The sequence below is a fragment of the Parabacteroides sp. 20_3 genome (assembly GCF_964238835.1).
Lineage (GTDB): Bacteria > Bacteroidota > Bacteroidia > Bacteroidales > Tannerellaceae > Parabacteroides > Parabacteroides distasonis.
The window spans coordinates 1-57,671 of record NZ_CAXSNO010000008.1 but is presented as its reverse complement, the minus strand read 5'-3'; the positions used below and the strand labels follow the sequence as shown (position 1 = coordinate 57,671).

At 45.0% G+C, this 57,671-nt stretch carries 40 protein-coding genes and 3 pseudogenes (1 of these 43 running past the window's edge); 35 read left to right on the top strand and 8 right to left on the bottom strand.

The genetic code is table 11. From position 1 onward, the window contains the following. The 18 genes and pseudogenes from ACESPU_RS16340 to ACESPU_RS16255 form a co-directional block, all read left to right on the top strand. On the top strand, positions 1 to 847 hold the end of the coding sequence (locus ACESPU_RS16340) for a SusC/RagA family TonB-linked outer membrane protein (protein WP_373133516.1). Its footprint begins 1,418 nt before the window's first position; only the last 847 of its 2,265 coding nucleotides appear in the window; its start codon lies beyond the left edge, outside the window; the stop codon is at positions 845 to 847. A 206-nt stretch (positions 848 to 1,053) separates the two neighbouring features. Further along, entirely contained in the window at positions 1,054 to 2,352 is a 1,299-nt protein-coding gene (locus ACESPU_RS16335) for a site-specific integrase (protein WP_005863203.1), read from the top strand. Between the two features lie 19 nt (positions 2,353 to 2,371). Beyond that, complete coding sequence (locus ACESPU_RS16330; protein ID WP_005863205.1) at positions 2,372 to 3,703, top strand: site-specific integrase; 1,332 nt, start codon at positions 2,372 to 2,374, stop codon at positions 3,701 to 3,703. Between the two features lie 50 nt (positions 3,704 to 3,753). Further along, positions 3,754 to 4,890, top strand: a complete 1,137-nt coding sequence (locus ACESPU_RS16325; protein ID WP_036623155.1) for a DUF6043 family protein — start codon at positions 3,754 to 3,756, stop codon at positions 4,888 to 4,890. A 44-nt stretch (positions 4,891 to 4,934) separates the two neighbouring features. Further along, positions 4,935 to 5,459 (top strand): helix-turn-helix domain-containing protein, encoded by a 525-nt coding sequence (locus ACESPU_RS16320; protein WP_172719740.1) that lies wholly within the window; start codon positions 4,935 to 4,937, stop codon positions 5,457 to 5,459. Then, positions 5,452 to 6,870, top strand: a complete 1,419-nt coding sequence (locus ACESPU_RS16315; RefSeq protein ID WP_036623158.1) for a DUF3987 domain-containing protein — start codon at positions 5,452 to 5,454, stop codon at positions 6,868 to 6,870. Before ACESPU_RS16320 ends, ACESPU_RS16315 begins: the two co-directional genes overlap by 8 nt. Positions 6,871 to 7,003: 133 nt before the next feature. Beyond that, complete coding sequence (locus tag ACESPU_RS16310) at positions 7,004 to 8,059, top strand: DUF6371 domain-containing protein (RefSeq protein WP_005863215.1); 1,056 nt, start codon at positions 7,004 to 7,006, stop codon at positions 8,057 to 8,059. Positions 8,060 to 8,263: 204 nt separating this feature from the next. Then, positions 8,264 to 9,652, top strand: coding sequence for a MobV family relaxase (mobV, locus tag ACESPU_RS16305; RefSeq protein WP_005863217.1), 1,389 nt, complete (start codon positions 8,264 to 8,266; stop codon positions 9,650 to 9,652). Positions 9,653 to 9,810: 158 nt separating this feature from the next. After that, entirely contained in the window at positions 9,811 to 11,868 is a 2,058-nt protein-coding gene (locus ACESPU_RS16300) for an NERD domain-containing protein (RefSeq protein WP_005863219.1), read from the top strand. An 8-nt stretch (positions 11,869 to 11,876) separates the two neighbouring features. Then, complete coding sequence (locus ACESPU_RS16295) at positions 11,877 to 12,905, top strand: ATP-binding domain-containing protein (protein WP_005863221.1); 1,029 nt, start codon at positions 11,877 to 11,879, stop codon at positions 12,903 to 12,905. 32 nt (positions 12,906 to 12,937) lie between these two features. Next, positions 12,938 to 15,400 carry a hypothetical protein gene (locus tag ACESPU_RS16290; protein WP_005863223.1) on the top strand — a complete coding sequence of 821 codons (2,463 nt, stop codon included), beginning with the start codon at positions 12,938 to 12,940 and terminating at the stop codon, positions 15,398 to 15,400. Next, positions 15,387 to 16,439 carry a DUF1848 domain-containing protein gene (locus ACESPU_RS16285; RefSeq protein WP_005863225.1) on the top strand — a complete coding sequence of 351 codons (1,053 nt, stop codon included), beginning with the start codon at positions 15,387 to 15,389 and terminating at the stop codon, positions 16,437 to 16,439. The genes ACESPU_RS16290 and ACESPU_RS16285 overlap by 14 nt, the downstream gene beginning before the upstream one ends. 2 nt (positions 16,440 to 16,441) lie before the next feature. After that, complete coding sequence (locus tag ACESPU_RS16280; protein WP_005863227.1) at positions 16,442 to 18,109, top strand: RNA-binding domain-containing protein; 1,668 nt, start codon at positions 16,442 to 16,444, stop codon at positions 18,107 to 18,109. Between the two features lie 120 nt (positions 18,110 to 18,229). After that, positions 18,230 to 18,511 carry a helix-turn-helix domain-containing protein gene (locus ACESPU_RS16275; RefSeq protein ID WP_005863231.1) on the top strand — a complete coding sequence of 94 codons (282 nt, stop codon included), beginning with the start codon at positions 18,230 to 18,232 and terminating at the stop codon, positions 18,509 to 18,511. 100 nt (positions 18,512 to 18,611) lie between these two features. After that, positions 18,612 to 19,574 (top strand): annotated as a pseudogene (locus ACESPU_RS16270) (SusC/RagA family TonB-linked outer membrane protein); the annotation flags it as partial. Between the two features lie 13 nt (positions 19,575 to 19,587). Beyond that, on the top strand, positions 19,588 to 21,216 hold the full coding sequence (locus tag ACESPU_RS16265) for a RagB/SusD family nutrient uptake outer membrane protein (protein WP_005863235.1): 1,629 nt from the start codon (positions 19,588 to 19,590) through the stop codon (positions 21,214 to 21,216). Between the two features lie 62 nt (positions 21,217 to 21,278). Continuing rightward, positions 21,279 to 23,135, top strand: coding sequence for a glycoside hydrolase family 127 protein (locus ACESPU_RS16260; protein WP_158532703.1), 1,857 nt, complete (start codon positions 21,279 to 21,281; stop codon positions 23,133 to 23,135). Between the two features lie 16 nt (positions 23,136 to 23,151). Further along, positions 23,152 to 25,194, top strand: coding sequence for a beta-L-arabinofuranosidase domain-containing protein (locus tag ACESPU_RS16255; RefSeq protein ID WP_005863239.1), 2,043 nt, complete (start codon positions 23,152 to 23,154; stop codon positions 25,192 to 25,194). Positions 25,195 to 25,265: 71 nt separating this feature from the next. Here ACESPU_RS16255 and ACESPU_RS16250 read toward each other — a convergent pair whose 3' ends face one another. Continuing rightward, on the bottom strand, positions 25,266 to 26,765 hold the full coding sequence (locus tag ACESPU_RS16250) for a potassium/proton antiporter (protein ID WP_005863241.1): 1,500 nt from the start codon (positions 26,763 to 26,765) through the stop codon (positions 25,266 to 25,268). A 220-nt stretch (positions 26,766 to 26,985) separates the two neighbouring features. Here ACESPU_RS16250 and ACESPU_RS16245 point away from each other — a divergent pair, with 220 nt between their 5' ends. From ACESPU_RS16245 to ACESPU_RS16185, 13 genes are all read left to right on the top strand, one after another. Continuing rightward, positions 26,986 to 29,646, top strand: a complete 2,661-nt coding sequence (locus ACESPU_RS16245) for a transglutaminase domain-containing protein (protein ID WP_227154251.1) — start codon at positions 26,986 to 26,988, stop codon at positions 29,644 to 29,646. Between the two features lie 322 nt (positions 29,647 to 29,968). Next, complete coding sequence (locus ACESPU_RS16240) at positions 29,969 to 31,069, top strand: efflux RND transporter periplasmic adaptor subunit (protein WP_034530110.1); 1,101 nt, start codon at positions 29,969 to 29,971, stop codon at positions 31,067 to 31,069. Positions 31,070 to 31,080: 11 nt separating this feature from the next. After that, positions 31,081 to 34,113, top strand: coding sequence for an efflux RND transporter permease subunit (locus ACESPU_RS16235; protein ID WP_057326127.1), 3,033 nt, complete (start codon positions 31,081 to 31,083; stop codon positions 34,111 to 34,113). Between the two features lie 10 nt (positions 34,114 to 34,123). Further along, positions 34,124 to 35,467 carry a TolC family protein gene (locus ACESPU_RS16230; protein WP_373133514.1) on the top strand — a complete coding sequence of 448 codons (1,344 nt, stop codon included), beginning with the start codon at positions 34,124 to 34,126 and terminating at the stop codon, positions 35,465 to 35,467. A gap of 133 nt (positions 35,468 to 35,600) precedes the next feature. After that, a complete protein-coding gene (locus ACESPU_RS16225) occupies positions 35,601 to 36,392 on the top strand; it encodes an O-methyltransferase (RefSeq protein WP_373133513.1) in 792 nt (263 codons plus the stop codon). A gap of 19 nt (positions 36,393 to 36,411) precedes the next feature. Beyond that, entirely contained in the window at positions 36,412 to 36,975 is a 564-nt protein-coding gene (locus ACESPU_RS16220) for a cob(I)yrinic acid a,c-diamide adenosyltransferase (RefSeq protein ID WP_287620854.1), read from the top strand. A gap of 71 nt (positions 36,976 to 37,046) precedes the next feature. Further along, positions 37,047 to 37,268, top strand: coding sequence for a DUF2795 domain-containing protein (locus ACESPU_RS16215; protein ID WP_005633363.1), 222 nt, complete (start codon positions 37,047 to 37,049; stop codon positions 37,266 to 37,268). Between the two features lie 147 nt (positions 37,269 to 37,415). Beyond that, positions 37,416 to 38,363: a type IX secretion system membrane protein PorP/SprF gene (locus ACESPU_RS16210; protein WP_373133512.1), complete on the top strand. Its 948-nt coding sequence runs from the start codon at positions 37,416 to 37,418 to the stop codon at positions 38,361 to 38,363. A gap of 3 nt (positions 38,364 to 38,366) precedes the next feature. After that, the gene (locus tag ACESPU_RS16205) at positions 38,367 to 39,794 is read left to right on the top strand and encodes an SUMF1/EgtB/PvdO family nonheme iron enzyme (protein ID WP_005863265.1); all 1,428 of its coding nucleotides are present in this window, start codon (positions 38,367 to 38,369) and stop codon (positions 39,792 to 39,794) included. A 51-nt stretch (positions 39,795 to 39,845) separates the two neighbouring features. Further along, positions 39,846 to 40,937, top strand: coding sequence for a gliding motility protein GldL (gene gldL / locus ACESPU_RS16200; RefSeq protein WP_373133511.1), 1,092 nt, complete (start codon positions 39,846 to 39,848; stop codon positions 40,935 to 40,937). A gap of 6 nt (positions 40,938 to 40,943) precedes the next feature. Further along, positions 40,944 to 42,512, top strand: coding sequence for a gliding motility protein GldM (gldM, locus tag ACESPU_RS16195; protein WP_005859860.1), 1,569 nt, complete (start codon positions 40,944 to 40,946; stop codon positions 42,510 to 42,512). A gap of 10 nt (positions 42,513 to 42,522) precedes the next feature. Next, positions 42,523 to 43,617, top strand: coding sequence for a gliding motility protein GldN (gldN, locus tag ACESPU_RS16190; RefSeq protein WP_121772095.1), 1,095 nt, complete (start codon positions 42,523 to 42,525; stop codon positions 43,615 to 43,617). A 49-nt stretch (positions 43,618 to 43,666) separates the two neighbouring features. Further along, positions 43,667 to 44,203, top strand: coding sequence for a GNAT family N-acetyltransferase (locus tag ACESPU_RS16185; RefSeq protein ID WP_005863271.1), 537 nt, complete (start codon positions 43,667 to 43,669; stop codon positions 44,201 to 44,203). A 63-nt stretch (positions 44,204 to 44,266) separates the two neighbouring features. Here ACESPU_RS16185 and ACESPU_RS16180 read toward each other — a convergent pair whose 3' ends face one another. Both ACESPU_RS16180 and ACESPU_RS16175 read right to left on the bottom strand, forming a co-directional pair. Then, entirely contained in the window at positions 44,267 to 45,454 is a 1,188-nt protein-coding gene (locus tag ACESPU_RS16180; protein ID WP_005863273.1) for a DUF418 domain-containing protein, read from the bottom strand. A 1-nt stretch (position 45,455) separates the two neighbouring features. Then, the gene (locus tag ACESPU_RS16175; RefSeq protein WP_121772097.1) at positions 45,456 to 46,412 is read right to left on the bottom strand and encodes a nitrilase family protein; all 957 of its coding nucleotides are present in this window, start codon (positions 46,410 to 46,412) and stop codon (positions 45,456 to 45,458) included. 95 nt (positions 46,413 to 46,507) lie between these two features. Between ACESPU_RS16175 and ACESPU_RS16170 the strand changes: the two genes are divergently transcribed. Beyond that, positions 46,508 to 47,017 carry a GNAT family N-acetyltransferase gene (locus tag ACESPU_RS16170; RefSeq protein ID WP_146375231.1) on the top strand — a complete coding sequence of 170 codons (510 nt, stop codon included), beginning with the start codon at positions 46,508 to 46,510 and terminating at the stop codon, positions 47,015 to 47,017. Beyond that, positions 47,014 to 47,637, top strand: coding sequence for a chloramphenicol acetyltransferase (locus tag ACESPU_RS16165; RefSeq protein WP_036618767.1), 624 nt, complete (start codon positions 47,014 to 47,016; stop codon positions 47,635 to 47,637). The genes ACESPU_RS16170 and ACESPU_RS16165 overlap by 4 nt, the downstream gene beginning before the upstream one ends. Positions 47,638 to 47,786: 149 nt before the next feature. On the opposite strand, the gene ACESPU_RS16160 is transcribed toward ACESPU_RS16165, so the two are convergent. The 3 genes from ACESPU_RS16160 to ACESPU_RS16150 all read right to left on the bottom strand — a co-directional run bounded on the left by ACESPU_RS16160 (position 47,787) and on the right by ACESPU_RS16150 (position 52,336). Beyond that, positions 47,787 to 48,935: an acyltransferase family protein gene (locus tag ACESPU_RS16160; protein ID WP_373133510.1), complete on the bottom strand. Its 1,149-nt coding sequence runs from the start codon at positions 48,933 to 48,935 to the stop codon at positions 47,787 to 47,789. Positions 48,936 to 49,279: 344 nt separating this feature from the next. Further along, positions 49,280 to 50,533 (bottom strand): DUF6383 domain-containing protein, encoded by a 1,254-nt coding sequence (locus ACESPU_RS16155; protein WP_373133509.1) that lies wholly within the window; start codon positions 50,531 to 50,533, stop codon positions 49,280 to 49,282. An 18-nt stretch (positions 50,534 to 50,551) separates the two neighbouring features. Continuing rightward, positions 50,552 to 52,336, bottom strand: a complete 1,785-nt coding sequence (locus ACESPU_RS16150; protein ID WP_373133508.1) for a hypothetical protein — start codon at positions 52,334 to 52,336, stop codon at positions 50,552 to 50,554. 1,814 nt (positions 52,337 to 54,150) lie between these two features. Here ACESPU_RS16150 and ACESPU_RS16145 point away from each other — a divergent pair. Both ACESPU_RS16145 and ACESPU_RS16140 read left to right on the top strand, forming a co-directional pair. After that, positions 54,151 to 54,735: pseudogene (locus ACESPU_RS16145) on the top strand (tyrosine-type recombinase/integrase); the annotation flags it as partial. A 73-nt stretch (positions 54,736 to 54,808) separates the two neighbouring features. Then, positions 54,809 to 55,825, top strand: a complete 1,017-nt coding sequence (locus ACESPU_RS16140) for a PDDEXK nuclease domain-containing protein (RefSeq protein ID WP_122377616.1) — start codon at positions 54,809 to 54,811, stop codon at positions 55,823 to 55,825. A 61-nt stretch (positions 55,826 to 55,886) separates the two neighbouring features. Here ACESPU_RS16140 and ACESPU_RS16135 read toward each other — a convergent pair whose 3' ends face one another. Continuing rightward, positions 55,887 to 56,687, bottom strand: a complete 801-nt coding sequence (locus tag ACESPU_RS16135; RefSeq protein ID WP_158532901.1) for a GNAT family N-acetyltransferase — start codon at positions 56,685 to 56,687, stop codon at positions 55,887 to 55,889. 11 nt (positions 56,688 to 56,698) lie between these two features. Beyond that, positions 56,699 to 57,313, bottom strand: a pseudogene (locus ACESPU_RS16130) (class I SAM-dependent methyltransferase); the annotation flags it as partial. Positions 57,314 to 57,671 lie beyond the last annotated feature (358 nt).

Here is a 57,671-nt window from a genome sequence, read left to right as displayed (position 1 = left end):
TGAACATCCGACAATGAACGGATATATGAATCCGGTAGCTGCGCTATATGAAAGTAATGGCGAGAATAAAAGTACCCAATTACGTACATTCGGAACCGTTACATTGACTCCCATGGATGAATTTTTCGTAAAAGCATTAGTGTCGAGAACCTCTTATAATCAAACCCGCGGATATGCTGAAACTAAAAAACACATATCAACTGTCCGCAATGGCAAAAACGGGTTTGCTTCTCGTGGAACAACAGCTTCTATCGATAATCTGTTAGAGATCACAGCCCAATACAAAAATAATTTTGGTGCTCATAATCTTACTGGTTTAGCGGGTTATTCTTATCAAGACAATACCTATGAAAATTATTGGATGCAAAACTGGGATTTTCCATCCGATCAATATAGCTATAATAATATGGGCGCTGGAGCTGCCTTAAAAAGAGGAGAAGTTGAGGAAAAGTCTGAAAAAAACAAGTCTAAGTTAATCGGTGTATTTGCTCGTATCAACTATAGTTTCAATGATCGTTATTTAGCATCTGTCAGTATCCGTCATGAAGGAGCTACACAATTCGGAGCTAATTATAAATGGGGAAATTTTCCGGCTGTATCCGTAGGTTGGAATATACATAATGAGGAATTCATGAGCTCCTTACGTTTTATCAGTAGCTTGAAAGCTCGTTTAGGTTTTGGTGTAACGGGTTCAATTCCTGAAGATCCATATATGTCATTAAGCCGCTTGACCAGCGATAAGAATCTCTATACTGGTTCTGGCTGGCTTCCTTCATTAAAACCTTCAAGTAACGCAAATCCAAACCTGCGTTGGGAAAAAAAAGAAGAGTGGAACTGCAATATATGATATTCAGGGAATCGGATAAAGCCTGAAATGAAAAAAAGAGCCAAACAAGTGCAAATATAGCCGTTGATATACTGTGTTTTATGCGGTATCAGATTCGGGAACAACTTTTTAATTTGTCTTAATCCGTTGCAAGTTTTTTCGGGATATATGGGAACATTTACGGGAATTTATTATACCTTTGCCGCATAACCGAAAAAACAACGCAGATGAAAGTTACCGTCTATCTGAAAAAGTGCTCCCCAGACACCTCGAACATCTGTTTCCGGGTACGGGAGAAGAACGTGGACATAAAGGTCGTTTCCCCACTTGAAGTGCAGGACAAGTACTGGGACACCGACAGCCTATGTTACAGGCGAACGACGGCTGTGCCTGCCGCCGAGCAGAAACGTTTGCCGGAACAGATCGCCGCCATCATCGAGCGGGCTGAGAAGACCTTCTCGGACAAGGCGGACAGCCGGTGGATGAGACAGGTCATCGAGGATGTGCTGTACCCAGCCCGGGCATTCGAGCGGGACCACTCGAACCTTCTCGCCCGTGTCCACGAGTATTTGGAGAAGTTCGACGGTGCGGAGAGGACGAAGGAGCATATCGTCCGTTTCGAGCGCAAGATGACCCGCTACCACGACTACCGCCGGAAGATACTGGGCGAGGCGGACTTCACCCTCTTCGTGGAAACCGTCACGCTGGAGCAGATGAACGCTTTCCGGGATTATGTGGTGAACGAACATCTGCTGCGGCAGGAATATCCAGACTTCTACGCTCCCCGCACGCTCATCAACCACCGTCCCAGGTCACTCTCCGGCACGACCGTCATCAACACCATGAACCTGTTCTGCACCTTCCTGCACTGGTGCAAGAAGATGAAGTATTCCGACAACGAGGTCTATGTGCTTTACGGCTGCAAGGAGCCGACCTACGGCGACCCGTTCTTCCTCACTTCCGAAGAGAGGAACATCCTCTACGATGCGGACTTGAGCGACAACCCGAAGCTGGCCGTAATCCGGGACATCTTCGTGTTCCACTGCTATGTCGGCTGCCGCGTGGGTGACCTTTACCGTCTCACGAGGGACAACATCAAGGACGGCTTTCTGGAATACATGCCGCAGAAGACAAAAAAGTGCCAGGCAAAGACCGTCAGGGTGCCGCTGCACGAGAAGGCGTTGAAGATACTGGAACGGTATGATGCGGGTGCCGACAGGCTGTTCCCGTTCAGGCAGATACACACCTACAACCTCGGCATACGGGAACTGCTGAAACGCTGCGGCATAGACCGTATGGTGACCATCCTTGACACGCACGGCTACAACACCGTGCAGAAACCCTTGTACGAGGTGGCCACCAGCCACACGGCACGCAAGACCTTCGTGGGCAACCTTTACAGGCAGGTTCCCGACCCAAATCTCATCGCCTCCATGTCTGGGCACGTGGAGGGCAGCCGGGCGTTCAGCCGCTACCGTACGATAGACGATGACATGAAGCGCAGGCTTGTGGAAATGATAGACTAAATCGGAAAGGAGGATATATATGAAAGTGACCGCATTCATCCGGAAGACCGCCGCCAAGAACAACATCACGGACCAGGCACGTGTCTATTTCCGTGTACGTGACATCGGCGGCGTGGACATCAAGGCAGCGAGCGAACTGTCCATCAACCCCAACCACTGGAGCCCGGAACGGCAGGGCTACAAGCCCCGCGTGGCACTGGTGTCGGAGGAGAAGAAGATGGCCTTCGACAAGGACGTGCAGCAGATTACCCACCTCATCACGAAAGAGTACCACCGTGGCGTGGACGGCAACTGGCTCAAGGGGCTGATAGAGGAATACCACCATCCCAACATCAACGCGAGGGGCGGCAACAAGGCCGACGAGTACCTGCTCTCGTACCAGATACGGAAATACATCGACGAGACCCCGCTTGCGGACGAAAGCCGCAAGCACCACCTCGACAATCTCAACAAGGTGCTGCGCTACGAGCGTTTCCGGCACGAGGTGTTGCACCAGAGAGGCTTCCGCCTGTGCATAGACACCGTAACGGCTGACGACATCCGGGACTTCAAGCTGTGGATGCAGGAGGAACACAAATATGTGGCCATGTATCCCGTATTCTATCGGAACGAGAAACTTCGCGATGTGGGGCAGAGGCGTTCCGAGAACAGCATGTCTGGATCGCTCTACCGCATCCGCACCGTTGTCAAGTGGTGCATCAAGCGCGGGCTGACAAGGAACAACCCTTTCGACCAGTACCAGATTGCCCGTCCGATGTACGGTGACCCCTTTTACCTGACCCTCGAAGAGCGGGACAAGGTGTACTATGCCGACCTGAGCGGCATGGGACCGACCTACCCGGTCTATCGCGACATCTTCATGTTCCAGTGCCTGATAGGATGCCGCGTGAGCGACCTGAACAGGCTGACCAAGGCCAACATCGTGGACGGCTTCGTGGAGTATATCCCGCAGAAGACGAAGATGGAACATGCCAATACAGTGCGTGTGCCGCTCAACCAAAAGGCACGGGACATACTGGAACGCTACAAGGATCTGGAGAACGCTCTGCTCCCCCGGTTCTCGCATTTTGGCTACAACAAGAAGATAAAGGAGATACTCAAGTACGTGGGCATCGACCGAAAGGTCATAGTCCTCGACCCCAAGACAAGGGAGGATGTGGCAAGACCTTTATACGAGGTCGCATCTACCCATACGGCACGCAAGACCTTCATTGGCAATCTATACAGACAGGTCAAGGACCCGAACCTGATTGCCTCCATGTCGGGACATTCGGAGGGCAGCCGGGCTTTCGCGCGGTACCGCAAGATTGACGACGAGATGAAGAAGGAGCTGGTAAACCTTCTGGACTGACAGTCTCTCTTTTCCACTTATCCTTTTATATCAACCTGTAATAATACAATATGAATATGGACGGGCAGAAACAGACATACGAACAGTTCAAGGCGGACATCTTCCAGTGGAAGGACACGCACAGGGAGGAATACCGCCGCTTTGCGAAAATGATGGCGGACGGTAACGAGATGCAGTACCTCGCCGTATGCCGTGCCATATTCAAACAGCTGCCCGGAATCAAAAAGGAATGGCAGATGTCATGGTGCGACGACAGCACGGACGCTTTCAGGAACATCGGCCTGCATTTCAAGGATAACGCTGTACCGGGGCAGATCGTGGAGCTGTACAGGAAACAAAGGGAAGAGGATGCAACCACTCCTCCGTCTTCCTTCTGGGGCAAGGTCAAGTCCTTTTTTAGAGACATGTCCGGGCATGTCACTCTATCTGCTCCACTTGTATTGAGCTGGCTGTATTACGGCAAGAGTTTCGAGGCAATGGTGGACATGGTTAGCAGGCAGGCGGGACATCCCAAGGCGGGGAATGCCGAGCGGATGGGCTGTTCCATTGTCGTTCGCCAGATTATCGAAGTGTCCATAAAGAACGGCTTCCGCACAAAGGAGGACTGGGACAAACATTTCGCCATGAAAGGCGCAATCGAGAAAGGCAGCATCGGAGAATGGGCATTGCAGTCCGTAAAGGACGGGATGGGTGATAGTGATGCCGATACCGGAAATAACTCGACAGAAGCGGCAGACTCCGGCAACGGCACGGCACCGCAGACACAGCGGACAGCAGGAAAGAAGAAGATACAGGAACGGCCTCTCGCGGATTATCTCAAATGCGAAAAGAAGGAGGCTGTCATGCAATGTATCCGCTGTTTCGTGTCCATCAACACGAGCGCAGTCCATCAGGCACTCCCGTTCTATGTGCTGAAAGACCTGCAGCTGGTGGCCGGGATGCACGCCGCGAAGGAGTACAGCGTGGGCATGTCGTTGCAGTTTCCCGACCTTCCCTCCCTGAAAAGCGAGAGCGCCATACGCCAGGCGGTCGGCTTCCTGAAGACGGCAAAGCATGTCATCAAGGACGGGAAAGACCAGATGGCATTTCTTATCGAGAGCGACGAGAACCGGGAACTGTTCCGGTCACTGGCGCAGGAAATCAATGAAATTATCGCTAATGATGAAGCAGGGACTATCGCCGGATAAGGCAAAATAAGCCGTTTTACATGGTCATGCAGACTTGAATGGTCATGACAATTCAAGACAAGGCATTATATATCAATCCGTTTCAATTCGCATATACTTTTGCACCGTCAACCTTTTCCCGAAGGTCGGCGGTGCTTCTCTTTTATAAGCCATCGGAAGCGGGGCATCAGGGAATTTTTGAAGATGGTCATCACAAAATTCAAAAACCGATATTTATGATAACCATAGAAAGTCTGGTCGAACAGGGCGCGAACGTGAAGCTGGAAGTCACGCCCACCGACCTTAAGATGTTTGCCGAATCCATCGTGCAGCGCACGATAGCGGCCCGGCAGGAAGAGCTGGATGCGGAGATGCAGCGTGCGGCGGAAGAGACGTGGCTCAACACGAAACAGGTCCGTGAACTGCTCAACGTGTGCGACGGCACGCTCAACCTTTGGGCGAAGCGCGGCTACCTCGTCCCTGTCAAGGTAGGCAACAAGAACATGTATGCCAAGTCCGACATACGCCGCATACAGACGGGAGGGAAATCCGAGAGTGTGACATCCTATTGCAAGAAGAAAAATGGCTGACATGACAAACATCCGGCTCGAACTGTGCAACCGGATCCGCATGGAGGCGGAACATATCAATGATACCGATTTCCCGTTGGAAGTTTTCCCGCAGACGATGCAGTCCGTCATCCTTGACATGGCCCGGTACGAGAACTACAAGGCCGAGTTCATAGCGACGGCCATGCTGTCGGCTGTGTCAGCGGCATTGGGCGGCACCTACCGTATCCGCATCAAGGGCGAGTGGCAAAGCAACGCCGCCCTTTACATCATCCTCGTGGGCAGGCCGGGACTGGGCAAGACACCGCCGCTGGAGGCGGCATACCGTCCCATACGGAAACACGACTATGCCCTGTTCAAGGCGTATGAGACGGAACTGGAGGTATGGAAAGCCGCCGGGGAAAACGGGAAGAAGCCCGTGCTGCGGCGTACCGTCGTGTCCGACTTCACCCCCGAATCGCTCCTGCTGACACACAACAACAATCCCCGCAGCGTGGCCATCCTGGTGGACGAGATCATGGGCATGTTCAACTCCGCCAACCGCTACACCAACGGACAGCTCATCGAGCAGCTGCTCACGGCATGGAGCGGCGGGGCGCTGGACGTGACAAGGGTGAGCAGTACAATACCGATCCACATAGAACAGCCGTGCATCAATATCGTCGGAACTACTCAAACCAAGCGTGTACATGAACTGCTGACGAAAGGTTTCGAGGATAACGGACTGCTCGACCGCTTCCTGTTCGTGCTGCCCAAGTCTTGGAAAATGTCGAAATGGACTGATTGGGATGATGGCGGAGTGGACAGGGCGGCTCTGCCGGCGGCACGATGGGAGCAGATACTTTCAAAGGTTCTTGCCCTTGACTATGACATCGGGGAGGAAGAAAGGATGCCCCATGTGCTGTCCATGGACAGGGAGGCTAAAGAGTATTTCTACTCATGGTGGAACAGGAAGGTGGAACGCATCAACCTGATAGAGGACGATGCCGAGGTGGACAGCCGTGAGATGAAGCACCCGGCGCAGGTGGCACGGCTGGCTCTGCTCATGCAGGTGCTGCGGTATGCATCCGGCGAGGGCAACCTGCAGTCTGTGGACACGGCATCGGTAAAGGCCGCCATCCGGCTGAACGGCTATTTCGAGGACTCATACCGCCGCATCCGCTCCTTCGTGGCGGAGGACATGTGCGAGGAACCGCCCAAGGTACTGCTGTCATTGCTGCCGGATACATTCGATACGAAGACGGCCATCGCCATTGGAAAGGAACTGCAGAATGTCAGCGAGCGCACGGTGATGAACTACCTCAAGGAGCTGTGCCGGAGCAGGCTGCTGAGGAAAGCCAAGACCGGGCATTACGAGAAAATTATATATGATAAATCTGGCGAATCTGATGAGAGCGGCAATGAATTATCAACCCTGGACTGCAACGGATGAAGCCCTGTTGCAGCCTGCAGTCTTTGCAGTCTTGCAGTTTCTGGGTGCCGGAAAAGGAAAATTCCTGCAAGACTGCAAGAACTGCAACTGCAAATAGAGGTTTTCATTTGCAGGAATCCACAAAAAGAACATCATGAACGGATACAGATTCCATCTACAGAAATACCGTCTGGGCAGCAAGACCGTCTGTCCGGAGTGCGGCAGGAAAGCCTGCTTCACCCGTTATATCGACGAGGCGGGAGAGATTTCCTTCCCCGGCAATGTGGGCAAGTGCGACCACATCAACAGTTGCGGCTACCACTATACGCCCAAAGAATATTTCCGGGACAATCCTACCGTCAAAGAGAGGTTGGACGGACACGAAAGGGATGGCCGGGCAAGGTCGGCAGTGAGGACAGTACCGGAACAGGAGCCAAAAATATCCTTTCTTCCCTCTGATTGGGTGGAGCAGTCCATGCGCAGATACGACATCAACCCTTTGTACCGGTACTTCTCCAAAGTGGCGGGCAAGGAGGACACCGGCAGGCTGTTCCGCCTTTACAGGGTAGGCACGTCAAGGATGTGGGGCGGAGCCACCGTATTCTGGCAGATAGACCGGAACGGCAATGTGCGTGCCGGCAAGATTATGGGCTACAATGCAGAGACCGGGCACCGGGTCAAGGAACCTTTTAACCAAGTCAGCTGGGTGCATTCGGTAAGGAAGGTGCAGGACTTCCGCATGAAGCAATGCCTGTTCGGAGAGCACCTGCTGTCGGACACTTCCTCCACCATATCCTCCAAGCCTGTAGCCATTGTCGAGAGCGAGAAGACGGCACTGGTAGCTGCCCATTTCATACCTGACTTCATCTGGCTTGCCACCGGAGGAATGCACGGGTGCTTCAACAGCGAGGCCATGCAGGTATTGGGCGGTCGGGAGGTCATCCTCTTTCCCGACCTTAAGGCGACAGAGGAATGGAGGCAACGGCTGCCGATGCTGGGATCCGTCTGCAGGCGTGCCACCTGCTCCGACCTGTTGGAGAAGATTGCGACCGACGGACAGCGCAGTCAGGGACTGGACATAGCCGACTTCCTGCTGATGGAGGACACGCCGCAGATGATCCTTGCGAGAATGATAGAACGCAATCCCGTGTTGCAGACCTTCATCGATACCTTCGGACTTGAACTGGTGGATGCTGGGAGGGCGGAATGACGTGAAAGCAGCGGACAGCTCGCTGTCCTATGAAAAAGGGGTTGTAAAATCCCGTAGCCTATTAGGGCATTTTCACCGCCTCTGCTCCGCGTCCGGCAATCAAAAAGCCCATAGGCCGAAAGATGTTGTTCAGAAGCCAGGTATATGCCTCCGACAATAGGACGGGATTTTACAACAGAAACAACAATCATAAAACGAAAGGATATGAGTAATACACAATACGCGGTCTGTCACCTGCAGCGTGGCAGCGGCAATGACAGCGGAATGTCATGCCATATAGAAAGGAAAGATGCCAAGGGGAAGAAATATGTCCCGGACAATGCAGATGCAGGCAGGACGCATCTCAACCGGGAGCTGGTCAGGTTTCCGGAAGGAGTGTCCAACCGCACCGAGGCGATACAGCACCGCATCGACACCGCCGGGTTGCGCCGCAAGGTCGGCAAGAACCAGACAAAAGCCATCCGTGTCATCCTGACCGGAACACATGAACAGATGATGGAGATTGCCAATGGCGGCAGGCTGGACAGTTGGATTGATGCCAACCTCAAATGGCTAAGGGAGACTTTTGGAAACGAGAACCTTGTATCGTGCGTGCTGCACATGGACGAGAAAACGCCACACCTGCACGCCACCGTCGTTCCCATTGTCGCCGGGGAGCGCGTCCGCAGGAAGCGGGAGGGCGAGAGGAAGTATGAAACGAAATCCGGTCCCCGTCTGTCTGCAGACGATGTGATGCGGCGCACCAAACTGCATGAATACCAGAACAGCTATGCAGCGGCCATGGAACCATTCGGGCTGCAACGGGGTATCGTCGGTTCCACGGCAAAGCATCAGGCCAACTCGGATTATTACAGGCAGCAGGTAATCCGGTACGAGGAGGACATTGCCAAGTTGCAGGCAGATGTGGAGAAGGCACAGGAGGGCAGGAACACCATCCTCTCGTGGTTCGGCAAGGGCGACCTTGCCAAAGCAAAAAAGGAACTCTCGGACAAGGACGAAGAGATTGCCGGACTCAACAAGCGGCTCAAGGAGCTTCAGGCGGAAAAGGCGCGGTTGCAGGAGCGGCATAAGTTGGAAATAGGGAAACTGCGGGACGGTTACCAGAAAGAGATAGAGACAGCCATCCGCAGGGCGGAAACCGCCGAGCGTCAGTCAAAAGAGAAAGATGCCGTCATAGAAAGGCAACGGAAACAGATAGACCGACTTGACCGCAAGGCAAACCCCCAGCGTTACAGCCTCTCGTCCGGTGCCGAACTGGTGCGTCTCAATGTTCCCAATTACCGGAATCCGTCGCTCCATATTTGGACACGGGTCGGAGAGGAACTTTTTGAGGACACCAAGTTCCAGATAGACTATGATGTGGCACAAAGGCATTTCAACGGCCAGATCACGGACGAGGAGTTTGTCAATGCTGTTTTCGAACCGCAGGAACAGGTAAGCGGGAAGCAGGCGGAACTATTGGGGGCAGCTTTCACCCTTGCCGTCGGTGGCCCGGCACAGAATCATGTCGGTACCGGCGGTGGTGACTCTTCTTCTGAATTACCGTGGAATGATAACATAGCAAAGAGACATACCGCAGCAAAACGAAGATAGTTGATTGATAGTAAACATATTTATTGTAGATTCTTATCCGTGCTTGCAAGCCTTTTCAATATTTTATGTACTTTTGTAGTCAAAAACTGACAATTCTTCACCGGAAAAGTCAGCGAAAAATGATGACTATTTAGTTTACAAAAATAATTTTTTTTGCAATGGGTGGACTTTTAGCATTCAGAGTAGGAAATTTTGATACAACTGCAGAGCGTGAGCAGTTTCGGTTTCTCTGTGAGCGACTTAAAGCTCACTATGAGGATTCGAATGAATTCTGTGTGTTCGCAGGCAACTATAATATTGGATGCGAGTTAGATGCTCTCTTTATAAAGAAAGACGCTATTATTTCTATAGAATTCAAAAATTATGGGGGTAAAGTTGTTGCCAATGAAAATGGAGAATGGACATGCAATGGTAAAATTATTAAGGGAGGCTCGAGAAAAACAGTCCTCCAACAAGCACGAATAAACCATTCGATAGTTAAGAAAGAACTTAAAGTCTTGGGGGTTGAAAAGAATCAAATCAAGGATGTCCCCCATCTTATTATATTTCATCAACCTATTGAATTGGAAAACAATTTAAGTGCCACCAACAAGTCTTGGCTTCACATTACTGATAGTGAACATTTCATTGAAAAGTTGGATGACATCACTTGTCCTCATACCGACCTTGATCCACTCGGAATTGTTAATCTTACGGAAACTCTCAACCTAAATCCCTTCTACCTGACGGAATTCAGCAATGCTACTTATGATAAACCAGTAGAGCCAATTGAGAAAATAGAGTTGTTCGAAGATATAAAGAAGTACGAGCCCCACACTGAAGAGAAGGAAAAAGAGGACGTGCCAAACTTTGAATCTTTTGTAATCGAAGACGAAAATAGTATAGTACTTTTGAATTTTGTAAAAAAGGTAATAAAATCATCGCTTAAGCTCGATAATTTTACTGTCATGGTGCTTGATGGCAAAAGGGCATCTTCATCTTTTGCTGCATACGGAATAAAATTAACTCGAGAATATGTTGTGATAATAAGTGCAGATGGCATAGACGAATATTGTTCAAAACTAACAAGATTCACTAATCATGATGTTAAAGCCGTTTTGCCTTCTACAATCTTTTGGGAAGAAGGTAAGGAACTTGTAGTTGAAGATGACAGCTCGTTTAGTGTTGTCGAAGAGCATCAATCAAAAGAACTATCAAATACTAATTCGAACGTTTCTTTCCGGAAGTCAAAGACAATCCTGCCACATTGGCTTGACAAAAAGATCTTCAACGACCACCGAGCTATTTATGCCCCAGAACATGAACGTTATGAGTATAATCTTGATCTCAACGAAGAAGAACTTAAAGTCTATCTTGGTACTTACTTTCCTCGCAGTTATGCAGAGATGTTTTGTGTTGTTGATAATCTTATGCAAAATAAACATCTGAAGGAAATGTTGGAACGGGATAAGATTAACGTATTGGATTGCGGTTGCGGTACAGGTGGTGAAATTCTCGGCTTTATTACAGCAATTGGAAAGCATTTAACACATGCAAAAATAAACATCACAGCAATAGACGGTAATGATGGTGCTTTAGTCATACTCAAGGATTTGATAGAGAGTAATCCAAATAAAAAAGTACAAGTCGAACTGAGTATATTAAACCAGACGTTAAACAATGGTGAAGACGTGGAAAATCTTGCATTCGGCGAGAAAAATTTTCATTTCATCCTTTGTGATAAGATTGTTTGTGAGTTGATTTCGAAAGAAGTGCTACCAATCAATGCATACGCAATAATGGCAAAGAAGCTTGCGACCTATCTTCATGAAAACGGTTTGCTGATAATGCTTGATGTAACAACTAAAGACGAACATTCAGGATATTTCTATCCTCAGTTAATGAATAGCTCAATAAATGACTATGTTCGTGAAAGCAGAACCATAGAGACGCTTCTGCCGTTGTCATGCGCTTGTTATTACGAGTGTAGAGACCTTTGTTTTATGCAGCAAACATTTAGCGTAAGTCACTCCCATAAATCAAATGACGAAAGCCGAGTGTGTTATCGAGTGCTATGTAGGAAACCTCTTAAAACAACTATCATGCAAGAGATAGAAATAGAAAACTTTGCCCATGTCATACACCCCACTAAATATAAGCAAAATGACGATTCGGCGATTTGCAGCCGATCTAAGAACAATAAAATAACAATTGATAGTTTCAACATAAATCTATAAATTTAATCATGGCTAAAAGAAGTTTTTACGTTAAAGACTCAGAACTTGATGATTATCAAGTAAAGGTAATCAACAAGAAGACGGACAATTCATACATAGTTAAGGGTTGTGCTGGTAGCGGAAAGTCCATTCTTGCCTTGTGGAAGGCAAAACAAATACAGGATGAGCACAAGGGCACCTATCTTTACATTGTGTTCACTAAAGCACTCATGCAATATATGGCTGATGGCATTTCACAGGTGGGCATTCCACAACGGAATGTTGACTATCATTGGCATTGGCAGAATAAAGCTGGATGTCCAAGTGCCGATTACATCATTGTGGACGAAGCGCAAGATTTTTCGAAAGAGGATATTGAACTATTCCGTTCAAAAGCAAGGAAAGCATTATTGTTGTATGGCGATTCAGCTCAACAACTTTATACTTTTATTAAAGATAAGCAAACTGTTTCAATGGAGGATATACAGTATTTTACAAAGTTCCCTGTTGAACAACTTGTGTTCAATCACCGATTACCAAAAAAAATAGCTCGTTTTGCTCAATATCTAAATTCGGAAAGTGATGAACTTGAAGAACGTTGCACTGAAGAGGGTGTTGAAAAACCAAAGATCATCAAATACAATAACATTACAGAACAGTATGACGCTATCATTTCGCTTATTCAAAACAAAAATATGGAGGATGTCGGTATTCTGTTTAGACACAATGATGAGGTAGAACACGCATATGAATATTTCAAGAATCATGGTGTAAACGTTGAAGCTAAGTTTGGAACGTTTATGGATCTGGATTTTTCTTCGGACAATCCAAAGATGATGACATACCATAGTTCAAAAGGGCTTCAATTTGAACACGTTTTTATTCCCGAATGTACTGTTGAGGATGATGATAACCGGAATCCATTGTATGTGGCAGTAACGAGAACCTATCGTGCTTTGTATATCATGCACTCAGGCAATCTTTCCAGTCTTTTTGATGATATTCCTACTTCACTTTATGATACGAGTCTTGCAAGTGGTTCAAAATTAACATTATAAGGCTTATTAACTCCTAAAAAACAAGGATAATTATGAGATTATATATACCAACCTGTACTCTGAATTTCAATAATATATTGTCTTCTGAGTCAATTTCGCCCTTAGGATTTTACGCAAGACGTGGTTTTGGTAACAAACGCTTCTATCCTGTTTTCGCGAACGACAAGGAGCAAGTAATTTTATTGTATAGCAAATATCCAAGGTTCAAAGTTGAAGAAAATGACCTTGAAAACTATCCTATGGTTATCGAGATAGAATCTGAAGATTATAAAGAAGGATTCTTTGAAAAGGCTAAGGAACATGATGGAGTAGATACCTATCTCTGCTATCATACCATTAACCTCAACCCTTTCCATTGTCGTATTTATTTCAATAGTTATCAAGAGCGTCAGGGAGTCCTGGTAAAGGCAGAACAAAGTCTTGAGAATAAGTTCTATAAACTTTACGATGCCAATATCAATGTTAAACCAGAGGAGAAAAAAACATTTTTGGGTGTTGCCAAAGACCTATTCACTCAATCTGAAAAAGATGATTTCTTATGGAACTCTTCATATGCAAATTGCAAGATAAAGGATGAATCTATAGATGTTGGTAGAGACGTTCTGCTAGACAAAATTAAAGGTTTCATTTATTGCTACCTAATAGGTGCTAATAGTTCGGTCAGCAACGAGATTGGCAGATTGAAAGCTTTATCGCGAAAACTTCGTAACACACTTTCTGCTGTTGTAAATTCTCCTGATAAAAGACCTACTCAAGCACAAGACGATGCTATCTTGAATGGAATCAGAGAATTTAACGAAATCTATTCCTCAATGGATGAAGATACTATTTGGAACAAAAATTTGTTAGAGTTAAAATTGTCAGACAATCCTCAAGGCCTTTCTGCAAAAGATGCCAAGAATCTTTTGCAACATTGGGGTGTTTATGACACATTCTGTAACAAACTTCATCTTCGTAGAGTTTATGATGCAAACGATTTGTGGAGTTGTTTAGAGTATGCTTCCCCAGAGGCGTTTACTCGTGTCACAGACAGTATGAATAGAGCTGTTCGTAAATTGGAAGCAAAAGAAAATGCTCAACGTGAGAAGTATGCTATTGAGTCATTGCTGAATGTTGATGATGATCTTTCTTTGCATATTTTGGACACATCTTACCAAAGTTCTTTCTACAGGGAACTTATTTGCTCCCAATTTAAGGCAGAGTACAAATCTGTAATGGAAAAGAATGGTGTAGAGGAGCCTTTGGCACAAGCATATAATGGAGGTATGATTCTAAAGAATATGCTTGGAGATAAATGGGACTCAAATCCTGCATCTGCTTATGTTGGAGCATTACTTAATCATTTTCAGGAGAACACCGCCTTTGATCTATTTGCTATTGATAATGATGTACTTTCATCATTTGCTGCATTCTGTCAAAAGGGTGATAACATTGACCGTTTGGTAGAGTACCTTGTACAAACGGGATTCTGTAATTATAAATTAGCTTATGGCATTTATGGTGCCACAAGAGGTTTTGCGTCTCTGCCTAAGACCTTTACATCCATACTGATTAATGGCAATAAGGATTATTATCAGTCATTTGCAAGTAATGTTTGGCGAATGCTTAATGGAGTAGAAATAAAAGATGCTGTCTTGCCAAAAACGAGCACGAATGCTTCGGTTATTGTGGAAAGTCAGTTGGGATCAAAGATCATTGAGAATATAAATAATGTAGAGTCAAAAGTTGTTGGGGTGGTAAATAAGGATGTTGAATTTGAAAATGCCGTACAAAGTCCTAAAACTTTCATGTATATATTAGAAAACATTCCTAATTTTACACGCACAAAAGCATATAAGAATCTTCTTCAAGCAAATTTTGCGGGAGATATTGGAGATTATACTCCAGAAGAATTCAAAGAAAAAATATATCAAACAATCGGGCAGAAGGATCTGAAGGCTCAGAAAGACAAAATTGATATTGCAATTAAATTAGAAGCAAAGCGACAGGATCCCGAGGCTTTCTTATGTATACTTGATAACTACTTTCCAGATCAGTCATCTAATGCATACAAGAAAATTGCCGCCCTTATAAAGACTAATGGCATTTCAACTTCTAAGCTATCTACGCAAACTCCCGTAACAGAGAATAGATTTACTATTTCTGGCGCTTCAGAAGGACAACGTAAGCTCCGTCCTGTCAATGCGACTTCAGCTAATTTTGTTGATGATATCAATGCCAGTAATTTCATATTGTCTAGATCTTATCTTCCAAAAGAAGTTCGTGATGTCTTAGCAAAAAAAATAATCTCTTTCCAGAAGGATTATGCTCCCAATGGTTATTATTATGGTCGGGAAGATAGTCCTCGAACAAATAATAATACGATAAAGCATTTTATCAATAAATGTACATTTACAAAAGGAAATAATCCTTCATGGATACCTTCAACAATGGAGAATAAGGCTTTGTTAGAAAGACTTAAACAAGAATTATACGATAGATATGCCAACAGATAAGATACTTATCACGAACGATGCTGGCGAGCAAGTTGAAGCTACTGCCCCTGTTATCATTTCAGCAAGTCGTTCTACAGATATACCAGCTTTTTATGCCAAATGGTTCTTCAATCGCTTGGCTAAAGGTTATTGCGCTTGGTACAATCCTTTTAACCAGCAAAAAATGTATATCTCTTTCAAGAATTGCAAAGTGATAGTATTTTGGACAAAGAATCCAAAACCTATTCTACCTTATTTGCATATCCTTGATGAAATGAGAATACACTATTATTTCCAAGTTACATTGAATGATTATGTTAATGAAAGATTTGAACCTAATGTGGCATCTGTTGAAGAAAGAGTCGAAACATTTAGGCAATTATCTCAAATGATAGGTAAAGAGAGAGTGATATGGAGATTTGATCCACTTATAATCACATTATCTATAAGTCCAAGAGAATTGCTTAAAAGAATATGGAATGTTGGCAATAAACTGAAAGGATATACTGATAAGCTGGTTTTCAGTTTTATAGATGTAAAAGCATATCGAAAAGTTCAAAATAATCTCGTAAAAGAAACCACATTCTTTACGAAAGAGGATGTTGAAAATGCAGAAGCAAACCATGCTCAGCGAATAGAAATTGTTGAAGGTCTTCAGAAAATCCGATTCATTTGGGAAGAACAAGGATGGAATGTTGAAATGGCAACTTGTGCTGAAGATATAGATTTAGAGTCCTATGGCATAGAACATAATCGTTGTATTGATGGAGAACTCATGAAAGGCATATTCTCTGATGACAAGGAATTAGTTTATTATCTTCATACATTGAAATGGCCGGAAAGAGATATGTTTGGAGAACTTCCGCCAATCCCGCAGAAGACGAAAAATGTAAAAGATTCCGGTCAGCGCAAGGTTTGCGGATGTATGGTGAGTAAAGATATTGGAATGTATAATACTTGTCGCCATTTCTGTGTCTACTGCTATGCCAATACAAGTAAAGAATGCGTCATCCGAAATGCTGAGAAACATAATGATGAAAGTGAAAGTATAATTGGATAATTATGCAAGAGTCAGAAATACAACAATATCTCCTTCGCAACTATCCACAGGAAAATGCACACTGCGAGTGGAAGGAGTTTAAGAATTTGAAGAACTCATTCTGCGGGGACGAAAAAGATGATGTCATCTCGTATGTGTCTGCCATTGCCAATATGGAAGGTGGACACTTGGTGATTGGTGTGCACGACAAAACATTGGATATTGTCGGAACGGACACATACAATTATGATAGGCAGAAGGCGATACTGCGACTGACAGAAAGATGCGTAAATCTTTCAACAGAAGGTCTAGATATAGATGAGTTTGTCACAGATGATACCAACCGTAAAGTATGGGTTATCCATATTCCTAAACATCTACCTAAGCGACCTGTGTTTGCCCATAATAAGGCGTGGCAGCGAATTGAGGATTCTCTCGTAGAGATGACTGCTGAACGTATGAGCGCAATTCTTGATGAACCTATTTTCAGCGAGACGGATTGGTCGGCACAAATTGTAGCCGATGCAATGATTGAGGATCTTGATGAAGTCGCTATAGCCAAAGCTCGTATGATGTTCAAGAAAGTACACAGTCGAATACCTGAAGCCGAAGTAAATGCATGGACAGTGGAAACATTCTTGAGCAAGTGCGGCATAATGAAGAACGGAGGAATCACTCGTGCGGCAATCATTCTTCTAGGTAAATACGAATCTGCGTTCAAGTTACGTCCGGCGGTTGCACAAGTGACTTGGACAAGACGGGATGAAAAGCAGGAGGTTGTGGATTACGAACACTTCACCGTGCCATTTATATTAACCGTAGATGAGATTTTGTCAAAAATTGAAAATCTGACAATGCGTGAAATGCCGGGAGGCACGCTCTTCCCTGACACTATGAAGCAATACGATGACTATACCATCCGCGAAGCTCTTCATAACTGCATTGCGCATCAAGACTATACGATGCAACAGAGAATCAATTTCGTGGAAAATCCAACTTACCTTTATTACTCCAATGCAGGGAGTTTCATTCCTGGCACGTTGGAGAATGCTTTAACGAATGAAGAACCTCAAGCATATTTCCGCAATGAATGTCTTTGCAGGGCAATGGTTGATTTCAATATGATAGATACAGTAAGTAGAGGTATAAAGAAGATGTTCAATGAGCAGTGGCGTCGTCACTTCCCAATGCCTGATTATGAAATTGACGCCAAAAACAGAAAAGTATCGGTACGCATTTATGGCAATGAGATAAATGAACAGTATACCAACTTGCTCAAAACAAACAAATCATTGACCTTGTGGGATTGCATATCATTAGATGCCATCCAAAAGGGCAGAACCATTCACGAGGACATTGCACAGGATTTATTGAACAGAGGACTTATTGAAGGCGAAGCCCCTAATTATACAATCTCTTTAGGGATTGCAAAAGCTACTCGACAACTGCAAGGTTACACTAAGCAAAAAGGACTTGATAAGGAAAAAATCAAACAGATGATTTTGCAGTATCTTAAGAATGCCGGTACAGATGGAGCCAAGCGTGATAGCATTTATGAGTACGTCAAAGACGTAATGCCGCAAGTCAAGACACATGAACAGCAATTGAGACTATTAGGGGATATACTTAGTGCGTTAAGTACCGATAAACTTATTTATCCGAAAGGACGAACATGGTTTTTGAAAGAATAGTTATAACGGAAGATTATGACGGTTTATCCCAATTATAGCGGAAATTATAACGGATTCCGTCATATTATAGCGGATAATGAAATCCGATTAAGTCATGTCAAATTCGTAAAATGAAGAAGTATGTTATTAGGAGAAAGAATAAAAGAGTTAAGAGAACAGCATGGAGTGCTGCAAAGACAATTGGCTGCTCTGCTTGAGATAGATACTCCGATGTTCAGCAAAATAGAGCGCGGAGACAGACGAGCTAAACGAACACAAGTGATACAATTGGCAGAATATTTCAAGGTAGATAAGAATGAACTTCTCACTCTGTGGTTAGCAGACAAAGTATTAGATGCGGTAGAGGATGAAGACGAATTAAAACACAATGCGATAGAGGTTGCACAGAAAAAAATAGGCTAACATTTACAATTATCGGGAACTATATGGTATCATAACTATATAGTTCCCGATAAATATATTTGGTTTTCAACACAATAACAAATAATCATCGGCTCAAGTGTGGAACTTAGGAGTAGACTTCGGCGTTCTTGATAACCGTATCAGTGGATCTATAGACCTTTATAAACGCACGACAAAAGATATGCTATGGAACTATCAAGTAGCCACTCCTCCTTATTTATATCAGGAAATCCTCGCAAACGCAGGAACTATGCAAAATAAAGGACTAGAGATACACCTCAGTGCAATCCCAGTACAAACAAAAGAATTCTCATGGACAACTAGCTTTAATTATTCGACCAACAAAAATAAGTTGGTTGCCCTATCAAACGAGGAATTCCAATTAAAATCCGGTTATATAGAAGATGGCTGGACTGGCGAACCTATCCAACAATATACCCATCGAATATTTGAAGGGGGTGAGGTTGGTAATTTCTACGGTTTTAAAACTATTGATATAGATAACGAAGGACGTTGGATTATTGAAGATAAAAACGGTAATCCAAAACCGATCTCAGAGCAACAAGCAGAAGATAAAAAAATTATTGGAAATGGCCTGCCCAAACACCTATTAAGCTGGGATAACAGTTTTACCTTCAAAAATTTCGACTTAGGTATAACTATGCGAGGTGCATTCGACTATGACATCCTCAACTACCCCCGCATGTTTTATGAATGTCCTGTAAACTTGACCCGGGGAAATTTGCTTGCCACAGCTTATGAACCGAAGTACGGAAAGACTGTACTAAACGACCAACAGGAACTTCAATATGTTAGCTATTTCATCGAAAGAGGAAACTTTTGGAAAATTGATAATATCACCATTGGTTATACCTTAAAACTTAAGAATGATTATTTAAAAAGGATACGTATATACGCAACCGGTAATAACCTATTCACATTTACAGAATACAGTGGATTAGACCCTGAGGTTAATACGCAAGGACTTAATCCCGGATGTGATGAATTAGGCCGTTACCCTTCTACACGTTCCTTTACTTTAGGCGCAATGTTTACTTTTTAAAATAAATAAACTCATGAATACAATTAAAAAACATATAAATATTTTATTATTAGGTTGCTGTTCATTGAACTTTATTTCCTGCACAGACCTAACCGAAGAAATCTTCTCTGACATTACTGAAGATAGTTATAAATATGAAGCTGGAGACGCAACTAAAGTAGTTGGTGCCGCTTATACCAATCTTCAAGATTGGGGATATTGCGGTTCCGGACAAGCTCCAATGCTGAGTCAAGAAATATGTACCGATGCCGCAGTGTTCCCCGCTAATGGTTCCGGTTGGGATGATGGAGGTGTATTTCGTAGAATGCATCAACATTCATGGAACTCCGAACAATTACAAGTGAATCGTTTATGGGAAGTTTGCTATTCCGGAATTATCTTGGCAAACCGGGCTATCAGCATTATCAACCAAGATGATTTTCCTTTTGCCGCTAATGAAAACAAGGCTGCCATGATCGCTGAATCTCGAGCATTACGTGCTTTCTATTACTGGTACATCATGGATAATTTTGGAGATGCTCCTTTAGTCACGGAACCCACCTCAGAATTACCTGTAAAAACATCCCGGAAGGATCTTTATGATTTTATAGTCAAAGAACTAAAAGAGTCTTTCAGCGATCTCCCAACAGAGAAAAATGAATCTAATTATGGAAGATTCACATTATGGGGAGCTAAAGCCCTCCTCGCTAACGTATATTTGAACGCAGAAGTATATACAGGTGATCCCCAATGGAATGCTTGTATTCAAGAGTGTGATGATATTATTAATTCCGGAAAATATAGTTTAGACATTAATTATAGCGATCCATTTAAGGCACACAATGAAAACTCATTAGAAAATATATTAGTCATTCCTTATGATGAAATATTTGCCACTGGATTTAACTATCATTTAGCCGCCTTACACGGAGCAAACCAAAAAACGTATGATCTAGTTGGAAGCCCTTGGGGAGCTGGGGCCTATAAAGGAATACCTCAATTCATCGACACCTATGATCCAGATGACGAACGTTTAAATGCGACTTGGCTAGGAGGTCCCCAATACGCATCTGACCGGACACCTCTCACAGGCTCTTATGACTTAATGGGACAACCGCTTATCTTCGTCAACAAAATGCCCAACGGAATTTTCACTGGTGAGGCAGAAGGATATCGCTGGTTAAAATATGAGGTTGAGATGGGAGCCAGAAGTGAACTAAATAATGATTTGGTCTTATTCAGACTTACGCAAGTCCATATGATGAAAGCAGAATGCCTTTTACGTACTGGGAAAGCAGATCAAGCAGCGTCTATTGTAAGTATGGTCAGAAAAAGAGCTTTTAAAGAACATCCTGAAAAAGCAATTGTCTCAGGAGCGCAATTACAAGAAAAATCCTGTTACAAATACGGTACGGTAGAAAACTATGTATTAACTTCGCAAAATCAAGTTTATCCGGAAAAATTCGGACGTTTCTATGATGAACTAGGTTGGGAATTCGCTGGAGAATCTTATCGCCGGAGAGATATGATACGTTTCGGTCATTTCACAAAAGCTAAATGGTTATCTCATGAGCCGAATGGAGATTATAAAACGGTATTTCCCTTACCTCAAAAAGTTGTAGATACCAATCCGAATCTGGAACAAAATCCGAATTATCAATAATAACATAGAGGATATGTCTCTATATTGACATACCCTCCTTCAATCTCAAATTCTAAAGCTATATGAAGCAATACCTTTTACTCGCTGCGTCTGCCTTTCTTTTGCAAGGGTGCCAGACCTCTAAAGAAGATATAAAGGAACAGCCTTTGAAGATGATCAAGCAGATCGATTTCTCTCATGTGAAAATCAATGACAACTTTTGGTCACCCAGACTCAGCAAACATGTCTCGGCGACCTTGCCTGTCTGTATCGATCAAATAGAGAATCAAACCGGACGTATCCGTAATTTCGAGAATGCAGCGAAAGGGGAAGGAGAGCATTCTGGCATTTTCTTTGATGATTCCGATGTATATAAAGCGTTAGAAGGTATGGCTTATAGCCTAATCAACAATCCGGATTCCGAGCTGGAAAAGAAAGCGGACGAATGGATTGATAAATTCGCTGCCGCCCAACAACCGGATGGCTACATCAATACCTTCTATACACTCACCGGATTGGATAAACGGTGGACCAATATGGACAAGCATGAGATGTACTGCGCCGGACATATGATTGAGGCAGGAGTAGCGTATTATCAAGCTACAGGAAAGCGCAAGTTATTAGACGTATGTATACGCATGACAGATCATATGATGAGCCAATTCGGTCCGGGAAAAAGACATTGGGTACCGGGACACGAGGAAATAGAACTGGCGCTTGTCAAGCTTTATCAAACCACCCAAGAGCAGAAATATCTGGATTTCGCTTATTGGCTGCTGGAGGAACGTGGACACGGTCACGGCACTATGGGTGATGAAGGTAAATGGAACCCGGTTTACTATCAAGATATCGTTCCCGTCCGGCAACTTACCGATATCTCCGGGCATGCGGTACGATGTATGTATTTGTATTGCGGTATGGCCGATGTGGCTGCCTTGAAGAATGATACGGGATATATAGCCGCAATGGATCGTCTATGGGATGATGTGGTACACCGCAATATGTATATCACCGGGGGAATCGGTTCATCCCATGATAACGAAGGGTTTACGGAGGATTACGATTTACCGAACCTAGATGCTTATTGCGAGACTTGCGCTTCTGTCGGAATGGTGCTTTGGAACCAACGTATGAACCAACTTACCGGAGACTCTAAATACATCGACGTACTGGAACGTTCTTTATATAACGGTGCGCTTGCCGGTATCTCCTTGGGTGGAGACCGTTTCTTCTATGTCAATCCGCTGGAATCTAAGGGTGATCACCATAGACAAGAATGGTATGGTTGTGCTTGTTGCCCAAGTCAGCTTTCACGCTTCTTGCCTTCTATCGGAAATTATATCTACGCCTCCTCCGATGATGCGTTATGGGTAAATCTATATATCGGAAATACGGGGCAAATACGGATAGGAGAGACGGATATCCTATTAACACAAGAAACGGACTATCCGTGGGATGGATCGGTAAAACTAACAATTTCTACTTCTCTGCCTTTGGAGAAAGAGATACGCCTCCGCATTCCGAATTGGTGCAAAACCTATGATTTAAGTATCAATGGTAAGAGAATAAACGTGTCTGAGGAAAAAGGCTATGCGGTAATCAAGGATTGGAAATCACAAGATGTAATCGCTCTAGATATGGATATGCCCGTGGAAATTGTCGCGGCAGATCCGCATGTCAAGGAAAATTTCGGCAAACGGGCGATTCAACGAGGGCCACTTGTATACTGCATGGAAGAAATAGACAACCCGGTATATTTCGATCAAATACAGTTGAGCCCAAGTACAACATTCCAGACAGCCTTCGCTTCCGATATATTGAATGGGATAAAAACAATTAAAACAAACGGTAGGGCACAATCTGCTACCTTTATTCCCTATTACGCGTGGGATAACCGTAAAGCAGGAAAAATGAGGGTATGGATCCCCTATAACGAATAACTAAAAAAGCATCAAAATGAAGTATTTATTAACGATAACATTATCAAGCCTAATCTCAATTACCTCCTTTTCTGCCACTTTGCCGGGAAATGAAGGTTCTATCAACATTAATTACCCGAACAATCGTTATCCATTAGCCTCTAAGCCTTATATAGAGTTGCCTATTGGGGATGTTAAACCTGCGGGTTGGCTAAAAATCCAAATGGAACGAATGTGTACGGGAATGACCGGCCATCTGGATTCTATCTATACGAAAGTAATGGGACCGCGTAATGGTTGGTTAGGCGGAGATGGAGACGTATGGGAACGAGGCCCATACTGGATAGATGGCTTACTACCTTTGGCTTACATCATGAATGATGAGGCCTTGATCCAAAAAGTAAAGCCTTGGGTTGAATGGACATTGGCCTCCCAAAAGCCTAACGGATATTTCGGGCCAGATACAGACAGAGACTATGAACCCGGCTTACAACGGGATAACGCACAAGATTGGTGGCCCAAAATGGTTATGCTCAAAGTTCTGCAACAATATTATTCCGCTACCAACGATCAAAGAGTTATCTCGTTCCTCACTAATTATTTCAAATACCAGCTTTCTGAACTACCTAAAAGTCCTCTGGGAAAATGGACTTTCTGGGCTGAACAACGAGGAGGGGATAATCTGATGGTCGTATATTGGCTTTATAATATCACGGGCGATCCTTTCCTTCTGGAGTTAGGAGAGTTAATCCATAAGCAAACCTTCAATTGGACCGACGTGTTCTTGAACCAAGATCATTTAGCCCGGCAAAACAGCCTGCATTGTGTAAATCTCGCCCAAGGATTCAAGGAACCTGTCATTTATTACCAACAGAGCCATAATCCTCAAAATCTGGAAGCGGTTAAGGAAGCTGTACGGAAAATGCGCCATACGATTGGTTTTCCTACAGGATTATGGGCGGGAGATGAACTTTTACGTTTCGGTAACCCGACACAAGGATCAGAACTCTGTACCGCTGTCGAGATGATGTTCTCTCTCGAGAAAATGTTAGAGATAACCGGAGATGTCCAGTGGGCTGATCATTTAGAGAAAGTCGCATACAATGTACTGCCAACGCAGATCAAGGATGACTTTTCCGCACGACAATATTATCAGCAAGTCAATCAAATAGCGATCACTTGCGAAGGACGTAACTTTGTCTCACCACACGAAGACACAGACATTATTTTCGGAGAATTGAGCGGTTATCCTTGTTGTACCTCCAATCTACATCAAGGCTGGCCTAAATTCACACGACATCTATGGTTTGCCACCGCCGATAATGGCATCGCTTCACTTATCTACGCACCATCGGAAGTGACTGCCCAAGTGGGAAACGACATCACGGTTAAAATCGCAGAGAAGACCGATTATCCCTTTGAAGAAAAGATCGATTTCAATTTATCGTTCCCTAGCAAGAAAGACAAGAAAGCCTTTTTCCCTTTTCACTTGCGTATTCCTGCTTGGTGTAATAATCCCGTGATTACGATAAATGGCGAGGCTGTCTCTATCGCAGCTCACTCTGGCGAAATCGTACGAATCAACCGGGAATGGAAAGATGGCGATCATATCCAGCTAGAGCTACCCATGCGTATATCCACAAGCAATTGGTATGACGATGCGGTTGTCATCGAACGAGGCCCATTATTGTATTCCCTAAAGATGGATGAGAAATGGGAACGCAAGGTTGATCAACGCCCGGAGTCTTCACATAAAGGAGAATGGTATTATGAGGTCACCTCTACTTCAGCATGGAATTATTCCCTGATTCGCAAATATCTGAAAGAAGAAGAACTAGAGAAAAATTTCGTCGTTAGAAAGGCAGAGAACATAGCCCCTTACCCATGGAACCTAGAGAATGCCCCTATCACGATCAAAACAAAGGGACGGATCTTACCTTCATGGAAAATGTTCAAAGGTTCCGCCGGCCCCGTAAATTTCTTCATGCAAGCCAACGAACCGATGGGTGATGAAGAGACGATCGAGTTAATTCCTTATGGCTGTACCACTTTACGTATAACCGAGTTCCCGGTACGATAAAATAATGTGCCAATGCTTATTCTACACAAAGAGTATTCGCATTGGCACATTGCCTACATTGGCACATTATTTCAATTCTTCTTCATCGTATAATCCTTCACTCCCAAGGAATCATACGCCTGCAAAAGCGCCTCGTCATTATCGGAGATCATTAACAACTTGTCGTTCTCCTTTAATTCCGTATTTCCTTTCGGGATGAAATAGCGGCCTTCCCGTTTCACCATTACCGCCAAGGTATGATCGGGTAAAGTCAGCTGCATCAATTTATTTCCATGGGATAATACCGCCGGGGTAATATCGATCTCGCTCATAGCGCTCTTGATCTCCTCGGGAAGCTCGATGCCAAACTCATCCTTTCGTTCCGGCTCATCCACCATATCCAGCCATTTTGCGGCTTGAGTAACCGTGGTTCCTTGAATCAGCAAAGAAAGAATCGTGATAAAGAATACGATATTAAAGAACATACCGGCATGCTCGATCCCGGCGATCATCGGGTAAGTAGCGAAAATAATAGGAACCGCCCCGCGTAATCCCACCCATGAGATATACAGTTTACCTTTGAAGGAGAAATTCTTATAAGGTATCAAGCAAAGGAACACGCTAATCGGACGGGCGATCAAGATCATAAAGACTCCCACCATAACACCTACACCCGTCACCGGTAATAACTCATGCGGGTTCACTAGCAAGCCTAACGTAAGGAACATCACGATCTGCCACAACCAAGCGAAACCGTCAAAGAACGTCCCCATACTTTTCTTGTGAACAATCTTAGCGTTACCAACCACCAAACCAGCGATATAAACCGCTAAATAGCCATTACCCTTACATAAGGTCGTAGCGGCGAAGGTGAAGAAAGCCGTAGCCAATAAAAGGATCGGATACAAAGACTCGTTATCTATATCGATCTTATTGATAATCAACACAGCCAGTCTCCCCAATAAGAAACCGGCGATAGCTCCCACCGATAATTGAATGACCAAGGATAGCCCGGCCTCCCAAATATTCATACCTCCACTTTGTATGTAAGCGATCAGAAGCAAGGTAAGCATATAAGCCATCGGGTCATTACTACCACTCTCCAGTTCCAAGGTAGGACGCAGACGCTCTTTCAAATAAACCCCTTTACTGCGCAAGATGGAGAAAACCGAGGCTGAGTCCGTAGAGGACATGACCGCCGCCAGCAATAAAGATTCCGGGAAAGTCAACGTAACATATTTGCCAAATAAACCAAATAACCAATAGATAAACCCGCCCGTGATAAAAGTCGTGGCCAGCACCCCGAGCGTAGCCAATACCACACCTTGCGAGGCGATAGGTTTGACCTCCGCAACTTTCGTATCCATACCACCCGAGAACAAGATGATACTCAACGCCAACATGCCGATAAACTGGGCCACATTCGGATCGCTGAACTGGATGCCCAGACCATCGCTGCCAAACAACATTCCCACACCAAGGAACAACAACAAAGCGGGTAAGCCGAAACGATAACCGGCCTTACCGGCGAATATACTTAAAAACAGGATCACAGAAGCTATTAATAGCACTTGCTCAGGATTTTGAAACATACGCAAAACGGGTTTTATGATTAGTGATTTGATACTTTGTCACAAAGTTCGTAAACTTTTTGTAATTATAATCACACAAAAAGAAGAAATCCGGTCCCAAATTTACAGGAAGACCAGATTTATTCTTTCTATAGAAAAACAAATCTTTCTTACAAATTGTTCGAGAATTTTTCTATCTCGCATAGAATCATTACTTTTGGCAAACATACATATCCGCTTTATGAACAAAAAACATCTATTTACGCTGTTGTTCACATTACTCGTATGGACGAGCTGTAACAACCAACAACATTTTATTACCGACGCCGCTTACCGAGCTGAGGTCGAGAACGATTTCCAAGCGAAACAGGCCGCTCTGCCTAACGGAGACCTTTTCGCAGTATTTAACGATCAAATGACTCCCGAAGAGAGGGAGGCGTTAACCTTCATGTACGCCTATATGCCGATTGGAGACATCACGGACTATAGTGGCGATTTCTATTTGAAAAACATCCGTTCCTCTTTCCAAGCACGGAATGAGATGCCTTGGGGCGATAGTATTCCCGAGATGATCTTCCGTCATTTCGTATTGCCGGTACGAATCAATAACGAGAATCTGGATGAAAGCCGCATGGTTTTCTTTGATGAGTTGAAAGACCGGGTGAAGGGTCTCTCGTTGTACGACGCCGTACTGGAAGTGAATCACTGGTGTCATGAGAAGGTTATCTATACTCCTTCCGATGGGCGCACAAGTTCCCCTTTGGCATCCGTAAAGACCGCTTACGGTCGTTGCGGCGAGGAGTCTACCTTCACGGTAGCCGCTTTACGCTCCGTGGGTATCCCCGCACGTCAGGTATATACGCCTCGCTGGGCGCATACGGATGATAACCACGCATGGGTAGAAGCTTGGGTGAATGGTAAATGGTATTTCCTCGGCGCTTGCGAGCCCGAACCGGTATTGAATCTGGGTTGGTTCAACGGCCCTGCTTACCGGGGTATGTTGATGCATACGAAAGTATTCGGTAAATACAATGGCCCGGAGGATGTCATGGAACGTACCGATGGGTATACCGAGATCAACGTGATCGATAATTACGCGCCTTCGGCTAAAGCTGTTATCACGGTTACGGATGCCAATGGCAAGCCAGTGAAGGACGCTCTGGTTGAATTCAAGATTTATAATTATGCCGAGTTTAACAGTGTAGCCCGCAAGAAGACGGATGCGGATGGCAAATGCTCATTATCCGCCGGAAAAGGGGATATGTTGGTATGGGCCAGCAAGGACGGCAAGTTCGGCTACAGCAAGGTCTCTTTCGGCAAAGACGGAGAGGTTACGATCGCCTTGAACAAAAAACCGGGAGATGTGGAGACGATCGCCCTAGATATCATACCACCGGTGGACGGCTCTATCCCAGCGGAAGTTACACCGGAGCAAAAGGAAGCGAACGCCAAACGTTTATTGGAAGAAGACGCTATCCGTAATAAATATGTAGCTACTTTCTATACGGAAGAGAAAGCAGAGGCTTTAGCGAAAGAATTGGGTATCGACCCGATGAAGACGGAGGATTTCATGATCGGTAGCCGTGGTAACTGGATGGAGATCGAGAAGTTCTTACGGGAGACTCCCGCCGAGAAGCGTGCGCAAGCGATGGCATTATTGGATGTCGTGTCCGCTAAGGATCTACGTGATACACCTGCGTCTGTCCTCGCAGATCATTTGAATAATACGCCGGCCGTTCAAAGCGAATGGTTCAATGAATATATCATGAATCCTCGTGTGGCCAATGAGTTCCTGACTCCTTATAAGAGTTTCTTCGCCGCAAATATTGAGCCTTCCCTTGCGAAACAAGCCGTAGAGAATCCACAGGCATTGGTGGATTGGGTGAAGAATAACGTCTCCATTAACGACGCGCTAAACGCACAACGTATTCCGATCATGCCGATGGGTGTATGGAAATCTCGTATCGCTGATAAGGGCTCCCGTAATATCTTCTTCGTGGCCGTGGCTCGTAGCTTAGGTATTCCGGCACGTATCGAGCCGGTAGCCCGCAAGATCCAGTACTTCAAGGACAACGCTTGGGTAGACGTCGATTTCGAGGCTGCCGTACAGACGACCGCTAAACAAGGCAAGGTAATCGCTTCTTACCAACCGATCAAGGCGCTGCAAGACCCGAAATATTACAGTCACTTCACGATCGCCAAGGTTTTGCCGAACGGTACTTTACAGACCTTGAATTTCGAGAGAGGCGGTAATGTGGATATGGGCTTGGGAGATACTTGGAACGGATTACTGAAGAAACCGTTATCCATGGATGAAGGTAATTATATGTTAGTGACCGGTACTCGTATGGCAAACGGTAGCGTATTGGCCGAGATCGAGTTTTTCAATGTGGAGGCGGACAAGACCACCCCGATCCAATTGGAAATGCGTGAAAGCAAGGACGAGATACAGGTGATCGGTAATTTCAACTCCGAGAATAAGTTCAAACGTGCGGACAACGGTGAGGAGACCAGCCTGCTAGCTACTACCGGACGTGGCTACTATATCGTAGCGCTTCTAGGCTCCCGCCAAGAACCGACAAACCATGCGATGCGTGATATCGCCGCCGTGAAGAAGGAACTGGAGGATTGGGGACGAGGCATCGTGCTTCTCTTCCCTGACGAGAAAGGCTATAAGAACTTCGATCCGAAAGAGTTCGGCGATTTACCGGGCACGATCACATACGGTCTGGATATCGACGGGGCGATCCAAAAGGAAATGGCTACAGCGATGAAATTGCAAAACGCCAATACCTTGCCGATCTTCTTGATCGCCGATACGTTCAACCGTGTCGTATTTGTCTCTCAAGGCTATACGATTGGCTTGGGCGAGCAGTTAATGAAAGTTATACATAAGCTATAACAGATCGTTTCACAAGTGTGATCTGATCTTTTCACCCATGTGAAACGATCGGATCACGGCTGTGAAACGTTCTTTTCACCTATGTGAAAAGATCTATACGACAGGAGACACTCATTTCTTCTACCACAAACCGATCAGACTTCCTCCCTAGATTCGTTTTAATTCCCTTATTTTCCCCGTTCTTCCCAATCAGGGATTCATCTCTCAAAAAAATAATATCTTTGATTAAACCTTTTTACGAAAGGGCAGTCTAAACTTGCGTTTAGTTATATATTTTGGAGTAACGAGTGTAAATTATCAGTAAATACCATACGAGAACATGATGACAAAGAGAGCGAAATGGGGAGTTACGGCGGCTATCTTATTAATGATAGCGGGAATGATCGCTTACCCTCAATTGAAAAACAAGTTCAAGGCATCCCAAGATGCCGCTTCCGTCGTACCCACATCGGGCACGAGCCTGCGAAACCAGACACTTAACATCAACGCCGAGGTATTAAAATACCAATCATTAACCGATAAGATCATGAGTACCGGGAGTACCCTTCCGGACGAAGAGGTGGATTTGGCTTTCGAGTCCTCCGGTAAGGTGGTAGCAATCTATTTCACGGAAGGTACCCACGTAAAGGCGGGCGATCTGTTGGCCAAAATCAATGACAAGCCGCTGCAAGCCCAGCTAAAGAAGCTGGAAGCCCAAGTCCCTTTGGCCAAGGATCGTGTCTATCGCCAACGTACCTTGTTGGAGAAAGACGCCGTCAGCCAAGAGGCCTACGAGCAAGTAGCCACCGAATACGAGAAGCTAATGGCGGATATCGAGCTGGTCAAAGCGAATATCGCCCAGACAGAGCTTCGGGCTCCTTTCGACGGGATCATCGGACTTCGCTCCGTGAGTGAGGGCGCATACGTTACCTCCTCCTCTTCCGTAATCGCCAAGTTGACCAAGATATCCCCTTTGAAAATCGAGTTCTCCATCCCCGAGAGCTACGCGGCCGAGGTACAAGACGGAACCCCGATCCTGTTCCGCATGGAGAAAGACGGTATGATGCAGAACTATAAGGCGACCGTTTACGCCGTGGAAAGCAAGGTAGATATGGCAACCCGTACCTTGAAAGTACGTGCCACTTACCCGAATCCGGGCGAGAATATCTTACCCGGCCGTTATACCTCCGTCGAGATCAGCAAGCGGGAGATCAAGGACGCTTTAGCCATCCCCAGCGAGGCCGTTATCCCCGAGATGGGAAAAGACATCGTTTACTTATATAAGAACGGCGTGGCCGAGCCTCAAGAGATCACGATCGGTATTCGAACCGAGAGCCGTGTACAGGTATTGCAAGGGTTGAATGTGGGCGATACGCTGATCACGTCCGGCGTGATGCAGTTACGTACCGGCATGAAAGTTTCTATTGATAACTTGACTGAATAAGGAGAAGAACGATGGCAAATATTTCAGAAACCAGTATAAACCGGCCCGTACTCTCGACAGTGATGATGCTGGTCATCCTCCTGTTCGGCTTTATCGGTTACCGGTTCCTTGGCGTCCGGGAGTTCCCGAGCGTAGACCAGCCGATTATCTCGGTCAACGTATCTTATCCCGGAGCGAACGCCGACGTGATCATGAATCAGATCACCGAGCCGTTGGAGCAGAATATCAACGGTATCCCGGGTATCCGTTCATTGAGTAGCGTGAGTAGCCAAGGCAGCAGCCGCATCACGGTAGAGTTTGAGTTGTCCGTGGATATGGAAACGGCGGCGAACGATGTACGTGATAAGGTATCTCGTGCCCAACGCTACCTTCCCCGTGACTGCGACCCACCTACGGTATCGAAAGCGGATGCCGATGCCTCCCCGATCATGCAGATCGCCATCCGAAGCAACAAACGCTCGTTGATGGAGTTGAGCGAGATCGCCGAGCTGACGGTGAAAGAGCGCTTGCAGACCATCGAGAACGTGAGTGGCGTGGATATCTGGGGACAAAAACGGTATTCCATGCGTCTATGGCTGGACCCAATCAAGATGGCGGGTTACGGAGTGACCCCGATGGACGTGAAAAACGCCGTCGATAACGAGAACGTGGAGCTTCCTTCCGGTAGTATCGAGGGAAATACGATCTCCTTATCCATACGTACCTTAGGATTGATGCATACCGCCAAGGAATTCAACGATTTAATTATCAAGGAAGACAACAACAACATCGTGCGCTTCAGCGATATCGGACGTGCGGAGGTAGCTCCCGAGGACTTGCGGAGCTTACTGAAGAAGAACGGCGAGCCGATGGTTATGACCGTTATCATCCCCCAACCGGGAGCCAACCATATCGAGATCGCCGACGAAGCCTACAAGCGTATCGAGCAATTACAAAAAGACCTGCCGGAAGATGTCACGATCGAGATGATGTATGACAACACTCGCTTTATCCGGGCCTCTATCAGTGAAGTACAACAGACGATTTACGAGGCTTTCCTCTTGGTCGTATTGATTATCTTCTTGTTCCTCCGCGACTGGCGGGTCACGCTGGTTCCTGTCGTCGTTATCCCCGTATCGTTGGTAGGAGCTTTCTTCGTGATGTATATCTCCGGATTCTCCGTCAACGTATTGACGATGTTGGCGGTCGTGCTCTCGGTCGGTCTGGTGGTAGACGACGCGATCGTGGTGGCGGAGAATATATATGTACGTATCGAGCAAGGCATGTCGCCGAAAGAGGCGGGTATCGAAGGATCGAAAGAGATCTTCTTCGCCGTGGTATCTACCACGATCACCCTAATCTCCGTATTCTTGCCGATCGTGTTTATGGAAGGTATGACGGGGCGTTTGTTCAAGGAGTTCAGTATCGTGATCGCCGGTTCGGTCGCTATCTCCTCATTCGTGGCCCTTACGTTTACACCGATGTTGGCTACCAAGCTATTGAAGAGGAGAGAGAAGAAAAACTGGTTCTATCGGAAGACCGAGCCGTTCTTCGAGGGATTGAACACAATCTACGCCAAGTCGTTGAATGCGTTCCTGAACCATAAGATATGGTCGATCCCTATCGTTATCCTTCTCTTCGGATCGATCGGGTACTTCTGGAAGAACATTCGTTCCGAGTTATCGCCTTTGGAGGACCGTTCCATGATCTCCGTGAATATGCGCGGGCCGGAAGGGGCTACCTTCGAGTTTATCCGCGACTACGCGGACCGTATCGAGCAAATAGCCGACTCCATCGCTCCCGAGAAGCAATCCATCATGACCCGCTCGTGGGAAGGAGGAGGTTCGCTAAACCTCATATTAAGCGATATCAAGGAACGGGAACGCTCGCAAATGGAGATCGCCGAGACCTTGTCGAAAGAAGTCCGCAAAGAGACCTTGGCCCGCGCCTTCGTACAACAGCAATCCACCTTCGGCGGACGCCGGGGCGGTATGCCTATCCAATACGTACTGCAGGCCCCGACCTTGGATAAACTGCAAGAGTTCCTGCCCACGTTTATGCAAAAGGTGAACGAGAGCCCGGTCTTCCAGATGGCGGACGTGAACTTGCGCTTCACCAAGCCGGAGGCACGTATCGAGATCGACCGGGATAAGGCTTCCTTATTGGGTGTCAGCACCCGGAATATCGCCCAGACCTTGCAATATGCGTTGAGCGGACAGCGTATGGGCTACTTCTATATGAATGGTAAGCAATACCAGATATTGGGCGAGATCAACCGCCAGCAACGAAATACCCCTGTCGATTTAAAATCGATCTATGTACGTAGTAACAATGGGGAAATGATCCAGCTGGATAACTTGGTTAAGGTTACGGAAAATGTGGCGCCGCCCCAATTGTATCGCTATAACCGTTTCGTATCGGCGACGGTTTCCAGTGGATTGAATAAAGGATACACGATCGGCGATGGTCTGGACGAGATGGATCGTATCGCCTCGGAGGTGCTGGATGGTAGCTTCCGCACCGCTCTTTCCGGCGAGTCGAAAGAGTTCCGTGAGAGTTCTTCCAGTTTGATGTTCGCCATGATCTTGGCCTTGCTGATGATTTATTTGGTGTTGGCCGCCCAGTTCGAGAGTTTCAAGGACCCGTTGGTAGTGATGTTCACCGTGCCTTTGGCTATCGCTGGTGCGCTGATGTTCATGAGTTATTCGGGTATCACGATGAATATATTCAGCCAGATCGGTATCATTATGTTGATTGGTTTGGTGGCGAAGAACGGTATCTTGATCGTAGAGTTCGCCAATCAGCGGCAAGAGTCGGGACTTAGTTTGCCGGAAGCGATCCGCTCGTCCGCGACCCAGCGTCTGCGCCCGATCTTGATGACTAGCGTATCCACCATCCTCGGTTTGGTGCCATTGGTATACGCTACTGGCGAGGGTGCCCAAGGGCGTATCGCCATGGGTGTAGCGGTAGTAGGCGGAATGTTGGTATCGACCTTCTTGACCCTGTTTATCGTACCGGCCATGTATTCATTTATATCCACCAACCGAAAAAAACAAAACACCTAGTTGTAGATTTATGAAGAAATATGTATATACCTTATTATTTGCCTTCTCTTCCCCCTTTATGGCGGAAGCGCAGCAACTATTCGATCTGAAACGGTGTATCGAAACCGGATTAGAGCAGAACTACTCCATCCGTATCATTCGTAACGAGCAACAGATCAGCGACAATAACGCCACCCCCGGAAACGCCGGTTATCTGCCTACCGTAGATATGAGCGGCGGATTCAGCGGAAATATCAATAACAACCGTAACAGCCTGCAAGACGGATCGATCGAAAAGGCGAATGGTATAAACAGCGAGACGGGCAACGTCGGACTAAACGTTAACTGGACGGTTTTCGACGGTTTCGGTATCCAAGCCGAATACTCTCGCTTGAAAGAATTACAGCGAATGGGGGAACTGAACACCCGCATGACCATCGAGGATTTCGTAGCCAACCTTTCCAGCGAGTACTACAACCTGATCCGGCAGAAAATCCGTTTGCGTAACCTCCGTTCCACCTTGGATCTTTCCAAGGAGCGTTTACGGATCGTGGAAGAACGGTATTATATCGGCTCCATGTCCCGTCTGGACTTGCAACAGGCTCAAGTGGACTTCAACTCGGATAGCTCCAAGGTATTAAACCAATTGGAGGTCGTGCATACCTCCCGTATCCGCCTGAACGAGTTGATGGCATTAAATAATGTGGAGGAGGAAATCCAGATCAAGGACTCCTTGATCTACCCGAACCCGTTCCTCGACGAGGTAGATCTATGGAAGAATACCCTCGAAGCCAACGCCTCACTCCTGATCGCCCAAAAGAACCAGACGTTGTCTGAGCTTGATTATAAAAAGGTAAAAAGCCGCTATTATCCCTATGTCAAGCTAAACGCAGGCTACGGCTACACGGCGAACTGGACGGAAGTGGGCAATTACGACCTCCAACAACGGCTGGGGCTTAATTACGGCGTGACCATCGGTATGAGCCTCTTCGACGGTTTCAACCGGAAACGTGAGCAACGCAACGCCCGCATCCAAATCGAGAACCAGCAATTGCGCATCCAAGAACTGGAACTTGCCCTGCGTGCGGACATGAGCAACTTCTGGATGGCCTATAAAAACAACCTCGACCTATGGAGCCTAGAGAAAGAGAACCTCGTAGCCGCCCAAGAGAACTACCGGATCGCCATCGACCGCTATAAACTCGGCGAGTTGTCTGGTATCGAATTGCGTGAGGCACAAAACAGTCTGCTGGAAGCGGAGGAGCGTCTTTCCGTGGCGGAATACTCCACCAAGATCTGTGAGATCTCGCTGCTTCAATTAAGCGGGCAGATATTAACCTATATCCGCCCAGAACCGGAGAAAGCCAGTTTCTAAGATAAAGCCAGTGCCATCCGCATGGCACAAGTCATTATAACCCCGTTTAATGACTAGAGGCTTATGCTAATTGCGTTTTTTTATGTAAGTTCGCGGTAAATGGCAAGGTCTCATTGCCCAATGACAAAAAGAAATGCAAATACTACCAAAGGTTAATACATTACGAAAAGGATCGCTCTTGTACCGCGGCATCCGTTACCGTAAAGGATTCGGAGTACATTCGCCTTTCGTTTTTAACCTCATCACGAAGGTCATCGAGGAAAAATGCTCCTATTATAGTTTCTATGATATAGAGCTTTTACGTAAGCAGTTATTATTCAAGGAAGGAGAGATCACCTATCCAGACCGGCAGAACAAAGGGAAACGAAAGACTCGTTCCATCAGCGAGATCGTAAAACGGGAATCCATCCGGCCCAAGCATGGCGCCTTATTATTCCGTTTGACAAACTATTTCAAGTCCAAGAATATCCTCCAGATAGGAACCACGATGGGGTTGTCTACCTTATATCTAACCTCCTATGCCACGGGATTGAGATGTATCGCCTTGGAAAATGTACCGGAATTCGCCACGATTGCCCGTCAAGCATTCGCTAAAGAGGGACGTAATCCCATCGATTTGCGTATCGGTAATTATAAGGACTTGCTTCCCCAAGCCTTAAATGACATAAATAGCTTAGATTTTGTTTTTTTCAACACTTTATATGAACAACATAACAACCTCTGGCTGTTTAATGAATGTATGAAATACGCGCACAACGATACGGTATTCGTTTTTGAGGGAATCAAGGCGAGCCGTAAGATGCGTGAACTTTGGGAAAAGATCTGCGCATGTCCGGAAGTGACGGTCACCTTAGATCTTTACTCGCTAGGGATTGTCTTGTTCAACAAGAAATTGCACAAACGAGATTATATTGTTTATTTTTAGGATTCAAAACAAGTCAGATATGAAGAAGAGTATTATCTATACCAGAACAGGCGATAAAGGAACCACTTCACTGGTAGGTGGACAACGCGTGTCGAAAGCGCACGATCGGATCGAGAGCTATGGCACCGTAGATGAGCTGAACTCCTTTATCGGATTATTAATCACGGCCTTGAATAATGAGAAAGATACTGATTTCTTATCATTCATCCAGCATAAGCTATTCACGATCGGTTCTTACCTAGCCACGGATCAAGCGACCACGGAATTGAAAATCGAGAGCAAGGTAACGCCCGAGAGCATCGAGCGTATCGAGCGGGAGATAGACCGTCTGGATAACGAGCTGCCGAAAATGCATGCGTTCATCCTACCAGGAGGATGCCGCTCGGCCGCCCTCGCACACGTTTGCCGCACCGTTTGCCGTCGTGCCGAGCGACAAATCTATCGCTTGGCCGAGAATTGCCCCGTTGAGGAGCCTGTATTGATATTTATGAACCGTTTATCGGATTATTTCTTCGTTCTGGCACGAAAAGAATGCATAAATAATAACGGTAAAGAAATTATTTGGGATTATACTTGCGTATAATAAATAAAGTCATATTTTCGCGGAAAAATAGAGAACCAAATCGCTTCGGCGGTTATTAATACTTGACAGCTATGTATTGGACATTAGAGTTAGCTTCAAAATTGGAAGACGCACCCTGGCCTGCGACTAAGGATGAACTTATTGACTATGCACAACGTTCTGGTGCGCCATTAGAAGTGATTGAGAATTTGCAGGAAATGGAAGATGAAGGCGAGATTTACGAATGCATGGAAGACATCTGGCCGGATTATCCAAGTAAAGAAGACTTCTTCTTCAACGAGGAAGAATACTAGTTCAATTGAGAATTGGAAATTGAAAATTAAGAAATAGAAGAACGAGGTGGCGGACGATCGAGCTCCCCTGCCTCGTTGTTTTTTTGTGAAAATACAATTTATCCGGATTTGCTGCGTTTGTAGTTACAACGTGAAGTGAATGTTTAAATGAGAAGACGTCTTCTTTCGATCTTGATCCTTTTGTGTACTTGTGCGGGAATCGTACGGGCGCAATATGACGCACGCTTAAGTCAATACTTCATGGCGAAACCGTATTATAACCCGGCCGTGGCCGGAGCTACGGAGGACTTGAATATATTGGCTCTCGCCCGCTTGGAAATGATCGGCGTACATGGGGCACCCAAGTCGTTCTTCATTACCGCGGATATGCCACTCACTTTAGGCAAGACGAATCACGGTGTCGGATTGGTTGTATTTACCGAGGCGATCGGGCTTTTCCAGAATACGCATGTAGGGGTGCAATACGCCTATAAGTATAAATTATTCGGGGGAGTCTTGAGCGGCGGTCTGCAAATCGGCTTAGTCAACCAGTCGTTCGACGGAACCAAGGTGATAAAGGTTGAGTCCGAATACCATCAAGAGACCGACGCCGCCATTCCTGTAGAGCAGGTCAGCGGCATGGGGTTGGATATGAACTTCGGTATTTACTATACCCATAAACGGTTTTACGCCGGGTTTGGCATGACGCATATCACCCAACCGGAGCTTCAACTGGACGAGAACGCCTATACCTATATAGGTCGTTCACTTAATTTAATGGGTGGATACAATATTCAATTAAAGAATCCGTTGATAGAATTACAGCCCTCGGTGTTCTTGCTGACAGACATGCAAAGTTTTCATGCGGATATTACCGCTAGGCTGGAATATAATAAGATGTTTAATGGAGGTTTTTCCTATCGGGTGAATGAATCGGTGGGCATCATGTTCGGCGTAAAGCTAGGTCGTTTCCATGCGGGTTACGCCTTTGATTTCCCGACCACGGCCCTAGGCCGGGCAAGTAGCGGTAGCCACGAGCTATGTGTCAAGTATGCCTTAAAGCTGAACAAGACGAAGACAGGGAAAAATAGACATAAAAGTGTACGTATATTATAGTATATGAAAAAAGTATTATTAGTACTTGTAACGGTAGCCTTGCTTACCTCCTGCGGTAAATCTCTCCGGAGTGCCGGCGGTGAGGTGACAGGTGTCAGATCGGTAGCGTTCAATGAACCAGCGCCGTATGGAATGGTCTTGGTTAAAAGAGGTTCGTTCGAGATGGGTCCCGCCGACAAGGATTCCTTGTGGGGAATCATGCCGGAGACGAAAGGGGTCTCTTTCGACGCGTTCTGGATGGATCAGACAGAGGTAACGAACGCCAAATATCGCCAGTTCGTTTATTATGTGAGAGACTCTATTATCCGTGAACGCTTGGCGGACCCAGCTTATGGAGGCAACGATCTGTTCAAGATCACGGAAGACCGTTACGGGGAACCTGTCACTCCGCATTTGGACTGGAACCGTCCGATTCCTTGGAGACGGGCGAACGAGGATGAGCAACGTGCGATAGAAAGTGTCTATTACACGAATCCCGTTACCGGAGAGAAAGGTTTGGACCCTAAACAAATGATCTATAAATACGAGTGGTACGACTATACCGCCGCCGCCCTCCGCAAGAATCAATTGAACCCGGCGGACCGGGTTCGTAATACGGATATTCAGGTAGATCCGAACGAGGTAGTCATGATCTCCAAGGACACCGCTTACATCGATGATGAAGGACGTGTAATCAACGAGACGATCACCCGCCCGTTAAGCAGCGAATGGGATTTCTTGAATACCCGTATCGTCAATATCTACCCGGACGAGAATTGCTGGGTGAACGATTTCAAGAATGCGTACAACGAGCCATATACCCGTATGTATTTCTCTCATCCGGGTTACGATGATTATCCTGTAGTCGGTGTTTCTTGGGAACAAGCGACTGCCTTCTGCGTATGGCGTACGAATTTATACAAAGAATCCTTGAGCTTGCCACCGGGACAATTGGTAGAGCCATTCCGTCTTCCGTCCGAAGGAGAATGGGAATATGCCGCCCGTACAGGTAAGAACGAGAATAAGTTCCCTTGGTCTACCGACGAGCTTCAAGACAGCAAAGGTTGTTTCTTGGGTAACTTCAAGCCGGGTAAAGGTAATTATACGGAGGATGGCCATTTGATTACGTCTCGTGTAGGCTCTTTCGCCCCGAATGAGTTCGGGTTATACGATATGGCAGGAAACGTGGCGGAATGGACCTCAACGTCTTACTCCGAGTCTGGCCCGAGCCAAATGAGCGACATGAACCCGGATCTGCGTTACAACGCCGCCAAGAACGATCCCTACGCCATGAAAAAGAAAGTAGTGCGAGGAGGTTCTTGGAAAGATGTCTCACAATTTATCCGTTCGGACATGCGTACTTTCGAGTTCCAGAACGAGAGCCGTTCTTACATCGGTTTCCGTTGCGCACGTACCCAAATAGGATTCTCTCGCTCCAAGGGAAAGAAATAAGCGGGAATTATAAATTTAAAGTTTTGAATCATTTAAGACAATAATACGACGATGGGAAAATATAGAAGATATAAAAACAGACTGGAGATGTTCCTCTCCAGCGAAAGAGGAAAACGAGTATTGAACTTCCTGTATAGTTGGGGTGCGTCCATCGTAATCCTCGGTGCGTTATTTAAGTTATTACATATACCATACGCTAACCAAATCCTGTTCGTGGCGATGATCACCGAGTCTATCGTATTCTTTATCTCGGCGTTCGAGCATCCGAACAAGGAATATCATTGGGAAGATGTTTTCCCCGTATTGAAATCAAAGAACCCGATGGATCGTCCGGATTTCACCGGTACGCCGATCTCAACCATGATCAATTCTACGGATAATGTAGAAGACGATGAGATAGCCGGGGGAATAAATATCGGTTCGGCAGCGTCTAAGGCGAATGCGCAAAGAGGTGGTTCCTTGAATATCGCAGGTAATCTGGACGTGACGGAAGAAGATTCCAAGAACTTATCCGAGAGCATCAAGAAATTAAGCGGAGCGGCCGAGCAAATTTCCAAGATGGCGGAATTGACGGAAGCTACCCAAAAATATCTGGAGCAATTATCTGGCATGTCTGAGAACATGGAGCGTTTCAGCCAAGTGACTAATTCGCTTACGAACGTATCCGATACACTGTTGAACTCTTATAAGAGTATCACGGATAATTCCGATGGCATCAACCAAAACTCCCGTGGTTACGTACACCAGATGGAACAATTGAACCGTAACGTATCCGGATTGAATACCATCTATGAGATCCAGTTGAAGAGTATCAGTTCGCAGATCGAATCTATCGAACACATCAATAGTGGCTTGAATCGTATCCGTGAGATGTATGACGGATCGGTGGTAGACAGTTCCGTATTCCGTAACGAGACGGAAAAGATGACTCGCCAACTGGCCGAATTGAACCAAGTATACAGTCGTTTATTGCAAGCGATGACCGTGAATATGGGCTACCAACAACCGGCGCAGCCGCAACAACAACCTCAACAACCGATGTATCAGCAGCCACAACAGCCCGGTTACCAACAGCAATATCAGCAACCCTATGGTTACCAACAGCAACAACAGGCTCCGTATACAAACAACCCAATGAAGTAAAGAAATATGGCAGGAATATCAAATAATCCCAATTCTCCCCGTCAGCGGATGATCAACCTGATGTATCTGGTGTTCATCGCCATGATGGCACTGAATGTGTCGTCGGAGGTGCTGGATGGTTTTGAGTTGGTGGAAGGTAGCTTGCGAACCTCTATCGATAACTCCTCCCGCCGAAACAAGATCGTAGCGGACGAGATGGAAGCTTATTACCAAGAGAATCCCCAGAAAGTGGGTGAGTGGGCATTGAAGGCCCGTGAGGTGAAAAGAGCCTCAGATAGCCTCTATACGTATATACAAGATTTAAAGATCCGTATCGCTAAGGTAGCTGATGGCGAGAATGCCAACGTAAACAGCATCGAGCATAAGGATGATTTGGAAGCCGCCTCCCGTGTAATGCTCTCTCCTGTAAGCGGAGAAGGTAAAAAGCTGAGAGCGGAAATTGATAAGTATCGTATCTGGATGGGCGGCTTTATCGAAGATTCGGCGAAGACTGCCGTATTGGAGGCGAACCTAAGCACGACTCCCCCTCATAAAGCGGGGATAAATACCCGTACTTGGGAAGAGGCCTTGTTCGAGAATATGCCGGTAGCGGCGGCTGTTACCCTGTTAACAAAAATGCAAAGTGACGTTCGCTACGCCGAAGGTGAGGTCTTATCGAACTTATTGAATAGCGTAGACGTTGGCGATTACCGTGTGAACCAGATCACGGCGCAGGTAATCCCGGAAAGCCAGATCGTAATGCGAGGAAGCCAGTACAAGGCGAATATCGTATTATCGGCGGTAGACTCTACGAAACGTCCTACGATCTATGTAAACGGAAAAGAATTACCTTACGAGAATAAAGGAGTCTTCACGGTGAATACCGGAGCTGCCGGGACATTCCCGATCAAAGGTTATATCGAGATGCCGAATAGCGACGGCAGCATCATGCGCCGGGATTTCGAGAGCGAGTATTTCGTGACCGAGCCGACAGCTACCGTGGCCCCGACATTGATGAACGTATTATATGCCGGTATCGCCAACCCGATGCGTATCGCCGTCCCGGGTGTACCGAGCGGTAATGTGACAGCTACCATGACGAACGGCACATTAACCCGCAGCAAGGATGGTTGGGAAGCCCGCCCGTCTAAAGTAGGAACGGAAGCCGTGATCACGGTAAACGCTCGTATGGCGGATGGCCGGAACATAGAGATGGCAAAGACTACCTTCCGCGTGCGTGCCCTCCCCGATCCCCTACCTTATATCGAGTATAAGGATCAAAACGGTAACGTCCGTAAGTTCAAGGGAGGTATGATCGCCAAACGTAGCTTGGTAGAGGCTGACGGTATTCTGGCCGCTATCGACGATGATTTGCTAAATGTAAAATATACGGTATTACGTTTTGAGCTGACTTTCTTCGACTCCATGGGTAACGCTATCCCGGAAGTGGCCGAAGGAACCAACTTCTCGCAACGTCAGAAAAACTATATCCGCAATTTAAGTAAGGGTAAACGTTTTTATATCACCCGTGTAGTCGCGAAAGGTCCGGACGGTATCGAACGTACCATACCGACTATCGAAGTAATCGTAAATTAAGATTCGCAGTATGAAACATCTGTATTACATAGCCGCTTTGGCCGCCACTTTTTTAACAGCGATGCCTCTTCACGCGCAAGAAGAAGTTGAGAACGAAGCTACGCAGCAACAACAAACGCGTCGCCGTTCGCCTCAAGCCAGCCGTGGGGAAAGAAACGATAAGAAAGATACCGGTTTACCCGAACTGACCGTACGGGCCCAAGATATGAACGAGCGTTTGACGCAAGAGATCGGGAACGCTCGCTGGATGCGTATTATCTACCGGCAGGTGGACTTGATGAAAGAACAGAACGCTCCGCTTTATTACCCGACCCGCCCAATGAACGGACAGATGAATCTTTTCTCCGTAATCTTCCAGCTTTTAGGTGAGAACAAGATCAAGGCCTATGAGTATCTGGACGGATACGAGGAGTTTGACGAAGCCCATTTGATCAACTTCAAGGATTTGCTGGATCGCTTCTACATCCTTTATGAGGAGATACCGGGGAGAGCGGGTGAGGAACCGACTTTCGTAATCAATGAAAGCGATATACCTGCAGCCGACGTACGGTCTTACTATGTAAAAGAAGCATGGTATTTCGACCAGAATAATTCCGCTTTTGATGTCAAGATATTGGCGATTTGCCCGATCCTTACCTCTACAGGTGATATGGGAGAGACAACCATGCCTATGTTCTGGCTTCCTTACGAGAATATACGTCCGTATATCAGCAATTCATACATCATGACGTCTAATATGAATAACGCCATGACTTTTACGATGGATGACTATTTCCGTCGCCGGATGTTCGAGGGGGATATCATCAAGACCCAAAACTTGATGAATCTGCCATTGCAGGCGTATTGCCCGACACCGGATTCCTTAAAGAACGAGCAAGCTCGTATCGAAGGTCAATTAACCAGCTTTGAGAAATCACTCTGGTATCAACCGGATACGACTCAAGTAGCGGTAGACAGCAAAGCCGCGAAGAAAGCCAGAAAGAGCGCCGCAAGAGGAAAAGGTACTACAACCAAAGAGCCTGCCTCCGAAAAGAAAGCTCCCACTGTCAAGGCTCCGAAAGCAGAAAAATCCGCTCCGGTACGCAGTGTTCGACGCAGAAGATAAAAACGGACTCACGATACGGGTCTGAGCGATAACCGGTGATACGCAACATATGAATAAAGAAATCAAGATTAGACAAGAGCAAGAGAACGACTTTCAAGCAGTAAGGGAAGTCGTGGAACTTGCTTTCCGTGACGTGGAGGACAGTGATCAAAGCGAACCGTACCTTGTAGAACGTTTACGAAAAACGGACGCTTATATTCCGGAGCTCTCCTTAGTCGCTGAATTAAACGGCGAAATCATAGGGCATCTCATGATGAGTAAGGTGGAAATCGTATCAGAAGACCAAAGCGTGATCTCTCTTGGGCTAGCACCGGTTTCGGTGGTACCGAAGTACCAAAGGATTGGCGTTGGTAGCGCTTTGATCCGTGAAGCGCATAAGCGAGCGGGAGAGCTAGGCTATAAATCGGCCGTCTTATTAGGACATAAGGATTATTATCCGAGATTCGGATATAAAAGGGCGATTGATTTCGGCATTGAGTTCCCATTCGATGTCCCCAGCGAATATTGCATGGTTGTCGAGTTGGCACCGGAAGGACTCAAGAACGTGCATGGAATGATTAAATATGCCAAACCTTTTATGGAGTGAGAACTGTCTGTAATGAAATGAGACGGGACATACCCCATCTCATTTCACCAGATAATCAGATCCTTATTTAGAACCTACCCATGTCCACTTATGCCAAAGACCTTCCAACGGTCCGTGTTTATGTCTTTCAGCCCACCACTTACAGAAGCGTACTTGCAAGAAGAAAAAGGCGATACCGATGAACATGCTGACCGTATAACCGCAGTAAGGAGCCAGATTCAAGCCGATCGGGAAATAGATCAACGCACCAGCAAAAGATTGTGTCACATAATTCGTCAAGCTCATCTTTCCATAAGAGCGTAAGATAGAGGTAAAACGCTTAAAGGCCTCGCGCTGATACAGTAACACAAAGGAAGCCACCAATACGAACGTAAAAGCGAATTTCTGCCACATATCAAACACAACACCTGCCGTCTGGCGCACGATAGCGCTGTCCGCCGTATCCATCAACAATACTTTCAGTTGGTATAAAGGACCGAAAGCGATCGCAGTAATGATCAAGGTCTTTATCCAAAAACGGGAATTCTCCTCCGAGGGGATAAATAACTTTTTGCGCCCGATCAACATTCCCAGCATAAATAACCCGCAGGTCTGTACATACCGGCCGGCACCAACAGCCCAGAGCAAACTAGCCTTTTGTCCTAACGTCACGTTCTGCCAGATGAAATTCCATAAATCCCCCCGCTTGGTATGCTCCGCCATCTCTGAGTACATCTCCCCTACTCCTAAATTGGGTAATTGGTAATCCGGATTAAACAGGCTAGCGATATAATGATACCACTCCACCGGCTGCAATAAAAAGATAATAGCCGTTATCAAGACAGCCTTATCGCTCCATTTACGCACGATAAACAAAACAACGCCCACGATCGCATACAGCAGCAAAACATCGCCTGCCGGATAAAAAGCGGCGTTCAACGTAGCGAAGATCGTCAACAGCAGTAATCTCCAAAGGAAGCGGTAACCGAAGTCTTTTCCCTTCGCCTGCTGGTTCGAATACTGTATATAAAAGGTAAAACCAAATAACAAGGCAAAGATAGAATACGATTTCCCGGCAAACAAAGCGAATACCACCGTAAACACGCCTTCATTCAATACGTTCAACCATCCCGGCAGCGTAGCCGGGTCCGGATAGACCGGATAGATAAAATGTTCCACATTATGCACTAATAAGATTGCCAAGACAGCGAATCCACGTAGCGCATCCACCACCTCTACACGAGGTGACTTAGAGATTGTTGTTTGTTGCATACTATTTATTTGTTGTTTCTGTTAACCATGCTACCTTTTGATTGGACTCATGCGGTTGGCCGATAATATCCGCATAAAGTTCCGGACGACGGGCATTTCGGTAACGATATCCTCCAGCCTGTCTCAATTTCTCAGGGATAGCCGTAGCGATCACGAAATCATCACCCAGTTTACGGCATTCCGCCACGATATCGCCGAAAGGATCCAGAATCATCGAGCAACCGTTCTTGATCTCATTATAATCACGCCCGATCGGATTGGAGAATACCACATATACCGCATTGTCGTACGCCCTAGCGGGAAGCCATTTCATAAGCCAAGCACGTCCCTTCAGGCCATCGAACTCCTGTCGCAAGGAAGTCGGGTCGTTTGCCCGGTTCTCCCATAACATAGGATTTATCAAACCAGCCCCGGGGCGAGGGGAAGGGGTACACATCGTCACGTGAGGCATGAAAATGATATCCGCCCCTAATAAGGCCGTGGCACGGACATTCTCTATGATATTATTATCGTAGCAAATCAATATGCCACATTTCCATCCCTTGATCTCAAAAACCACATATTGATCGCCCGGCAAGATATTCGGATTAATAAACGGATGTAGCTTGCGGTACTTTGCCTTCAAGCCATTGCCATCCACGCAAACTTGCGCTTTATAGATGCGATCCCCATCCCGCTCAAAGAATCCGGCCAGTAGCGTGACGCCAAACTCTTTGGCGATGGCGATCAAGGCTTGCGTACTCTCCCCCGTGGGGATCGGTTCGGCAATAGCCAACAATTCCTCGCGAGACAAGTCCTTGGCAAACGTATATCCACAAACCGAGCATTCGTGAAAAGCCACTACATCCGCTCCCTCTACCGACGCTTTCCGGCACATCTCCCGGATGATAGAAAGATTATACACTTTATCGTTATCCCGTGTCTCGAACTGCACGGTAGCAATTTTTAATGGTTCCATGATATTTTGATTTAATTGGTTTATATATTTTTCGACTAGATTCGCAAAGATAACAATAATATACTACTTTTGCGGGATAACTTTTTCTACCGATCATGAATATCAGACGAACACGACAAGAAGATCTGGCCGAGGTAATGGCTATGTACGATTATGCACGCAGGTTCATGCAAGAGCATGGCAACGGGAATCAATGGATCAACGGATATCCTTCCGAGGAATTGATCTCCAACGAGATCAAGGCCAGCCATAGTTTCGTATGCGAAAATGAGCAGGGCGAGTTAGTGGGGACCTTTTGTTACATCGAGGGAATCGACCCTACTTACCTAAAGATCTATGAAGGCGAATGGCTGAACGATGAACCTTATGCCGTGATCCATCGCATGGCCTCCAACGGTAAGCAAAAGGGGATCTCGACCGAATGTCTAAAATGGGCATTCGCTCATTGCAATAATATCCGTATCGATACACACCGGGATAATATTGTCATGCAAAACTTATTGAAAAAGCATGGCTTCAAGCAATGCGGTATCATTTACATCGCAAATGGTACGGAACGCATCGCTTTCCACAAAATAGTAAACCCAACAAATAAAGAATCATGAAGCATCCTATTGACCTAGAGCATTGGAACCGGAAAGAACATTTCCTGTTTTTCGGTTCTATGGACGACCCTTTCTTCGGACTGACCACCCAGATAGACGTGACCTCCATCTATAAAGAGGCGAAAGCGGATCATGCCTCTTTTTTCCTCTACTCCTTACATAAGATTATGACAGCCGTTAATGAGGTGGAAGAGTTCCGGTACCGGATCATCGACAACATCCCTGTCTGCTTCGACCGAATCCACGTGGGAACAACGATTGGGCGGGAAGACGGAACATTCGGCTTCGGCTTCTTCGAATATACACCGGACAGGCAACTGTTCCTTCAAAACGCACAGAAAGAGATCGAACGTGTGCAAGCTCTCACAGGCCTTTGCAAAGATAGGGAATCTGACCGGCAAGACCTAGTCCGTTTCTCCCCGGTCCCATGGATCGCCTTCACGGAGATGAAACATGCTTCCTCTTTCCGTACAGGCGATTCCGCTACCCGTATCTCCACCGGAAAGCTGATCGAGCAGAACGGGCATCGGATGCTCCCTATCTCCGTAACGGCTCATCATGGCTTGATGGACGGCAGACATGTGTCTATCCTCTTAGATCGTATAGCGGATAAAGATTGATAAAACAGCGAGACACCCCCGACAGTCAGCCCAGTACTCCCGGCGGGAGTACCCCAGTACCACGTAGGAAGTACTTCGGTACTTTCATCAAAGTATTCCAGTACTCCTTACGAAGTACTGGGGCAAGTCTATAGGCTATCCAATCGGGCTTATTTACGTACCCGCAAGAAACGTTTGGTCAGGTACCTGCGGACAGGCTCGTCGTATATCCTCAAACTGATATAAGCCAGCGCAATACTTCCGAGAACCAAGGCCAATGCCTCCGGCCATGCCTCGGCAAATGTAAGGTTCTCCTTCTTTACCCACCCAAAATACAAGTATATAAGAGGGTAATGTACCATATACAAAGGATAAGAGATATCTCCCAAGAATTTACAGATACGGGCGGAATGCTTATCGGTTGTCTTCCCGGAGGCCCCCAGATAGACAAGCATAGGGAATATCAGGATCGCGCATACGGAATCATAGATACCGTTCATCCATAAAGCCTCACCGTCACCGACATAGGGCATGGAAAGTAAAACGACGATCGCCAAGCTACAGATCCAAAAAGCGCCTTTGATATGAATGGGTTTAAAGACGCGCGACATCAACAATCCCATCGAGAAAGAAAATAACACTCGTAAAAAGCCACCGATCAAATTGTACTCTTCCATCGTCCACCCCACACCTAGGTGCCCCGCACCGGAAAAATTGAATATAGCGAACGAAGCCAATCCGATTCCCGCCAAGACAATAAGTGCCGTAAGCGCCTTCGTTGACATCCGACGAATAAACAAAGCATACATAATATTTCCGATATACTCGAAGAACAAAGACCAACTAGGGCCATTTAAAGGAAACATCTCACCATTTCCACGGATCTCAGGCCCGGAACCGGGTACAGCCGGTATCAAAAAAAGGTTGATAAGCAAAGCTAGCATCACCATGGATATAGAGACATGCGTACCATCCCACTTCTCACACCCTTGTATACAAAACGCGATAACTCCCAAAACAGCTCCAAGGACAACCATCGGATGCAAACGGATCAATCGACGTTTGATAAAATCCTTTGTTGTCATGGTTTTCCACCGGTCGTCATAAGCATAACCAATCACGAACCCAGACAGGATAAAGAAGAAATCAACGGCTAAATAACCGTGATTAAATTGTTGATCAATGGGACTCGTAGCAAAGGCTTCGAATACATGATAAAATATAACCATTAACGCTGCGACACCTCTCAATCCATCAAGAAGGTCATAATGAGGTTTTGTGTCCGCAAATGCGGCCGCTGAGATTTTTGAGTTTGACATTAATTGTTTGAGCTTATTTTTGATACTACTATTACTCCTAATTTCCGCAAAAATACAAAAAGGCCCCATCTTTCACGTTATTAGACAGTTCTTTTTTCATTAGTTACACATAAATAAGGTCGCAAAATACGAAGTCCCCAGCAAAGCTTACGCCTGCCGGAGACTTGTTTCTTTATCCGTACTCCATCCTCACGGAGGTACTTACGGACCTCTTAATTTATTACTTTAGTATTAATATTAATCCAACTCCCGCCTGTTCATCCGTCACGGATTACTTGGGATCGAAACCCTCACGGGAATTGTTGATTATCTTATTTCATTATTCCTTTACTTTGAATATTCAATTATTTAACGACAACTTTCACAGTCTCCTCGCCAACCGTAACGAATACGATACCGGCAGGTACAGCGATTGTAGCGTTATCGGATGTAAGAACAGTCTCAGCTACAGACTGGCCTAATACAGTACGTACATAAGCGTTCTGACCAGCAGCGCCTTGGATCGTTACGACACCGTTGCCACCTACTACAACGATAGAGGAAGCAGCATCTTCAACAGAACCGTTAGAAGTCGGAACGTCAGTACCTAATGTGAAGACCATAGCGATATCATTGTCAGCAGTCAAACCAAGTTTTCCATTCAAGGCATAAACATAAACTGTCTTACCATCAATCTTTCTTTGAGAAGAAATAACATACTCATCCTCAGAATCCTTAGCTAAAGTTATATTAAACTTGAACGCATCCAGTCTATCAGAATTTACAGTCTCACCATCAGACTCCAATTCCTTAACAACTTTTACAGCCTCACCATTTACGGTAGTAGCGATTGTATCAACACCCTCAAGGATAGCCGGACGGAAGATTACCTTAGTATCCTCTGTTCCTTCCAAATAATATGCCTCATTTGTATATTCTTGAGCAGAGCCTTCTACGAAATATTTCAAAGAATCCTGAGCATTGAACATGAACATTCTCTCAGCCGGTGCTTCTTCGCCTTCAGCAACCTCAATGCCTTTAGAGATATAGAATGAAGGAGTCTTAGCCTTGCTATCCGCCGTATCCAACCAGAAAATCATGCTTTCCGCAGAAAGGATACCTTCAGTGATACCATTCTTATTCAACTGATAGTTGATAGAACCTAACATATTGTCAAATGATGCGTGACGTGGTTGAGAGGCCAATGACGGGTTGAACGGATTAGCGTCCAAGATCTCAACGTTTGCGTAACCATCATTCAAGTCACTAGCTGCTACATAACGCTTCTTATCATAAGCTACAGTTAAATTTGTGCTATTAACGCTCGCAGTTTTAACCGCAGAAGTATTATCAATTGAAGCAGCATAATCAAGCGTACCCCCAGAAGTCGCAGCTAACGAAACCAAAGAATAACCGCCTGCGGCATTCTTAATGATAGCGAACTCTGTAGCGGCATCCTTTTCTTTATCAGTAGCAGCGGCAGCACCTAAATATCTAGCATCGTCACCCTTAACTTCCGTCGTACGCAAGATATAAGTTGGAACAACCAAAGTATCCTTATCCGCAACTCTTACAACCTCATTCTTATCATTTAAGTAAGCATAAGTATTCGTATTCAAGATGTAATCAGCTACACCTTACAAAGATTTATCCAAAGTTTCAGCACCTTTTACTCTTTCCGGATAAAGGGTCAACATTGTCGCCTTCTCATCGGTAGAGACCTTCATACTCTTTTTATCATTAGAAAGAACTGCATAAAGAGTCTTGTCACCAAATACGTTCTTACCATTGAATGTCATCTTAAAGCCCTCGGCGATCTGAGTATCCGTGAATACTTTATAACCGTCCGTACGAGTTGTAGCGATCGTGTTGAACTTAACGGAAGTTGTATTCAGTGCTAAATCTTCTGTTACACCTTTGGAAGCTTTTTCATCTCCTTTGATTGTTACTTCTTCTCCATCATAAGTTGCTTTATCTACTTTATAGCCACCTTCTTTTCCATCCGGTTGTAAACGTAATACCAAATCCTCACCTGTCTCACGGTTTGTCAATGTAAAATTATATTTGCCATCAAAACCAGAAACGATCCATTGGGATACCGGCATCGTAAAATCCGCACTATTATAAGCAACCACTCTTAAACCGTCACCTGTAGCAGGATCAACCGTTAAATACTTATGGTACTCTGTTTGAGCGTTTGGCTTACCCTCAGAGCTCTTGTCCTCATCATTACTTGTAAAGTAAATATTTACCACATTCTCAGCGTTCTTCTTCAATAATACAGAAGCGTCAAGATAAGAATTCGCACCCAGTTGCGGATGGATAGGAGTATAGTTCGTTTTTGTACTTCCTGATAATACAGTAGTCACATAAGTCTTCGTATCAGAAACAGAAGGCTTAACCGCAGCTACATTTACATCATAAGATTTCCAAGTATTACCTTCTTTGACAGAAGGTTTCATCGTTAAAATCAACTTACCATCCTCATTAAAGGCATCTTTCAATGAGATCGTAAAGCTTGCGTTTGCACTAGAGTCTTTAGCAGCGACCTCACCTTTCATCCAATACAAAGCGTAACCTTCACCATCTTGTTTACCATTGATGTTGTAACGTTGAGTAGGATCCACGGCTAAGAAAGAGATTTCTTTTGCAGCTGATATGGCAGCTTCATTATTTGTACCATCTTCAACTTCAGCAACAAATGCTTCTACCTTCTTTGCGTCACCTTTCACAAAATAAGTACCTGTCTGGATTTTCGCATCCGCAGCAGTAATATCCGCACTAACAGTTACCGGAGTTACGGAATCAAACAAGTTACCAACCAATTCGCTAGTCGTATAATCGAAGGACAAAGTTGTACCTTTTGAATTGTATTCAGTCAAATACTCATCTCCGATCTCTTTAGCATAAGAGAAGGCCTGTAAATTACTACCAACCTCGCTAGCAGGCAATGCAGCCGTAAACAAGCCTTTAAATTTCAGCTTACCATCTTTTACAATAAACTTCGTGTTGAAGTCTGAAAGATTTTTCGTTGACTGATCTCCGGTAACGGCAGTACCATCGCCCTTTGTTATAACTTGGTATTCCTTACCATCAATAGTTACCCACAACTCGAAAGTACGAGAAGAGTAGTTACGGATCGTAAATTCGGCGGCAGTTTCATTCGTAGCAGAAGCAGTTGTAGCTGTTAAAGAAACAACTTCCTTATCGCCCTTCAATTTTAAGATATCACTACTCGTATACTTTGCATACAAAGTAGTATTTGACGCTCCTAAATAGAATGTCATGCCATTGCCCAAAGCGGTCTCTGTAGTTGTATAAGAAACAACGGTCTTGTCTCCAACAGCGGCATACGCAGCATTAAAAGCAGGTCCACCTAGCAGTAAACCAGCTGTTAACAAGGTAAAAATCCTTTTGTTCATAAATTCAAAATTTAATATTAATAATAGTGTTAATTAAAGTCCATCCCGTCGTTTAGCACCCTTGTTTTACTCGAAAACGACTAGTCTAAACGATCGTCTAAATCTTGCGTTTTTTTAGTGTCGGAACAGGAGGTTTGTTGAAGGAATCGGTTGTTTCGTAAAGGATAACCTATCCTATTGATAAGAAAGAGGATAAGTAATAAAAAAATAGCCCGGAAGAGTTGCAAGTATCGAAGAAACGCGTACCTTTGCAAATGACTAAAAGAATCGATCGTTTAAACTAGTCGTTTCTATCCCATAAAAGATTGTCAAACATCAAGGTTTTTAACTATATATAATGTACAGGTGTACATTAAAATAATGTAAACCTATCAAAGCATAAGATCTGAATCAAGCTTCCTCTTTGACACAAAAGTATTGATAGTACCGCTAGCTTCGAGTTATAGGTATTTTATAGGCTCACCCGATAATCATTGGGGATATCTTCAGGCTCATCTATATTTCAGCCGGCAGCCTAAGATAAGTCGGCCAACAGATGAGATCATGAGATAACTATTGCCATATAAATCGCTGTCTTATAAACTATTAATCAACAGACCAACTCACTTGAGAAAGGCTTCCCAAGTGAATAACTAACCACTTCCAGACTCGTAAGCTTACGGCTACCCCCAGCCGTAAGTTATTCACTTGACAAACCGTAAGTTATTCACCTGACAAGGCTAAATTATACATTAACCGTCTCTCCCCCGGTGGTTATCGGGAAATGGCAGAGGAGCTATAGATACAAGTGGCCCATTTGTCTTTTTGACAACTTGTAATCTGAAGTCCCGGAGAATCGATTATTCCGTACCCAAGTGCGTCTCGCTTCCAAATTCGAGAGAAAAAAACAGCAATTCTCTGTTTGATAGCCGTTTGCTGAAAAACAGCCTTCCGTTCCAGCCGAAATAATTCACCCTAGTTCATGTTTTACGGTCGTTAGGCGGTAATAATGCCCAACGCTACCGCATGTGAGGGCCGATACCTATATATGTGTAGGCTTACGCCACTATATGTGTAGCTTGACGCGACTATATGTGTGGGTTAACACTGCTATATGTGTGAGTTGATACAGCCATATGTGTAGGTTGATACGTATATATTCGTTAAAAAGCGACGCTTATCGTGTTAAAAAGCGGTTGTGGTAGCTTGTTCGCGCTCCCCGCTTACGCTCGTTGGCTTTTATAGCCAGAGAGCCGTGTCGTGAAAAAGAAGGTATTTCAATCAAAAAGATACCATTCATCGCATTAAGCTGACATCCGCGATTCTTGTCTTATCCCTTTGAATTAAGTCTGTCCCCAATAAATATCGGGTGAGCGTTTACTTGATTAATATTGGCAATATATGAACAATGAATCTGCAGAAAAATATCTTGAGGCAACGATTCGTCAGCAACCACGTCACTGGCTCATAGACAAAAAACGAAACGGCAGACATCTCCGCCGTCCCGCCCAAAAGAGATAGCCTTATCTCTGTTTGTACACATGTCAAGGTTGGTTATTTACTGATATCAGGGCCTATATAAACCCTGTTTTTCATATCGTGCGTAAACATAAGACTTTTTTTCGACAAAAGAGCAGATTCCTTCTTCTTTTTGGGAATACATGTTCTAAACATGCCACACTACCTCTTGGCTACTAGCGTGAGCTTCTATTATAGAGGAACTATGAAAAAGCATTTTACATCAAAACATAAAGCTAAATCCTTTCTTCTGCGAAGCATTGAACCGTTCAATCTCCAAAGAAAGGGATTTCTTTAACTGATTAGCCATAAATATTAAGAAAGACCTGCGTATGATGCAAATTGCCTTCAGTCGTTTTAAGGATTTTCTGAAAGAACAGTACCCATTATATGAATGCAACATCAAACCCGAATTTATCACTAAGGATATGATGGTTCTGTTTGTGGACTATTTGCAATCCCGTAGCGTTGGCGAGGGAGCAAAAAGTATCTATCAGCGTTTCAAGAAAGTGATACGCTATGCCATCGAACACGATGTGATACTGAAAGACCTTACATATAAGAATGTAGACTACTCAAACAAGCTATTGAAGTTTGAACAGAATAAGACCAAAGGGCATTCTTCTGCTAGTGGAGTAGTCATACCTTTGAATGACGGTTTACTCTCTATTATTGGCGAACCTCCTGCAGATGGCAACAAAGATGTGCTTATATTTAATCTACCATCCTATGAAAGCTGCTGTAAATCAGTAAAACGTTGGGTGAAAAGATCCGGAATAGACAAGCACATAAGCTGGCATTGTGCCCGTCACTCATTTGCAGTGAATATCCTTAACAATGGTGCTAATATTAAAACAGTAGCCAGTTTGCTCGGACATAGCGGGCTGAAACATACGGAGAAGTGCCATTCAAGACACGCTGTAAGCACAAGCAGCACACTCTGTAAACCTTGCACTAACTTCCCGTAACTGGCTTATGGGCTGTTATATCGTGGAATTTGAACAAAACGGAGAAGACCGTGCAGCCTATGGTGAGCAGCTTTTGAAGAAGTTGGAAAAACAACTAAATACCAAAGGACTTAACGAACGTAGATTCCGGGAGTTCAGACGTTTATATCTTGTTTATCCACAGTTGAAAGAAGAGGTTTTAGGCTATGTTATGTCGGGTTCGGGAATTCGGCGGTTGCCGACCGCCGAATTTGAAACAGAGATTCGGCGGTCAGTAACCGCCAAATTGCAAATGGTTTCAGAAATTGCAAATAATGACTGGAAATTGGCTGCTGAAAAGCTATTTAACAGATTATCTTCTACGCATTTGAATGCAATATCTGCTATTGACAATCCTATTAAACGTGCCTTTTATGAAATGGAAACGATTAGGGGATGCTGGACTGCAAAAGAACTGGAACGGCAGATTGATTCATTGTACTACGAGCGTAGTGGATTATCTAAAAACAAAGAAGCTCTTTCTGCATTAGTACAGCAACAGGCAGTTCAACTACAGCCTGCGAATGTAATAAATACTCCCTTGACCTTAGAGTTCTTAGGGTTAAATGAACGGGCATTAGTTACAGAGAATGATTTAGAGCAAGCCATCCTTGATAATTTACAAAAGTTCCTTCTGGAAATGGGACACGGCTTCTGCTTTGAAGCTCGCCAAAAACGCATACTGATAGATGAAGATTACTTCTTTGCTGACCTCGTTTTCTATCACCGCATACTGAAATGCCATGTCATAGTGGATTTAAAAATTGACAAATTCCACCATGAATATGCATCCCAACTGAATATGTATCTAAACTACTTCAAAGCAGAAGTAATGCAGCCCGATGATAATCCACCAATCGGTATTTTGCTTTGTACTGAAAAAGGAGATACTTTAGTTCGTTATGCCACAGCAGGATTAGACCCAAATATTTTTGTACAAAAGTATAAAATCCAGTTGCCCAGTGAGGAAGAATTCAAGAGATTTCTTTCAAAGGAGATAGGCTAACAACTTTCAATAAAAACAAAGGTTTAGTTCATTTTAGATATACAAGAGAAATGGACTAAACTTAATCTGTAACCTTTTCATTGTAAAACCTCAAAAATTCCATTTCACCCACCTGCTTTAAAAATTTCTGATTTTCAATAAAGTCTTGCCCATACTTTAACCAACGTTTTGTAAAACCTTTGAACTTAGTGCAAGGAAATAGATGACATTGGTAGCAATGTGTTATTCCTTTCTCAACGCAACACAGGTAAAATGTTCTACATTTTTCACAGCGGGTTTTGTTTTCCTCTGCTCCCTGACAATTTTTTTCATCTCGTGTGTAGCTTGGACAACCGCCACAGAACACACCACAAGCAGGAATACGACCATGATATGGTTTTATTACAGATAAGGTTTTTGTCATCCAAAAATTAGTCAAATTCAATTTATTTGCCTGTCGTTTTTGTTCCTTCTTCACCACGTATTTTTGCTTCTCAAAGAATGGACGAGCAGTTAGACTCACTTCTGATGTGATTTGTATAATACCTTTTGTAATAGCATATCGTTCTATTTCTTCCAAAAGCATAGTTGCAATGCCTTTGCCTTGAAAGTCTGCGTGAATGAACATAGAGTGCAGATAGCCTTGCGGCGTAATGGATGAAAAACCTACAATCTGAGACAGTTGATTAACAGCCACAATAAAATAGTGAGTCTTTATCATTTCCTCTATATTGGAAAGATCATCTCCGCATGATGCCCAATCTTCAACTTCATCCTGTGAATAATCACGCCTGTTTACTACAAGCACGGTATTCTTATATAAATCTCTCAGTTCAGCACTATCAGATTGTTGCGCTATTCTGATTTTAAAGTCCATTTTCATCTTTGGTTTTGTATCTTTTCGTATGAATGAAACTCGCCATTGATAAAATAGTGCCATTCTATGCGATTGATTTGGGTTGTACTCTCATAACGCATTGTTTGTTTTATCAACACATCCCGTCCATCATCCGTTGTATATTCGGCAATTACTGCCTGCACTTTTTCGCTCTCGACAATATACTGGATGTTGGGATTAAAGCAATCTAACAGAAATAAGCCTCCTGCTTTGAGATGATTTCTAACGCATCCTAACGCATTGAATAAATCTTCGTTTCTGTATAAATGGTGGATTGAATTAAATGGAATAAAGATTAGGTCGAATTTTTCTTGCAAGTCGAGCATTCTAATATCTGCTTCTATGAAATCAATCACTAATTCTGCTTCGATAGCCTTCATCTTTGCTTGTTCGAGCATTGAGGGTGTGTAATCTACTCCGCAAATGCTGTATCCATCTTTGGCAATGGGGATCGTAAGTCTGCCTGTACCACAGCACAGTTCAAGTATTTCAGCCTCCTTATTTTTCGGTAGCCACTTTTTGTAGAATTGCAAATCAGATAGAAAGGTATTTAATCCATCATATATATTTGCATCATAAATCAACTCACCAACCTTGTAACCTATATTCATTTATATTCTCCAATATTCATTGTTTCATATTTATATACCAAACTTATTTCTATTCTCTTTCGTGTCCGGATGGATATGCCATAGATTAACCTTATTTTCCTTTATTTCTGCAACCCAAATAGCATGAACATTATTTAGAACCTGATCTGATTTAACATACCCACAGGTTTTTTGGACTGACCCAAAAAATTGTCTAGCCGTGGATAGTCCTGCCGAATAATTACATACAAAAAAAGCTTGACTGATTACTCAATCAAGCTTTTCAACTTCAGTACCCAGACCCGCATTTGAAATAATTAAAGTGGGGAAAATGTGGGTAAAAAGAAAAATGCAGAAAAACACAGCAATATAACTATAT

Excerpts from the sequence above, each read along its gene's own strand:
- ACESPU_RS16335 (WP_005863203.1), top strand. The coding sequence starts at position 1,054 with ATGAAAGTTACCGTCTATCTGAAAAAGTGCTCCCCAGACACCTCGAAC.
- ACESPU_RS16330 (WP_005863205.1), top strand. The coding sequence starts at position 2,372 with ATGAAAGTGACCGCATTCATCCGGAAGACCGCCGCCAAGAACAACATC.
- ACESPU_RS16325 (WP_036623155.1), top strand. The coding sequence starts at position 3,754 with ATGAATATGGACGGGCAGAAACAGACATACGAACAGTTCAAGGCGGAC.
- ACESPU_RS16320 (WP_172719740.1), top strand. The coding sequence starts at position 4,935 with ATGACAATTCAAGACAAGGCATTATATATCAATCCGTTTCAATTCGCA.
- ACESPU_RS16315 (WP_036623158.1), top strand. The coding sequence starts at position 5,452 with ATGGCTGACATGACAAACATCCGGCTCGAACTGTGCAACCGGATCCGC.
- ACESPU_RS16310 (WP_005863215.1), top strand. The coding sequence starts at position 7,004 with ATGAACGGATACAGATTCCATCTACAGAAATACCGTCTGGGCAGCAAG.
- mobV (WP_005863217.1), top strand. The coding sequence starts at position 8,264 with ATGAGTAATACACAATACGCGGTCTGTCACCTGCAGCGTGGCAGCGGC.
- ACESPU_RS16300 (WP_005863219.1), top strand. The coding sequence starts at position 9,811 with ATGGGTGGACTTTTAGCATTCAGAGTAGGAAATTTTGATACAACTGCA.
- ACESPU_RS16295 (WP_005863221.1), top strand. The coding sequence starts at position 11,877 with ATGGCTAAAAGAAGTTTTTACGTTAAAGACTCAGAACTTGATGATTAT.
- ACESPU_RS16290 (WP_005863223.1), top strand. The coding sequence starts at position 12,938 with ATGAGATTATATATACCAACCTGTACTCTGAATTTCAATAATATATTG.
- ACESPU_RS16285 (WP_005863225.1), top strand. The coding sequence starts at position 15,387 with ATGCCAACAGATAAGATACTTATCACGAACGATGCTGGCGAGCAAGTT.
- ACESPU_RS16280 (WP_005863227.1), top strand. The coding sequence starts at position 16,442 with ATGCAAGAGTCAGAAATACAACAATATCTCCTTCGCAACTATCCACAG.
- ACESPU_RS16275 (WP_005863231.1), top strand. The coding sequence starts at position 18,230 with ATGTTATTAGGAGAAAGAATAAAAGAGTTAAGAGAACAGCATGGAGTG.
- ACESPU_RS16265 (WP_005863235.1), top strand. The coding sequence starts at position 19,588 with ATGAATACAATTAAAAAACATATAAATATTTTATTATTAGGTTGCTGT.
- ACESPU_RS16260 (WP_158532703.1), top strand. The coding sequence starts at position 21,279 with ATGAAGCAATACCTTTTACTCGCTGCGTCTGCCTTTCTTTTGCAAGGG.
- ACESPU_RS16255 (WP_005863239.1), top strand. The coding sequence starts at position 23,152 with ATGAAGTATTTATTAACGATAACATTATCAAGCCTAATCTCAATTACC.
- ACESPU_RS16250 (WP_005863241.1), bottom strand. The coding sequence starts at position 26,765 with ATGTTTCAAAATCCTGAGCAAGTGCTATTAATAGCTTCTGTGATCCTG.
- ACESPU_RS16245 (WP_227154251.1), top strand. The coding sequence starts at position 26,986 with ATGAACAAAAAACATCTATTTACGCTGTTGTTCACATTACTCGTATGG.
- ACESPU_RS16240 (WP_034530110.1), top strand. The coding sequence starts at position 29,969 with ATGACAAAGAGAGCGAAATGGGGAGTTACGGCGGCTATCTTATTAATG.
- ACESPU_RS16235 (WP_057326127.1), top strand. The coding sequence starts at position 31,081 with ATGGCAAATATTTCAGAAACCAGTATAAACCGGCCCGTACTCTCGACA.
- ACESPU_RS16230 (WP_373133514.1), top strand. The coding sequence starts at position 34,124 with ATGAAGAAATATGTATATACCTTATTATTTGCCTTCTCTTCCCCCTTT.
- ACESPU_RS16225 (WP_373133513.1), top strand. The coding sequence starts at position 35,601 with ATGCAAATACTACCAAAGGTTAATACATTACGAAAAGGATCGCTCTTG.
- ACESPU_RS16220 (WP_287620854.1), top strand. The coding sequence starts at position 36,412 with ATGAAGAAGAGTATTATCTATACCAGAACAGGCGATAAAGGAACCACT.
- ACESPU_RS16215 (WP_005633363.1), top strand. The coding sequence starts at position 37,047 with ATGTATTGGACATTAGAGTTAGCTTCAAAATTGGAAGACGCACCCTGG.
- ACESPU_RS16210 (WP_373133512.1), top strand. The coding sequence starts at position 37,416 with ATGAGAAGACGTCTTCTTTCGATCTTGATCCTTTTGTGTACTTGTGCG.
- ACESPU_RS16205 (WP_005863265.1), top strand. The coding sequence starts at position 38,367 with ATGAAAAAAGTATTATTAGTACTTGTAACGGTAGCCTTGCTTACCTCC.
- gldL (WP_373133511.1), top strand. The coding sequence starts at position 39,846 with ATGGGAAAATATAGAAGATATAAAAACAGACTGGAGATGTTCCTCTCC.
- gldM (WP_005859860.1), top strand. The coding sequence starts at position 40,944 with ATGGCAGGAATATCAAATAATCCCAATTCTCCCCGTCAGCGGATGATC.
- gldN (WP_121772095.1), top strand. The coding sequence starts at position 42,523 with ATGAAACATCTGTATTACATAGCCGCTTTGGCCGCCACTTTTTTAACA.
- ACESPU_RS16185 (WP_005863271.1), top strand. The coding sequence starts at position 43,667 with ATGAATAAAGAAATCAAGATTAGACAAGAGCAAGAGAACGACTTTCAA.
- ACESPU_RS16180 (WP_005863273.1), bottom strand. The coding sequence starts at position 45,454 with ATGCAACAAACAACAATCTCTAAGTCACCTCGTGTAGAGGTGGTGGAT.
- ACESPU_RS16175 (WP_121772097.1), bottom strand. The coding sequence starts at position 46,412 with ATGGAACCATTAAAAATTGCTACCGTGCAGTTCGAGACACGGGATAAC.
- ACESPU_RS16170 (WP_146375231.1), top strand. The coding sequence starts at position 46,508 with ATGAATATCAGACGAACACGACAAGAAGATCTGGCCGAGGTAATGGCT.
- ACESPU_RS16165 (WP_036618767.1), top strand. The coding sequence starts at position 47,014 with ATGAAGCATCCTATTGACCTAGAGCATTGGAACCGGAAAGAACATTTC.
- ACESPU_RS16160 (WP_373133510.1), bottom strand. The coding sequence starts at position 48,935 with ATGTCAAACTCAAAAATCTCAGCGGCCGCATTTGCGGACACAAAACCT.
- ACESPU_RS16150 (WP_373133508.1), bottom strand. The coding sequence starts at position 52,336 with ATGAACAAAAGGATTTTTACCTTGTTAACAGCTGGTTTACTGCTAGGT.
- ACESPU_RS16140 (WP_122377616.1), top strand. The coding sequence starts at position 54,809 with ATGGGCTGTTATATCGTGGAATTTGAACAAAACGGAGAAGACCGTGCA.
- ACESPU_RS16135 (WP_158532901.1), bottom strand. The coding sequence starts at position 56,687 with ATGAAAATGGACTTTAAAATCAGAATAGCGCAACAATCTGATAGTGCT.